The sequence below is a fragment of the Pseudomonas sp. PDM09 genome (assembly GCF_014852305.1).
Lineage (GTDB): Bacteria > Pseudomonadota > Gammaproteobacteria > Pseudomonadales > Pseudomonadaceae > Aquipseudomonas.
Genome location: NZ_JACVBI010000006.1, coordinates 285,551 through 342,457, shown reverse-complemented (window position 1 = coordinate 342,457; position 56,907 = coordinate 285,551). Strand labels below are relative to the sequence as shown.

Genomic DNA, 56,907 nt, shown 5'->3' with positions numbered 1-56,907 from the left:
TGCGCGGGAAGACACTCGACTGATGTTCCAGGAAGCGCGTCTGCTGCCGTGGAAAAAGATCATCGACAACGTCGGTCTCGGGCTCAAGGGCAACTGGCGGCCGCAAGCATTGCAAGCGCTCGAAGCCGTCGGCCTGGCGGATCGCGCCAACGAATGGCCGGCAACCTTGTCCGGCGGGCAGAAGCAGCGTGTGGCCCTGGCTCGCGCGTTGATTCATCAACCGCGTTTGCTGTTGCTCGACGAACCGCTGGGCGCATTGGATGCCCTGACCCGAATCGAAATGCAGCAACTGATCGAACGGCTCTGGCAACAGCATGGCTTCACCGTGTTGCTGGTGACCCACGACGTCAGCGAAGCGGTGGCGATTGCCGATCGGGTGATCCTGATTGAAGAGGGCGAAGTCGGCCTCGACCTGCATGTGGAGCTGCCACGCCCTCGGGTCCGTGGCTCCCATCGGCTGGCGGCGCTGGAAACCGAAGTGCTCAACCGCGTGCTGTCCCTGCCTGGCCAACCGCCAGAACCGGAACCTGTTTCACCACTGCCTGCGCAATTGCGTTGGGCTCAATAACTTAAAGATTCATCCAACGACAGGAATCAACATCATGACTATCAAAGCCATCAACGTTCGTAACCAGTTCAAAGGCTCGATCAAGGAAATCGTGCTGGGTGACGTGCTGTCGGAAATCGACGTGCAGACGGCCTCCGGCATCGTCACTTCGGTGATTACCACCCGTTCGGTGAAAGAGCTGGAACTGGTGGTCGGCAGTGAAGTAATCGCGTTTGTGAAATCCACCGAGGTGTCGATCGCCAAGTTGTAAGCGCGTGCTCAAACAACAACCCTGGAGGGTGTGAGCCCTGATCGTTCCCACGCTCTGCGTGGGAATGCCTCTTCGGACGCTCCGCGTTCGGCTTTTGGGACGCAGAGCGTCCCGGGCTGCATTCCCACGCAGAGCGTGGGAACGATCAAAGCACTTCGCGCTTGGGCAGATAGGGTGGCAAATACAACCCAAGATAAGCATCAAACACCCGCATCCCTTCTTCAGCCATGCGCGGCGTGATCTGCCCATGCTGCTGCACCGAGCGTGCATACACCCGATCGCCCAGCTCCATGGCCAGCGCAAATACATCGACATCACTCGGCAGGGTCGGCAATTCGAAGTGGTGGTCGAACAGCTTGTGCATCAGGTCGCCGAGTTCGATGTCGTGCTGGCGGTCGGCCTGGGTGACTTCAGTCAGGCCGTGCTGGGCGAGGATCAGTTGGCGGGCGGCGGCGTCTTCGTCGTAGATGGCGAGCATGCGTTGTTCCACCAGTCGCGACAGATCGCGCCAGCCGTTGAGGGCATGGTGATCGATGGGTGCTTGCAGGCAGGCGCGGAATGCGGCGTGGACGTCGGCGGTCAGGGCTTCAAGCAGGGCCGGGACGCTGGCGAAAAAATGGTAGACGGAGGAGGGCGGGATCTCCGCGCGTTCGGCGACGCTGTAGATCGACAGGCTGGCCACGCCCTCGGCGGCCAGCAGCGTGCGGGCGGCATCGAGTATCGAATCGATCCGGGCCTGACTGCGGGCGCGGGGTTTGCGTGGGGTGGCGAGTCGGGTCATCGAAGTCTCCTGCGGGGCAGCGGGCATTGTACGAGCAGGGTTTGTTGTTGTCTGCCCGGACGCCTTCGCGAGCAAGCCCGCTCCCACTTTTGAACTCTGCCCCGTACACAAATACTTTGTTCACTGGAGATCTAATGTGGGAGCGGGCTTGCTCGCGAAGCAGGCGCCTCGGTCCTGCTGAAAAAAAGCCATAAAAAACGCCGCAGGCTTTGTCAGCCGGCGGCGTTGTTTTTACTGCAACCGCTTACACGGTATGCAGGTACCAGTTGTATTCGAGGTCGGAGATGGAGTGTTCGAACTCCTCCAGCTCGCTCTCTTTACAGGCGACAAAAATGTCGATGTATTTCGGATCGATGTACTTGGCCATGACTTCGCTGTCGTCCAGTTCGCGCAGTGCATCACGCAAGTTGTTCGGCAGGCTTTGCTCGTTCTGCTCGTAGGAGTTGCCTTCCACGGGTGCGCCCGGCTCGATTTTGTTGGTCAGGCCGTGGTGCACGCCCGCCAAAACAGAAGCCATCAACAGATACGGGTTGGCGTCGGCGCCGGCTACACGGTGTTCGATGCGCACGGCATCGGAGGAACCGGTCGGTACGCGGATGGCCACGGTACGGTTGTCCAGGCCCCAGCACGGCGAGTTCGGCACGTAGAACTGTGCGCCGAAACGACGGTAGGAGTTGACGTTCGGGCAGAGGAACGCCATCTGCGCCGGCAGGGTCTCGAGCACACCGCCGATCGCGTGACGCAGTGCGGCGTTCTGCTCGGGATCCTCGCTGGCAAAAATGTTTTTGCCATCTTTATCAAGAATCGAGATGTGGACGTGCAGACCGTTACCCGCCTGGCCCGGATAAGGCTTGGCCATGAAGGTGGTGTCCATCTCATGGTCGTAGGCGATGTTTTTGATCAGACGCTTGAGCAGGACCGCATAGTCGCAGGCCTTGATCGGGTCGGCCACGTGGTGCAGGTTCACTTCGAACTGTGCCGGGGCACTTTCCTTGACGATCGCGTCGGCAGGGATGCCTTGCTCTTTCGCACCTTCCAGAATGTCCTGGAGGCAGTCGACGTATTCGTCGAGGTCGTCGATCAGGTAGACCTGTGTCGAATGCGGGCGTTTGCCGGAGATCGGCGAGCGCGGCGGTTGTGGGCGGCCGTTCACGTTCTCCTGGTCGATCAGGTAGAACTCCAGTTCGAACGCAGCGCAGATGGTCAGGCCCATCTCGTCGAACTTGGCTACGACTTGTCGCAGGACTTCGCGCGGGTCGGCGAAGAAAGGATCACCTTCGAGTTCGTGCATGGTCATCAGCAGTTGCGCGGTCGGGCGCTTCTGCCAGGGCTCATTGCACAGGGTGTCGGGGATTGGATAGCAGATTCGGTCAGCATCGCCGATGTCCAGGCCCAGGCCAGTGCTTTCCACCGTCGAGCCATTGATATCCAGAGCAAATAGAGAGGCCGGCAGGTTGATGCCTTTCTCGTAAACCTTGTGGAGGCTGGTGCGTTCAATGCGCTTGCCGCGCACCACACCATTCATATCCGCAATCAGAAGGTCAACGTACAGAACCTCAGGATGTTCCTTAAGGAACGCGTTCGCTTCGTTAAGCTGAACGGCACGCGGGGGTACCGACATGATGCAACACCTTTGTTGTTAAAAATATCAATCATTGATCTCTTCGGATTCCAGTCAACCCGAACGGCATGCCGAAGTCAAGCGAGGCCTTTTTTGCCCTAAAAAAGCACTCATGGGGCTTTTTTGAGGCACTTTGGGGCGTTTTTTTGCCTTCAGCCTTCTTGGTGCCCGCGAGCTTGAGCGGGCCGTGTTGTATTTTTTACGGGGGTGTTGTGTAAAAAAATGAACAAGGCTAAGCTCGATTTAAACCCATAACAGCAATAATACCGGGGTGCTTCATGTCTCGCCTGCCGTTAATCGGCGTCACCGCCTGCTCAAAGCAGATCGGTCTGCATGCTTATCACATCAGTGGCGACAAATACGTACGCGCCGTGGCTTCAGCTGCCAAGGGCCTGCCGTTGATTCTTCCATCCCTGGCGGATCAGCTGGCGCCGTCCGATATTCTGGACGCTCTGGACGGCATTCTCTTTACAGGCTCTCCTTCCAATATAGAACCGATTCACTATAACGGCCCTGCCAGTGCGCCAGATACTGCTCATGATTCTGCACGCGATGCCACCACTCTCCCGCTGATCCGCGCCGCTGTCGAGGCCGGTGTTCCCGTGCTCGGCATTTGCCGTGGCTTCCAGGAAATGAATGTGGCATTCGGCGGCAGTCTGCATCAGAAGGTTCACGAGGCCGGTCCATTCATGGATCACCGTGAAGACGACAGCCTGCCGCTGGAAGGGCAGTACGCGCCAAGTCACCCGGTGCACGTTCAGCCGGGCGGTGTACTTGCCAGGCTGGGCCTGAAGAGCGAGATTCAAGTCAATTCGATTCATGGTCAGGGTATTGAGCGTCTGGCGCCGGGCCTTCGTGTGGAAGCGGTGGCACCCGACGGATTGATCGAAGCCGTCTCTGTCATCGAAGGCAAGGCTTTTGCTTTAGGGGTGCAATGGCATCCCGAATGGCAGGTAAGCTTGAATCCTGACTACCTTGCGATTTTCCAGGCATTTGGCGATGCCTGCCGCAAGTACGCTCTACAACGCGACGCCGATGCGTCAAACAACGCCTGACTTATAAGAGCCAGGAAACTCAGCCTAAGAGGCATTTATGAGTAACAACCTCGACCAGCTCACCGATTGGTTGAAAGACCGCAAGATCACAGAAGTCGAATGCATGATTGGCGACCTGACCGGCATCACCCGGGGCAAGATCTCGCCGACCAACAAGTTCATTGCCGAAAAAGGCATGCGCCTGCCCGAAAGCGTTCTGTTGCAGACCGTGACGGGCGACTATGTCGAAGACGACATCTATTACGAACTGCTCGACCCGGCCGACATCGACATGATCTGCCGCCCCGACCAGAACGCGGTGTTCCTGGTGCCCTGGGCCATCGAGCCCACCGCCATCGTGATCCACGATACTTACGACAAGCAGGGCAACCCGATCGAGCTGTCGCCGCGCAACGTGCTCAAAAAAGTGCTGAAACTCTACGCCGACCACGGCTGGCAGCCGATCGTGGCGCCGGAAATGGAGTTCTATCTCACCAAGCGCAGCGATGACCCGGACTACCCGCTGCAACCGCCGATTGGCCGCTCCGGTCGTCCGGAAACCGGTCGCCAGTCCTTCTCGATTGAGGCCGCGAACGAATTCGATCCGTTATTCGAAGACGTCTACGACTGGTGTGAACTGCAGGAACTGGACCTCGACACGCTGATCCACGAGGACGGCACGGCACAGATGGAAATCAACTTCCGTCATGGCGATGCCCTGTCCTTGGCCGACCAGATTCTGGTGTTCAAACGCACCATGCGTGAAGCCGCGCTCAAGCACAACGTGGCGGCAACCTTCATGGCCAAACCCATGACCGGCGAGCCGGGCAGCGCCATGCACTTGCACCAGAGCATCATCAGCATCGAGACCGGCAAAAACGTTTTCTCCAATGAAGACGGGACCATGAGCCAGCTGTTCCTCAACCACATCGGTGGCTTGCAGAAATTCATTCCTGAGCTGCTGCCGTTGTTCGCACCCAACGTCAATTCGTTCCGCCGCTTCCTGCCGGATACCTCGGCGCCGGTGAACGTGGAGTGGGGCGAAGAGAACCGCACCGTGGGCCTGCGAGTTCCGGATGCCGGGCCGCAGAACCGTCGGGTGGAAAACCGTCTGCCGGGTGCCGATGCCAACCCATACCTGGCTATTGCTGCCAGCCTGTTGTGCGGGCTGATTGGCATGGTCGAAGGGCATAACCCGAGTGCGCCGGTCGTCGGTCGTGGCTACGAACGGCGCAATCTGCGCCTGCCATTGACCATCGAAGACGCCCTGGAACGGATGGAAAACAGCAAGACCATCGAAAAATACCTGGGCAAGAAATTCATCACGGGCTACGTCGCGGTCAAGCGGGCCGAGCATGAAAACTTCAAGCGCGTGATCAGTTCGTGGGAGCGGGAGTTCCTGCTCTTCGCCGTCTGATGCGCCGGGCGCGGCTGTAAATCGCCGCGCCTTCACTGGAATCCAAGGAGAATTCGCATGACCAGCAACAACCCGCAAACCCGTGAGTGGCAAATCCTGAGCAGCGATCACCACCTGGCCCCGTTCAGCGACTTCAAACAGCTGAAAGAGAAAGGCCCGCGCATCATCACCAGCGCCAAGGGCGTTTACCTCTGGGACAGCGAAGGCAACAAGATCCTCGACGGCATGGCCGGCCTGTGGTGCGTCGCGATCGGCTACGGTCGCGATGAGCTGGCCGATGCCGCCAGCAAACAGATGCGCGAACTGCCTTATTACAACCTGTTCTTCCAGACCGCTCACCCGCCGGTGCTGGAGCTGGCCAAGGTGATTGCCGACGTTGCGCCTGAAGGCATGAATCACGTGTTCTTCACCGGTTCCGGGTCCGAAGGCAACGACACCATGCTGCGGATGGTTCGCCACTACTGGGCGATCAAGGGCCAGCCGAAGAAGAAAGTCATCATCAGTCGCAAGAACGGCTATCACGGTTCCACCGTGGCCGGCGCGAGTCTGGGTGGCATGACGTACATGCACGAACAGGGCGACTTGCCGATCCCGGGCATCGTCCACATTGCCCAGCCGTACTGGTTCGGCGAAGGCGGCGACATGACGCCGAACGAGTTCGGTATCTGGGCGGCCAATCAGCTGGAAGAGAAAATCCTGGAAGTCGGCGTCGACAACGTCGGGGCCTTTATTGCCGAGCCGATCCAGGGCGCCGGCGGCGTGATCATCCCGCCAGACAGCTACTGGCCACGCATCAAGGAAATCCTCGCCAAGTACGACATTCTGTTCGTCGCCGACGAAGTGATCTGCGGTTTCGGCCGTACCGGCGAGTGGTTCGGCAGCGATTTCTACGACCTCAAACCCGACATGATGACCATCGCCAAGGGCCTGACGTCCGGTTACATCCCGATGGGCGGCCTGATCGTGCATGACGACGTGGTCGAGGTGCTCAACGAAGGTGGCGATTTCAACCACGGTTTCACGTATTCCGGGCACCCGGTGGCTGCTGCGGTAGCGCTGGAAAACATCCGCATCTTGCGCGATGAGAAAATTGTCGAGCGCGTGCGCACAGAAACGGCACCTTATTTGCAAAAGCGTCTACGGGAACTGAGCGATCACCCGTTGGTGGGGGAAGTGCGTGGGGTCGGTCTGTTGGGGGCCATCGAACTGGTTCAGGACAAAGCCACCCGCAAACGTTACGAAGGCAAGGGTGTCGGCATGATCTGCCGCACGTTCTGCTTCGAAAACGGCCTGATCATGCGTGCCGTCGGCGACACCATGATCATTGCCCCGCCACTGGTGATTACACCGGCTGAAATCGACGAGTTGGTGACCAAGGCGCGCAAGTGCCTGGACCTGACCCTGAGTGCGTTGCAGGGCTAAGTGCTAGGCTCTGAGCGAGGTGCAATGTTTGCACTTCGTTCCGTGCAAACAAAGGATGGGTCTTTCCTTGAAAGCCAGCCTTGGATCTTGCCAGACTAACGGTTGTTCGGATGCCCGTTAACCGGCCACTGAGCACGTGGTTAAAAAGAAAAATTGGAGCATTACCCATGAAGGCATTAGGTATGAAGATAGCTGGCAAGACCCTCCTCGCCATGTCCCTGATGGGCATGATGGCGGGCGCCGTTCAGGCCGACGACAAAGTGCTGCACGTGTACAACTGGTCCGATTACATCGCGCCGGATACCGTCAAGAAGTTCGAGGCCGAGTCGGGTATCAAAGTTGTCTACGACGTGTTCGACAGTAACGAAACCCTTGAAGCAAAGTTGCTGGCAGGCAAGTCCGGCTATGACATCGTCGTGCCGTCGAACAACTTCCTGGCCAAGCAGATCAAGGCCGGCGTTTACCAGAAGCTGGACAAGTCCAAGCTGCCTAACTGGAAAAACCTGAACCCGGACCTGCTCAAAGCGGTATCGGTGAGCGACCCGGGTAACGAACACGCGTTCCCTTACATGTGGGGGTCGATCGGTATCGGTTTCAACGCTGAGAAGGTCAAGGCTGCACTGGGTGCCGATGCGCCAACCAACTCCTGGGACTTGCTGTTCAAACCTGAAAACGCTGCCAAGTTGAAGTCGTGCGGTATCAGCTTCCTCGATTCGCCAACCGAGATGATTCCGGTGGCGTTGCATTACCTGGGCTATCCAACCGACAGCCAGGACAAGAAACAACTGGCTGAAGCCGAAGCGCTGTTCCTGAAGATTCGTCCTTCGGTGGGCTACTTCCACTCGTCCAAGTACATCACCGACCTGGCCAACGGCAACATCTGCGTCGCCGTGGGTTACTCGGGTGACATCTACCAGGCCAAGGCTCGCGCCGCTGAAGCCGGTGACAAGGTGAAAGTCAGCTACAACATTCCGAAAGAAGGTGCCGGCAGCTTCTACGACATGGTCGCCATCCCTAAAGATGCCGAAAACGTCGAAGGCGCCTACAAGTTCATGACCTTCCTGCAGAAGCCGGAAATCATGGCCGAGATCACCAACGCCGTGCGTTTCCCGAACGGTAACGCGGCGTCTACCGCACTGGTCGATAAAGAAATCACTAGCGATCCAGGCATCTACCCGCCAGCGGAAGTGTTGGCCAAGCTGTACGCGATTGCCGACTTGCCGGCCGCGACCCAGCGGATCCTGACTCGCAGCTGGACCAAGATCAAATCCGGTAAATAAGTAATAAACCCTGTAGCAGCTGCCGAAGGCTGCGTCCAACCGCGCAGCGGTTGCGCTCTCAAGAACGCGGGAAGGTCCTTCGGACCTTAACGCAGCCTTCGGCAGCTGCTACAGGGTTCTGCATAAAAGTTTTGCTGGAACGGTTTTTCGAGGGTAAGTTGCGCGCCGGTTTTGTTGCCAGGCAGCCATGGCTGTCATGTAACGCGGGGCAACTTGGGCCCAACTAATTTTAGAGGACCTCCACTTGCCTATTTTTTCTTTGTTGCGCAATGCCCTGCTGGTCGGCGCCGGGCTGACACTGGCTGTCAGTGTTCAGGCCGCTGGCACAGTGCATATTTATAATTGGTCGGACTACATCGGTGAAAGCACCCTGGCCGACTTCCAGAAAGAAACCGGCATCAAGCCGGTGTATGACGTATTCGATTCCAACGAAACCCTGGAAGGCAAGTTGCTGGCCGGGCGTACCGGATATGACGTGGTCGTGCCGTCCAACCACTTCCTTGGCAAACAGATCAAGGCCGGGGCTTTTCAGAAGCTCGACAAATCGAAGCTGACTAACTATTCCAACCTCGACCCGGTATTGCTCAAGCGCCTGGAACAGAACGATCCGGGCAATCAGTACGCCGTACCGTATCTGTGGGGCACCAACGGCATCGGTTACAACGTCGACAAGGTCAAGGCAGTGCTGGGTCTCGACAAGATCGATTCGTGGGATGTGGTGTTCGAGCCGCAGAACATCAAGAAGCTGCACAGCTGTGGCGTGGCGTTCCTCGACTCCGCCGATGAAATGATGCCCACGGTCCTCAACTACATGGGCCTGAACGCCAACAGCACCAACCCTGAAGACTACAAAAAGGCGGAAGCCAAGTTGCTGGCGGTGCGGCCTTACGTGACGTATTTCCACTCCTCCAAATACATCGCAGACCTGGCCAACGGTGACATCTGCGTGGCGATCGGTTTCTCTGGCGATATGTTCCAGGCCAAGGCCCGCGCGGCTGAAGCCGGCAAAGGCATGAACATCGCCTACTCGATTCCGAAAGAGGGCGGCGCGCTCTGGTTCGACATGCTGGCGATCCCCAAGGATGCCGCCAACGCCAAGGAAGCCCATGCCTTCATCAACTATTTGCTGAAACCCGAAGTGATTGCCCAGGTCAGCAATTCCGTAGGCTACGCCAACCCGAACCCCGGGTCGGACAAACTGATGGAACAATCCATACGCACCGACGCATCGGTCTATCCACCGCAAGCGGTCCTCGACAAGACATACGTCTCCATCGAGTTGCCACCGAACATTCAACGTTTGATGACGCGCAGCTGGACCAAGGTCAAATCGGGCAAATAGCTTCAACCTATCCAGGTTCGCCACGTTGAGCGAACTGCAAATTCTGTTGGGAGTTTCGTAAATGGCAGTTGCCTCCGGCGCCTATAAGAAAGCCCTCGAGGGCGATCAGACACCTAAACAGGTGCTGGTCAAAATCGACCGGGTCACAAAAAAGTTCGACGAGACGATTGCCGTGGACGACGTGTCCCTGGAAATCAAGAAAGGCGAAATCTTCGCCCTGCTCGGCGGCTCGGGTTCGGGCAAATCCACCTTGCTGCGGATGCTGGCAGGTTTCGAACGGCCCACGGAGGGGCGCATTTACCTCGATGGCGTAGACATCACGGACATGCCGCCGTACGAGCGGCCGATCAACATGATGTTCCAGTCCTACGCCTTGTTCCCGCACATGACCGTGGCGCAGAACATCGCCTTCGGCCTCAAGCAGGACAAGCTTCCCGCCGCTGAAGTCGATGCACGTGTGGCCGACATGCTCAAGCTGGTGCAGATGAGCCAGTACGCCAAGCGCAAACCGCATCAGTTGTCTGGCGGTCAGCGTCAGCGTGTGGCGCTGGCGCGTTCTTTGGCCAAGCGACCGAAGCTGTTGCTGCTCGACGAACCGATGGGTGCGCTGGACAAGAAGCTGCGCTCGCAAATGCAACTGGAACTGGTCGAGATCATCGAACGGGTCGGCGTGACCTGCGTGATGGTGACCCACGACCAGGAAGAAGCCATGACCATGGCCGAGCGCATCGCGATCATGCACCTGGGCTGGATCGCCCAGATCGGCAGCCCGATCGACATCTACGAAACCCCGACCAGCCGCCTGGTCTGCGAGTTCATCGGCAACGTCAACATCTTTGACGGTGAAGTGATCGACGACGCCGAAGGCCACGCGATCATCACCTGCAAGGACCTGGACCGGCAGATTTATGTGGGCCACGGCATCAGCACTTCGGTGCAGGACAAATCCGTGACCTACGCGATCCGTCCGGAAAAGCTGCTGGTGACGCCGACCATGCCGACCTGCGAATACAACTGGTCCAGCGGCAAAGTGCATGACATCGCCTATCTCGGTGGCCACTCGGTGTTCTACGTCGAGTTGCCGAGCGGCAAGATCGTCCAGTCGTTCGTCGCCAACGCCGAGCGCCGTGGCCAGCGGCCGACTTGGGGTGATCAGGTTTACGTGTATTGGGAAGATGACAGCGGCGTGGTACTTCGCTCATGAACCTGCGCAAATTCAAACGCCGGCTCAATCGAATAATTCCCGGTGGCCGTCAGCTGGTCATCGGTGTTCCGTTCATTTGGCTGTTCATGTTCTTCATGTTGCCGTTCTTCATCGTCTTGAAGATCAGCTTCGCCGAAGCCGACGTGGCCATTCCGCCGTACACCGAGATCTACAGCTTCATCGACCAGAAGCTCCAGGTGCTGCTTAACCTGAGCAACTACGCGATGCTCGGCGATGACGAGTTGTACATCGCCGCTTACCTCGGTTCATTGAAGATGGCGCTGATCAGCACCGTCCTCTGCTTGCTGATCGGCTACCCGATGGCCTACGCCATTGCCAGTGCCCGCAAAGAACTGCAAACGGTGCTGGTGCTGCTGATCATGATGCCGACCTGGACCGCGATCCTGATCCGCGTGTATGCGTGGATGGGCATCCTCAGCAACAACGGCCTGCTCAACGGCTTTTTGATGAGCATGGGCTGGATCGACGAGCCGCTGCAGATCCTCAACACCAACCTCGCGGTTTACATCGGGGTCGTTTACTCCTATCTGCCGTTCATGATCCTGCCGCTCTACGCCAACCTGGTCAAACACGACACCAGTCTGCTGGAAGCCGCGTCGGACCTGGGATCGAGCACCTTCAACAGTTTCTGGAAGATCACCGTGCCACTGTCGAAAAACGGCATCATTGCCGGCTGCATGCTGGTGTTCATCCCGGTGGTGGGTGAGTTCGTGATCCCGGAACTGCTCGGCGGTCCGGAAACCCTGATGATCGGTAAAGTGCTCTGGCAAGAGTTCTTCAATAACCGTGACTGGCCAGTGGCGTCTGCCCTGGCGGTGGTGATGCTGGCGATCCTGATTGTGCCGATCATCCTGTTCAACCGTAGTCAGGCCAAAGAAATGGAGGGCAAGGAATGAAGCGCTTCCGTTTCTCAAGTTTCATGCTGGTAGCGGGTTTGCTGTTCATCTACGCGCCGATGCTGATCCTGGTGATTTACTCGTTCAACGCCTCGAAACTGGTGACGGTGTGGGGCGGCTGGTCGATCAAGTGGTACGTGGGGTTGATGGACAACACCCAATTGATGGGCTCGGTGGTGCGCTCGCTGGAAATCGCCTGCTACACCGCGATTGCAGCGGTAGCACTGGGGACGCTGGCGGCGTTCGTGCTGACGCGAATCACCCACTTCAAGGGCCGCACGCTGTTCGGTGGTCTGGTCACCGCGCCGTTGGTGATGCCGGAAGTGATCACCGGTCTGTCGCTGTTGCTGCTGTTCGTGGCCATGGCGCAGATGATCGGTTGGCCGCAGGAACGCGGCATCGTCACCATCTGGATCGCCCACACCACGTTCTGTGCGGCGTATGTGGCGGTGGTGGTGTCGGCGCGCTTGCGTGAGCTGGACCTGTCCATCGAAGAGGCGGCCATGGACCTGGGCGCGCGGCCATGGAAGGTGTTCTTCCTGATCACCATTCCGATGATCGCGCCGTCGCTGGCGGCGGGCGGGATGATGTCGTTTGCCTTGTCGCTGGATGACCTGGTGCTGGCGAGCTTCGTGTCCGGTCCGGGTTCCACGACCCTGCCGATGGAAGTGTTCTCGGCGGTGCGCCTGGGCGTGAAGCCTGAGATCAATGCCGTGGCCAGCCTGATTTTGCTGGCGGTGTCGCTGGTGACTTTCCTGGTCTGGTACTTCAGCCGTCGTGCCGAAGAGATTCGCAAGCGTGCGATCCAGCAGGCCATCGAAGAGGGCGCCGCCGATTCCTGGAAACAACCGGACGTGCGCCGGGCCCAGGCGCCGGAAGCGGCTTGAGCTTGATGCCGGGTTGACCACACATGTGTGGCCAACCCAAATCCACTGTGGGAGCGGGCTTGCTCGCGAAGACGGACTGACATTCAACATCCATGTTGACTGACCCACCGCTTTCGCGAGCAAGCCCGCTCCCACAGTGGTCGGTGTGAAGCAACAATCTTGTGATCACCACAAAACCTGTGGAAGCGGGCTTGCGTGCGATGACGTCAGTTAAACCAACAGAGATCTAATGCCCTGAACGCGCTGGCAACAGCTTCAACGTACTACGTGTATTGGCCGTCACTTCTTCATCATTGAAATGCGCCTGGTAGTAAACCCCCTCGATATACGCCTCGGCCTGGTCGTCATAGTGACGGTCGAACGGCACGCCGCTCTGGCCGACCGGGTTGATGGTCAGGCTGTGGGCGGGGTCGGCGAAGTCGATCAGCCGCCGCGTCGACGGGCCGTAAGTCACAGGCCACGGCGCCGGGCCGATCCTGGCCGAGAGGTTGTTCGGCACTTCGTGGGTGCCGGGTGCCGCGAACGGCCCGACGTTGAAGATCCGCTCCAGCGGTTTTTGCGTCCCCAGCGGATGGCCGTGAGTCAAGGTGTGCGCCTTGCCCCACTGCCATTGTGTGGAGTCGTCGCCCAGGGTGGTTTTGAGGTGAGCCATGCTCGCTTGCCAGGCAACCTTGACCGTATCGGCGCGGGTTTCCTTGCCGGGGGTGTTGCGGTTGTCCCACCACGGTGAGTCGGCGGAGGCCGCCAGCCGCGGTAGTGCGGCATCGATCACCCGGGTCGGCAGCAGCGTTTCGAAGAAGTCGTTGCCCAGTTCATCGCGCATCGCCGCGTCGGTGAGGTTGAACAAGAACTGGTTGAACAGCGTGGCACTGATGGAGTCCAGCGGATAATCGCCGCTCCACTGCGCCAGTTGCTCCACCCTCTTGAGCTCGGCGGGATCGCTCACCACTTCACGCAGCACCGGTAGCAACGGCGCCAGCAAACGCGGACCGTAGTCGGTGGTGGTGCCCAGTTGCAGCTTCTGGCTGGACTCGTTGTCCCACTTCACGTTGTTGTCGCTGAGCTGACGATTGAGTTGCTGACCGCGATCGGCGAGGTTGTAGTAACCGGGAATTTCCATGCCGGTCGGCGACACCGGCTGGAAATTGGCCGAGACGATATAGCCCCGCGCCGGGTTCTCTTCCTGTGGATTGGCGCTGAACGGGTAAAAACCTTCCTTGTCCGCCTGAGGGGTGCTGCCGTCGAGGATGAAACCGGGCTTCACCCCGGCCGGGCGCTTGGGCAGCAGCGCCGAGGCCCACCAACCGATGTCGCCCTTGGCATTGGCGTAGACGATGTTCAGCCCCGGAGCCTGAACCTTGGCCGAGGCGGCGCGGGCCTTGGCCAGGGTGTCGGCGCGGTTGAGCTGGTAGAAGCCGTCGAGGATCGGATTCGGCGTCTCGAGGAAGGCCCACCACATGGCGACCGGTGTTTTGCCGGCGGCGGTGCCGAGCACATCGTTGATGATCGGGCCGTGGGGCGACTGGCGCAGGGTCAGCGTGACCGGTGGCTGGCCTTTGACCGCGATCTGTTGTTCGGTGTTGACCATGTCGACCCACTGGCCGCGATACCAGACCTGGTTCGGGTTGTCCGGGTTGACCTTCTCTACGATCAGGTCCAGATCGTCGTTCTGGAACATGGTCAGGCTCCAGCCGAAGTCCAGGTTGTGGCCCAGAAACGCAAACGGCACCAGCGCCTGATGGTAACCGTAAAGCTCGAAACCCGGCGCCGACAGGTGCGCTTCGTACCACACCGACGGCGCCGAGAAGCGAATGTGCGGGTCACCGGCCAGCAGTGGCTTACCGCTTTTGCTGCGGCTGCCGGCAATCAACCAGGCATTGCTCCCTTCAAATTGTGGCAGGCCATTGTCGGCCAATGCCTGCTCACTCAAACGGGCGAGGGCGTTCAGATCCTTCCAGTCATTGGCGGTGAGGGCTGGTGCAGGGTTGGCGCGCCTTTTGGCCAGCACGCCCTTGGGCTGCCAGTCGAGATCGAAGATGCTCAGGTACTCGGCGCCCAGTTGGTCACGCACGTAAGTCAGCAAGGGTTCGGTGCGAAACGCCGCGGCAAAGCTGTAGGCCATGTAGCCGGCGATGCTGATGCTGTCTTCGGCGGTGAAAGGGCGTTTGGGGATCCCCAGCACATCGAACTCTACCGGCGCAGCGTGGCTGTCCTGATATTGATTGATGCCGTCCAGATAGGCTTGCAGGGCCTTCCAGGCCGGCGACTGACGATCCAGCGCGGCGACGTAGCTTTCAGCCCGCTCGCGGATGCGCAGGCTGCGAAACAGTTTGTCGGTGTCGATCAGTTTCGGGCCGAGGACTTCGGCCAGCTCACCACGGGCCAGGCGCCGCATGGCTTCCATCTGGAACAGTCGGTCCTGGGCATGTACATAGCCAAGGGCGCGGTAGAGGTCGGTTTCGTTTTCGGCACGGATATGCGGCACGCCGCGCACGTCGTAGCGCACGGTCACCGAACCTTGCAGGTGCTGTAATTCCACTTGGCCCTGGCGCGTCGGTTGCTTGCTGTACACATACCAGCCGCCCCCGGCGACGAGTACGACAATCAGCAAGGCAAGTACGGTCAGGACGCGTTTCATGGTGACTCCTTGTTCTTACGGGATTGCCGCCCGTGTGGGCTGCAAACGTGTAGCACAGACCTCCTGTGCCGGGCATCGCGGTCCTGGAAAAGTCAGGAATGCCTTACTTCACCTCAGCAGGCCACGGACAGTAGCAACCCACCGCCAGCGTATGGGTGGCGTTCACCGCCCGGCCTTCATTCAGCGCTTGCAGAATGGGCTCGATAAAACTGTTGCTCGAATTGCAGGTCAGGCCTTCGCTGTACGGCCCGAAATACGCCAGCCTGCCACTGCGGTCCCAGATCGCCACCGCCGGGCTGGCAGGGATCTGTTCGGAACCTGGCAGGACAGTGATGGTTTTAAGGCGACTCAAGGTGCCGGGCAATTGACCATGGCTGCCGGGTTTTTGGACCGCATAGAACTCGACGCCCTGCGGTACATACTGCTCGACCAGTTCGGTCAGGTGTTGTTGGTTGCCGACATTGCACGGGCAGGCCGGGTCCCAGAAGTGCACCAGGCGAATGGCACCGGGGCCGGCAAGTTCGTCCGGCAGGCGCAATGGGTCGCCGGAGAACACCGCAGTGTGCGAACTGAAGGCGCGCAAGTAGCGCCCCTGAAACCAGTCATAGGCGGCCCACAGCGCGCCGGCACACACAAGGGCGAGCAGGCTGGCAAGCAATGTGGTGCGGTAGGCCGGACGCATGGGTTTCAATCCTCGAAGGTCGGCTAGCTTGCCATGCTTGCCGCGACAGATGAATATCGCAGGCCCATAAAGTCCGTTTCGCGCTCTGGAATAGCCCATGTCTGCCACTTTCGACCCCGATCATTTGCGTGCCAGCCTGCGGCCATTGGCCGAGTGGCAGCCGCTGTCGACGGAAGCCATGGCCTATCAGCATTTTTATGGGCTGGATTTCCCCCGGCGAACCTTGCGCAGTGGCCTGGGGCGTTTCGAGGTCGATGGCTATGAAGTGGTCAGCCAGCTCTGGTGGCCCGAGCGGGCGAAGGCGACGCTGTTTTTGTTTCACGGTTTCTATGATCACACCGGGCTCTATCGGCATGTGATCGAGTGGGCGCTGGACCAGGGTTTTGCGGTGATCGCCTGTGACCTGCCGGGGCATGGCTTGTCCAGTGGCGAACGGGCGAGCATCAAGGATTTCGCCGAGTATCAGAGCACCCTGCAAGGGTTGTTGGTCGAGGCGCAATCGCTGGGCCTTCCGCAGCCCTGGCACCTGTGCGGGCAAAGCACCGGCGGGGCGATCGTGATCGATCATGTGCTCAATCAGGGCGCGAACAGTCCCGCCCAAGGGCAGGTGATTCTGCTGTCGCCACTGGTGCGGCCGCGAGCCTGGGGCTGGTCGCAGCTCAGCTATTACTTGCTCAAGCCGTTCGTCAAAGGCATAGCCCGGCGTTTCAGCGAGAACTCCAACGACCCCGACTTCCTGACGTTCCTGCAAGCCGATCCGCTGCAGCCGCTGCGCTTGCCAACGGCCTGGGTCGGTGCGCTGGGGCGCTGGATCAAGCGCATCGAAGCGGCACCGAGCAGCCCACGGCAGCCGCTGATCGTGCAGGGGCAGGCGGACATGACCGTGGATTGGAAGCACAACCTTGATGTATTGCGGGATAAGTTCGATCGACCGCAGGTGCTGATGCTGCCCAAGGCGCGGCATCATCTGGCGAATGAGTCAGCGGGATTGCGGCAGGAGTATTTCGGGTTTTTGAGCAAGCGGATGAAGGGCCGAAATCTCTAGCGGTCGTTCGGGCCTCTTCGCGAGCAAGCCCGCTCCCACATTAGATCTCCAGCGGATACAGAATTCATGTACGCCAGAGATCAAGTGTGGGAGCGGGCTTGCTCGCGAAAGCGATCGTCCAGACGCTGCAGATTACTGAGTAAGGCTCGACGTACTCTGCCCCACCGCCAACCCCGCCCGAATCGCCGCCAATGCCGCTTGGTAGTAAGCCTTGCCCTCAGTGGACTCGGCAAACGTGGCGAACTCTTCCAGCTCGTCATCCGACAGGTCGCGATAGACATACAGCAGCGTATTGTTCAGGTCGGCGCCGATCTGCTCCATCAGGCGCTGGCGCTGGCCGTTCAGCATGCCTTGTGCCTGACCGCCACCGAGCAGGCCGGGGATCATCGAGCTCAGGCTGTCGGCCGCCACGCCCGCAATCGCCAGGCTGACTTCAGCACCGGCCTCGCGGGCAGGCAGGGCCTGGGCCAGGTGACCAATGATCAGCTGACGGGTATCGCTGGCCTGCATTTTCGGCAAGCCCTTGGCATTTTTGGCCAATTGATCGCGACGGGTCGCCAGCAGTTCGGCGGCGACGATTTTCTTGCCCAAGGGCGATTGGAAGAAGGTCAATGCAGGTTTCGGATCGGCAAGCTTTTTGCGCAGCTGCGCTTCGGCACGCTGATCCATGGCTTTGGGCGCAAAGCGCTGATTACTGTTGTTGAGCAGAGCCTGAAACACCGCCGGCGGCAGGCTGTTCTGGTAACGCTGCTGAGCGGCAGAGAGAGCATCGTTGAAATGCGCGCGTTGTTCTGGCCAACCGGCGACCTTGTACAACTGGTCGTGGCCGTCCGCCCAGGCGGGCAAAACACAGAACATCAGCAGTGAAAAAAGCAAACGGCGCATAGGGACTCCTGTCAGCAGGCGACTATTCTCCGTGCGGCATTCGTACTTGTCGAGAATTCGTATCAGGTTGCGTGCCTTATCCGACCAATCCTCCGCTGCGCGGCTCTGTCGGATTTGCGGGCACAGGAATACTATGCGCGCCATGCAAATATCCTCTGATCATCCGCTGCTGTTACGTATCGTCGACGACCTGGCTGAGCGCGGCTGGTCGCAGCAGAATATTTTCCTGCCTCTGGATCTGACCCAGGCGCTGGCGGCCGAGTGCCGCAAACGTGCCGCCGAGGGCGAGCTCGCCCCCGCCGCCGTGGGGCGCGGGCCGTTTTCGGAGATCCGCGAGGGCATTCGCGGTGACCATATCCAATGGCTCGAACCCGGTCAGGCCGAGGCTTGCGACAGCTATCTGGGGTTGATGGACAGCCTGCGTGAGGCGATGAATCGCAGTTTGTTTCTGGGCCTGGAAGATTTCGAGAGCCATTTCGCCCTGTACCCGCCTGGCGCTTTCTACCTCAAGCATGTCGACCGTTTCCGCGATGATGATCGGCGCATGGTCTCGGCGGTGATCTACCTCAATGACGCCTGGCTGCCCGAGCATGGCGGTCAGTTGCGCATGTACCTGGACGAAGGCGTCGAACATGATGTGGTGCCCACTGGCGGATGCCTGGTGGTGTTCCTGTCGGGCGAAGTCCCCCACGAAGTCCTGCCCGCAACCCGAGATCGCCTGTCGTTGACGGGCTGGTTCCGCCGTCGTGGCAACGAGCCGTTCTGATCATGCAAAAGATTCTGGTAAGCCGCTGTTTGCTTGGTCACCGCGTCCGTTACGACGGCGGCGCCAGTGGACCGTTCAATCTATTGGAGCAGTGGATTGCCGAAGGCCGGGTGGTGCCGTTGTGCCCGGAAGTTGCCGGTGGTTTGCCGACGCCAAGGGCCGCGGCGGAGATTCCGGGCGGGCAGGGCGGTGAAGTGCTTGATGGCCTTGCATCGGTCCTCACCACTGAAGGCGAGGACGTTAGTGCCGAGTTTCTTTCGGGGGCTTATCAGGCGCTGGAGCTGGTGCAGCAGCACGGCATTCGTATCGCCGTGCTCAAGGCCAACAGCCCGTCTTGCGGGAATCTGTTGACCTATGACGGGACGTTCAGTGGCGTGAAGGTCAACGGTGAGGGTGTTACCGCGGCATTGCTCAAGCGCCATGGCGTGCAGGTTTTCAGCGAGCTGGAGTTGGCTGAAGCGGCGCAGGCACTGGCAACCCTCGACTAACGACAAACCCAGATCCACTGTGGGAGCGAGCCTGCTCGCGATAGCGGTCTTACATTCAATATCAATGTTGACTGTTATGACCCCATCGCGAGCAGGCTCGCTCCCACAGGTTTCTCCGCGATTTCAGGGTTTCGGCGCCACACTCGTATCCGCCCCGAACCACTTCTGCGACAACGCTTCCAATCGGCCATCTCCCTTGATCCGCTGCAAGGCGTTTTCCAGGCTGGCATGGAACGCCGGGTTACCCTTCTGAAACGGAATGGCCATGCTCACAGCCGGGGCGGCTTTCGGCTTTTCTTCCGTCAGCGACTGCACCAACAGGATTGAACGCGGCTGCTCTTCTTTCTGCGCGATCAATTGCGCATTGGTGTGAATGTAAGGTTCGGTGAAGTCGAAACGATCCTTCAGCTCCGGGGTCTGTGCTATGTGATTGATGGCGACGTCGTACTTGCCGCTTTCGACGCCGGCCAGCAGGTCGACGGAATCGGTGACGACGAAGTCGGCCCTTACATCCAGCTCACCGGCCAGCAGTTGACCCAACTCGACCTCGAAGCCGGTCAGTTTGTCGTCATCCTTGAAATTGAAGGGCGGGGTATTGGCCTCAAGGGCAATGCGCAATTCGCCGCGGTCGTTTACATCGTCCATCAGTTCGGCATGAGCCAAAGGGCTCAAAAGGGGTAGCAGGCAGATCAGGCCAGGCAAAAAGCGCATGGTCACTCCTTTGAATTCATTTATCGCGACGCGCTGTTCAGGCTCGCTTTGCTATGGTTGTCGTGTGCCTTCGACAACGAATGGCCGTGAAGTTGTCACGGTCGAGCGAATTTTACGGAAAAACTGGAGAAGAAAATGAAATCCTTTATGTCACGAGCAGCACTGGCTGGCCTGTTGCTGGGTGCATCGATGCTGGCAACGGCTGCTACACCGGCTCCCAAAGGTGCAGAAGTGTTCATCGTTTCTCCTGCGGACGGAGCCACGGTTCCGCAAACCGTCGTCGTCAAGTTCGCTGTCGAGAACATTGCGCTGGCTCCGGCGGGCGATGTCACCAAGAACACCGGCCATCACCATTTGCTGATCGATGTCGATAAGCTGCCAGCCGCTGGCGCCCCGATTCCGAATGATGCCAACCATTTGCACTTTGGCAAGGCGCAGACCCAGGCTGAAGTAAAGCTGACGCCGGGCAAACACACCTTGCAGCTGGAGTTGGGCGATAGCGGCCACATGCCGTTCGATCCGCCTATCGTGTCGGAGAAAATCACCGTCAACGTTAAGTAACATCAGTCGCGCCCATGAAAAAGGAGACCCGAAGGTCTCCTTTTTTGTCACTCAAGTCGCGATCAGAACAACACGCGGCAACGAATGGTGCCGTTGATGTGCTGCAGCTTCTCTTGCGCCATTTCCGAGTATTCGGCATCGACGTCGATCACGACGTAGCCGACTTTCTCGTTGGTCTGCAGGAACTGACCGGAAATGTTGATGCCGTTTTCGGCGAAGACCTTGTTGATCTCGCTCATCACACCCGGAATGTTCTCGTGGATGTGCAGCAGACGGTGCTTGCCAGGGTGAGCCGGCAGGGCCACTTCCGGGAAGTTCACGGACGATACCGACGTACCGTTGTCGCTGTACTTGACCAGTTTTTCCGCCACTTCCAGACCAATGTTGGCCTGCGCTTCAGCGGTGGAGCCACCGATGTGCGGGGTCAGGATCACGTTGTCCAGGCCGCGCAGCGGGCTTTCGAACTCTTCTTCGTTGGAGCGCGGCTCCACCGGGAATACGTCGATGGCCGCGCCGATCAGGTGCTTGTCCTTGATCGCGTCCGCCAGGGCGTCCAGTTCAACAACAGTGCCGCGAGCAGCGTTGATCAGAATGCCGCCCTTCTTGATGGCGCGGATTTCCTTCTCGCCGATCATCCACTGAGTGGCTGCGGTTTCCGGAACGTGCAGGGTGACGATGTCGGACATGCCCAGCAGCTCGTGCAGGTTGCCGACCTGGGTGGCGTTACCCAGTGGCAGCTTGGTCACGGTGTCGTAGAAGTACACCTGCATCCCCAGGCCTTCAGCCAGAACCGACAGCTGAGTGCCAATCGAGCCATAACCGACGATGCCCAGCTTCTTGCCACGGATCTCGAAGGAGTTGGCTGCGCTCTTGATCCAGCCGCCACGGTGGCAGGAAGCGTTCTTCTCAGGGATGCCGCGCAGCAACAGGATCGCCTCGGCCAATACCAGCTCGGCTACGGAGCGAGTGTTGGAGTACGGCGCGTTGAATACCGCGATGCCGCGTTCGCGAGCCGCGTTGAGGTCGACCTGGTTGGTGCCGATGCAGAAACAGCCGACAGCCACCAGTTTCTTCGCGTGATCGAAGATCTCTTCGGTCAGCTGAGTGCGGGAGCGAATGCCGATGAAGTGCGCATCAGCGATCTTTTCCTTGAGCTGGGCTTCCGGCAGAGAACCTGTGAGGTACTCGATGCTGGTGTAGCCCGCCGCCTTGAGGACGTCGACAGCCGATTGGTGGACGCCTTCGAGAAGAAGGAACTTGATCTTGCTCTTATCGAGAGAAGTCTTGCTCATCTGCGTAAACCTGTATCCCGGAGAAAAATGGCAGGAAATGGTCAACAGATGCTGACCCGGACGGCAAGAAAGCCGTCGCCGCAGGACAGCCGTTGGGCACTATGCTGCGGGGTCGGTATGCTAGCATATGCACCCCGCTAAACACTCATTCCTGCGACGTGAAGCGTTCTCAGGATGACCATGAATTGTTCGAGAGTTCTGTCGATGACCGATCCTGCGCTGATTGATGAGCTGAAGACCCTGGTTGAGCCTGGCAAGGTCCTGACCGACGCCGACTCCCTGAATGCTTACGGCAAGGATTGGACCAAGCATTTCGCCCCGGCCCCGACGGCCATTGTGTTTCCCAAGACCACCGAGCAGGTCCAGGCCATCGTCCGTTGGGCCAATGAACACAAGGTTGCGCTGGTGCCGTCTGGCGGTCGTACCGGGCTTTCGGCTGCGGCCGTGGCAGCCAATGGCGAAGTGGTCGTGTCCTTCGACTACATGAACCAGATCCTCGACGTGAACCTGACTGACCGCACGGCCGTTTGTCAGCCGGGCGTGGTCACCGAGCAATTGCAGAACAAGGCCGAAGAACTCGGTTTGTATTATCCGGTGGACTTCGCGTCGGCAGGTTCCAGCCAAATTGGCGGCAACATCGGCACCAATGCCGGCGGGATCAAGGTGATTCGCTACGGCATGACCCGCAACTGGGTGGCCGGCATGAAAGTCGTCACCGGCAAGGGCGATCTGCTGGAACTGAACAAAGACCTGATCAAGAACGCCACCGGCTACGACCTGCGTCAACTGTTCATCGGCGCCGAAGGCACCCTGGGTTTTGTGGTCGAGGCCACCATGCGTCTGGACCGTGCGCCGAAAAACCTCACCGCGATGGTCCTCGGCACTGCCGATTTCGATTCGATCATGCCGGTATTGCACGCGTTCCAGAGCAAGCTTGACCTGACTGCCTTCGAGTTCTTCTCCGATAAAGCCTTGGCCAAGGTTATGGCGCGCGGTGACGTACCGGCGCCGTTCGAATCCGATTGCCCGTTCTACGCGCTGCTGGAGTTCGAAGCGACCACCGAAGAAGTGGCCAATCATGCCCTGGAAACCTTCGAGCACTGCGTCGAGCAGGGCTGGGTACTGGACGGCGTGATGAGCCAGAGCGAAACCCAGTTGCAGAACCTTTGGAAGTTGCGCGAGTACATCTCCGAAACCATCTCCCACTGGACGCCGTACAAGAACGACATTTCGGTCACTGTGTCGAAAGTCCCGGCGTTCCTGAAAGAAATCGACGCGATCGTCGGCGAACATTACCCGGATTTTGAAATCGTCTGGTTCGGCCACATCGGCGATGGCAACCTGCATTTGAACATCCTCAAGCCGGACAACCTGAGCAAGGACGAGTTCTTCGCCAAATGCGCGACCGTCAACAAGTGGGTGTTCGAAACCGTCGAGAAGTACAACGGTTCGATTTCCGCCGAACACGGCGTGGGCATGACCAAGCGTGATTACTTGACCTACAGTCGCTCGCCGATTGAGATCGAGTACATGAAAGCCGTCAAAGCGGTGTTCGACCCGAACGGCATCATGAACCCGGGCAAGATTTTCGCTGTTTGACTTGGAATTTAAGAGCTACGAAACAGGAGTCGGTAATGAGCTATCAGCACCAGTATGTCGACGGTACGCGTATTCATTTCCCGTTGGGGAAAGTGGTGTGCATCGGCCGTAACTACGCCGAACACGCCAAGGAACTGGACAACCCGGTGCCTACTGAGCCACTGCTGTTTATCAAACCGGGCAGTTGTGTGGTGCCGCTGGAAGGCGGTTTCAGCATTCCGACCGAACGTGGCTCGGTGCATTACGAAGCGGAAATCGCCGTATTGATCGGCAAGCCACTGTCGACCAAACCGAGCCGTGAAGAAGTACTGGATGCCATCTCCGGCATCGCCCCGGCTCTGGACCTTACCCTGCGCGACAAACAGGCCGAGCTGAAAGCCAAGGGCCTGCCGTGGGAAATCGCCAAGTCCTTCGACGGCGCGGCGGTGATTGCGCCGTTCGTGGCTGGCAGCACCTTCGCCGACCTGACCGACATCGGTATCCGCCTGACCATCAATGGTGAAGTGCGCCAGGATGGCAACAGCAAGGACATGCTGAATCCGATCGTGCCGATGATCCAGTACATGGCCGGCTGCTTCTCGCTGCAGGCCGGTGACGTGATCCTCACCGGTACGCCGGTGGGTGTTGGCCCGCTGAATGTCGGTGACGAACTGGTGCTCGAACTGCCAGGCGCCAGCCGCTTCACCAGCAGCGTGCGCTGACCCAACGCAAAACCCAGTGTGGGAGCGGGCTTGCTCGCGAAGAGGTCGTCAAATCCAGCATCAATGTTGGATGACAGACCGCATTCGCGAGCAAGCCCGCTCCCACTTTGGTTTGTGATCCTTCCTGGGAATCGCATCTGCCCGCAAAGGGCAATCCCGCCATTTCCCGTTTTTTTCACATGTTGTCCGGATAATTCCGGGGCTTCTGGCGTCTGAGCCAGTCCCAATGTGCTATTACCCATAGCCTGAATTTCTGGAACGCATCCCTGCATGGCCACCCAACCGCTGTCCAAGCTGAAAACTGCCCGCCGTTCGCGCTTTGTCATGCGTTGGTATTCCTGGCTTTTGCTGGTAGCGGCTGCTGTGTATGGCCTCGTGTTTGCGATGCACTGGGATGATCGCGGCGTGCTCTGGGTGATGGAGCGCTTTGAAAGCCCGGCCGAGCGAAAAGAGAGTATCTGGCTGCCGGACTACCGGGCGGTGATCGACGCCAAGTTGCTGCCGGGCATGGAGAAGGACGAAGCGTCAGATGTTTCTTATGACCCGCAGACCAAAACCCTGTTTGCGGTGATGGGCAAGAACCCGTTCCTGGTCGAGCTGACGTTGCAGGGCGATGTGTTGCGCAAGATGCCGCTGGTGGGTTGGAGCAACCCGGAAGCGGTGGCGGTCATGGGCAACGGTTTGCTGGCGATTACCGATGAGCGCAAACACCTGCTTTCCATCGTCAAGGTCGATGCCGATACTCGCGAACTGAATATCGCCAGTTTCCCGAAATACGACCTGGGCCCGTCGAAAAACCAGAACAAGGCCTTCGAGGCGATCGTTTGGGATGCGCGCAACCAGCAACTGTTGCTGGGTGAAGAGCGTCCGCCGGCGCTGTTCAGCTGGAAAAGCGATGGCAGCCAAATCCTCAAGGGCGACAAGCAAAAGCTGTCCAGCGACGAACTGGATATCCGCAACCTGTCGGCCCTGGCCATTGATCCGCGCACCGGCCATACCTTGGTGCTGTCCGCCGACTCTCACTTGTTGCTGGAATTGGACGAAAAAGGCGAGCAGGTCAGCTTCATGACCCTGCTGGGTGGTTTCAATGGTTTGAAAAAAACCATTCCCCGTGCCGAAGGCGTGACGATGGACGAAGCGGGCACGCTGTACATGGTGAGTGAGCCGAACCTGTTCTATCGCTTCGAAAAACAACCGTAGGAGTTCGGCAATTGTCGTCAAAGGCCATTGGCCATTAAGCTTGAATTCATACTGCCGTGGTATTTCATCCGCCCGTCTTGTTTCCGAGCCCGCCTGAATGCGCCGACTTGCCCGTCCCAAACCCCTGATACTGATCCTGTCGGTCATTGCGCTGATCATGCTGGTTGCCGTCGGCCAATACCTGCGCCTGTTCGAGCGCACCTGGTTCAATGTGCAGACGTTATGGCAGCCGATGAATGCCCAGTCGATTGGCCTGGATCAATATCAGGTAACGATCGAGGCGCAAGTCATTGACGGTCTGGATGACGATGTTTCGGCGCTGACCTTCGATCCCGTGCGCAAAAGCCTGTTCACCGTCACCAACAAAAATGCCGAACTGATCGAATTGTCCCTGGAAGGCAAAATCCTGCGGCGTGTGGCACTGATCGGGTTTGGCGACCCGGAGGCGGTGGAGTTCATCAGCGCTGACACTTATGTGATCACCGACGAGCGCCAGCAACGGTTGATCAAGATTCATCTGGAGGCGGACACGACGTTCCTTGATGCCGCCGACGCTGAACAGATTACCCTCGGCGTGCACATGCGTGGCAATAAGGGTTTCGAAGGGTTGGCCTATGACTCGGTGGGCAAGCGCTTGTTCGTCGCCAAGGAGCGCGACCCGATGCTGATCTACGAAGTGCAGGGCTTCCCGCACTACAACCCGGAGAAGTCCTACGCGGTGCATGTGGTGAACAACCCCAAGCGCGATGCCGGGATGTTCGTGCGAGACCTGTCGAGCCTGCAATACGATGAGCGTAGCGGCCATCTGCTGGCGCTGTCCGATGAATCGCGACTGATTCTGGAGCTGGACGTTGACGGGCGACCGCTGACCACCCTGTCACTGAGCAAGGGGCGTCAGGGGTTGCAGAAGACTGTGCCGCAAGCGGAAGGCATCGCCATGGACGATGACGGCACCCTCTACCTCGTCAGCGAGCCGAATCTGTTCTACGTCTTCAAAAAACCACCGCAACCCTGACCAGCACGCGTACCCCCTGTAGGAGCGAAGCTTGCTCGCGAAGGCGGCGCATCTGTCAGTAGAGATGTCGACTGATACGCCGCCTTCGCGAGCAAGCTTCGCTCCTACAGAGGTTTTGTGTTTGGCTTACTCGGCGCGCAGGGTTTTCACGCCTTCGCTCGTCCCCAGCAGCAGCAAATCAGCCGGGCGGGCTGCGAACAAGCCGTTGGTGACCACGCCGACGATGGCATTGATCTGTGTTTCCAGCTCCACCGGGTTGGTGATCTGCATGTTGAACACGTCGAGGATGATGTTGCCGTTGTCGGTCAGCACGCCTTCACGGTAAACCGGGTCGCCGCCGAGCTTCACCAGTTGGCGGGCCACGTGGCTGCGGGCCATCGGGATCACTTCCACCGGCAGCGGGAACGCACCAAGCACCGGCACCAGTTTGCTGGCGTCGGCGATGCAGATGAAGGTCTTGGCCACGGCCGCAACAATCTTCTCGCGGGTCAGGGCTGCGCCGCCGCCCTTGATCAGGTGCAGGTGCTCGTCGCTTTCATCGGCGCCGTCGACGTAGAACTCCAAGTCGCTGACGGTATTGAGCTCATACACCGGAATGCCGTGGCCTTTGAGGCGGGCGGCGGTGGCTTCGGAGCTGGCGACCGCGCCATCGAACGCGCCTTTGTGCTTGGCCAGGGCATCGATGAAGCAATTGGCGGTGGAGCCGGTGCCGACCCCGACGATGCTCTTGTCGTCGAGTTTTGGAAGGATGAAGTCGACGGCGGCCTGAGCCACCGCCTGTTTGAGTTGATCCTGGGTCATGCGGGCTCCGAAGTGCCGAAGAAGGGACGAAAGGCCGGCATTATAGGCCTCGCGATGGGGAAGGTCATTGCCCGATTGGCGGGTCAAATGCGCACGCCAGACAATTGATTAACTGTAGGAGCGAGGCTTGCCCGCGAAGAGGTCATCACATCCAGCATAAATTTGGCAGTAAGATCGCTTTCGCGGGCAAGCCTCGCTCCTACAAGTGTGGTCGCCCGCCCAAAAGCCGGGTTAGACTCCTTGGCCCTGCCCAACCCGCTCAGTGATGCTTTCCGATGCTCGAACAGTACGTCAAAAAGATCCTCACCTCGCGCGTTTATGACGTTGCCGTAGAAACCCCATTGCAGACTGCCCGCCAGCTCTCCGAGCGGCTGGGCAACGATATCTGGCTCAAGCGTGAAGACTTGCAGCCGGTGTTCTCGTTCAAGATTCGCGGCGCCTATAACAAGCTGACGCAGCTGAGCGATGAAGAGCGCGCTCGCGGCGTGGTCACCGCGTCGGCGGGCAACCATGCGCAAGGCCTGGCCCTGGCGGCCAAGGTTCTGGGCGTGAAAGCGACCATCGTGATGCCCAAGACCACCCCGGAAATCAAGGTCGAAGGTGTGCGCTCGCGTGGCGGTAAAGTGGTGCTGCACGGGGATTCGTTCCCGGAAGCCCTGGCCTACTCGCTGAAACTGGTCGACGAAAAAGGCTACGTCTACATTCACCCCTACGACGATCCTCACACCATTGCCGGGCAGGGCACGGTGGCAATGGAGATTCTGCGCCAGCACCCGGGGCGTCTGGATGCAATCTTCGTCCCGGTGGGCGGCGGCGGGTTGATCGCCGGGATCGCGGCATACGTGAAGTACCTGCGGCCTGAAATCAAGATCATCGGCGTCGAACCGGACGACTCCAACTGCCTGCAAGCCGCCATGGCCGCTGGCGAACGCGTGATCCTGCCGACCGTGGGCCTCTTCGCCGACGGCGTCGCGGTGGCGCAGATTGGTCAGCACACCTTCGACATTTGCAAAGACTATGTCGATGAAGTAATCACCGTCAGCACCGATGAAATCTGCGCGGCAATCAAGGATATCTACGACGATACCCGCTCGATCACTGAACCTGCCGGCGCCTTGGGCGTGGCCGGGATCAAGAAGTATGTCGAGCAACGCGGTGTCACCGGCCATACCTTCGTGGCCATTGATTCCGGTGCCAACGTCAACTTCGACCGCTTGCGCCACGTGGCCGAGCGCGCTGAATTGGGCGAGGGTCGCGAAGCCATCATCGCCGTGACCATCCCCGAGAAACCGGGCAGCTTCAAGGCGTTCTGCGAAGCCATCGGCAAGCGCCAGATCACCGAATTCAATTACCGCTACAACACCGGCAGCGAAGCGCACATCTTTGTTGGCGTGCAGACGCATCCGGAAAACGACCCGCGCAGTGCGCTGCTCGCCAGTCTCACTGAGCAGGGTTTCCCGGTGCTTGATCTGACCGACAACGAACTGGCCAAGTTGCACATCCGCCACATGGTCGGCGGGCGTGCCGCCCAGGTGGTCGATGAAGTGGTGCTGCGCTTCGAGTTCCCGGAGCGTCCGGGTGCGTTGTTCAATTTTCTCAACAAGCTCGGCGGGCGCTGGAACATTTCGATGTTCCACTACCGCAACCACGGCGCGGCCGATGGCCGTGTAGTTGCGGGCCTGCAAGTGCCACACGACGAGCGTCATCTGGTACCGGCCGCGCTGGAAGAAATCGGTTACCCATACTGGGACGAAAGCGACAACCCGGCCTATCAGCTGTTTCTCGGCTGAGCGGCTACGCTGATCGGCAGGCCATAAGGAAATCGAACAATGGAAACGTTAACCGCCCTCAAAATCGCTCATAGCGTGGCGACGGTGTTGCTGTTGATCAGCGCACTGGGGTTGGCGATCTGGGTCTGGCGCGCCCGCCGTAACGGCGACGCGAGCGCTCACACTCGTACCTTGCAACGGCCGTTGGTGTTCATCTGGCTATTGATGGGCCTGGCACTGCTGAGCATGCCGTTCACCGGTTGGTGGATGGTGCATCTGGTGGGCTGGCCGTTGGGGCAGACCTGGCTGCTGGCGTCCGGTGTGCTCTACACCGTGGCGGCGTTGGGCTGGTTCTGGCTGGTGGTGCGGCTGAATCGGCTGCGCAAGGCGCCCGCGGGAGGGAATGGGAAGTTTACGTTTGCGTTGGTGCTGTTCAGCTTTGTTTGCTTTATCGCCATTGCGGGGTTGATGGGGGCCAAGCCGGTATAGCGCGGAATCTGTAGCAGCTGCCGAGGTACGAGGCTGCGATGGGCTGCGAAGCGGCCCCAAAGGGCGGTCCTGCGGACCGCAACGCAGCCTCATACCTCGGCAGCTGCTACAGGCTTAATCAGTCGCGCAGGCTAATCACCGGCCAACCCCGCTTCTCGGCCTCGGCCCGCAGATTCACGTCCGGATCAACAGCAATCGGATTCGCCACCTGTTCCAGCAACGACAAGTCATTCATCGAATCGCTGTAGAAATAGCTGTCTTCCAGATTGTGGCCAGTCTCTTCCAGCCAACGATTCAACCGGGTCACCTTGCCTTCACGGAAGCACGGGACATCAGTGCTGCGCCCGGTGTAACGGCCGTCGATCATTTCGCATTCGGTGGCGATCAGGGTTTCAACGCCTAAACGTGCTGCAATCGGCCCGGTCACAAAGCGGTTGGTGGCGGTGATGATCACCAGTTTGTCGCCGGCCTCACGGTGCTTGGCCAGCAGTTCGATGCCCTTGGGCAGCACGATCGGTTCGATGCAGTCGCGCATGTAGTCCAGGTGCCATTGATCCAGCGTGGCCATCTCGGTGCGACCGAGAACTTCGAGGCAGAAGTTCAGGTACGCGTCGTTATCCAGCTTGCCGGCCAGGTAGTCCTGATAGAACTCGTCGTTGCGTGCCTTGTAGGCGACGGCGTCGAGGAAACCGCGTTCGCACAGATAATCGCCCCAGGCGTGGTCACTGTCACCGCCCAGAAGCGTGTTGTCCAAGTCGAATAAAGCCAGCCGCATTACAGTTACTCGCTGAAAAGTCTGTAGAAAGGTGTCCAGAATACGGACTTTTCACAAGAGTGCACATAAGGTAGGTCGGCTCGTTGCTGCTTTCACAACCTTTGTGGAACAATGCGACGACATGCGTTTGCGAGGTTGTTGCCGTGATCGACCCCGATGGTTTCCGCCCCAATGTCGGGATCATTCTGACGAATGATGCCGGCCAGGTGCTATGGGCTCGCCGTATCAATCAAGATGCCTGGCAGTTTCCACAGGGAGGGATCAATCCCCAGGAGACGCCGGAAGACGCCTTGTACCGCGAGTTGAACGAAGAAGTGGGCCTGGAGCGCGAAGATGTTGAAATACTCGCCTGCACCCGGGGCTGGTTGCGCTATCGTTTGCCGCAACGTCTGGTCAGGACGCACAGCCAACCGCTGTGCATCGGCCAGAAGCAGAAATGGTTTCTCCTGCGCCTGATCTCCAACGAGCAGCGGGTGCGGATGGATTTGACCGGTAAACCGGAATTCGATGGCTGGCGCTGGGTCAGTTATTGGTATCCGTTGGGCCAGGTGGTGACATTCAAGCGCGAGGTTTATCGCCGCGCTCTCAAAGAGCTTGCCCCGCGCCTTTTAGCGCGCGACTGACGACGGAGTTCGACCCCGAGCCATGCTCAATACGCTGCGCAAGATCGTCCAGGAAGTTAACTCCGCCAAGGATCTCAAGGCGGCGTTGGGGATTATTGTGTTGCGCGTCAAAGAGGCCATGGGCAGCCAGGTCTGCTCGGTCTACTTGCTTGACCCCGAGACCAATCGCTTCGTGCTGATGGCCACCGAGGGCTTGAACAAGCGCTCGATCGGCAAAGTCAGCATGGCACCCAACGAAGGTCTGGTCGGCCTGGTCGGCACGCGTGAAGAACCCCTGAACCTCGAAAACGCCGCGGATCACCCGCGCTACCGTTACTTCGCCGAGACCGGTGAAGAGCGCTACGCCTCGTTCCTCGGGGCGCCGATCATTCACCACCGTCGCGTTGTCGGCGTGTTGGTCATTCAGCAAAAAGAACGCCGCCAGTTCGATGAAGGTGAAGAAGCCTTCCTCGTGACCATGAGCGCGCAACTTGCCGGCGTTATCGCCCACGCCGAGGCCACCGGTTCGATCCGTGGCCTGGGTCGGCAGGGCAAAGGTATCCAGGAAGCAAAGTTCGTCGGGGTACCGGGTTCGCCGGGCGCGGCGGTCGGAACCGCGGTCGTCATGCTGCCGCCGGCCGATCTGGATGTGGTGCCGGACAAGACTATCGCCGACATTGACGCAGAGCTTGCGCTGTTCAAGACCGCCATCGAAGGCGTGCGCGCCGACATGCGTGCCTTGTCCGCCAAGCTGGCGACCCAGCTGCGGCCTGAAGAGCGGGCGCTGTTCGACGTTTACCTGATGATGCTCGACGATGCCTCGCTCGGCAGCGAAATCACCACGGTGATCAAGACCGGTCAGTGGGCTCAGGGCGCGTTGCGTCAGGTGGTCACCGAGCACGTCAACCGATTCGAATTGATGGACGACGCCTACCTGCGTGAGCGCGCCTCGGACGTCAAGGATCTCGGTCGGCGCTTGCTGGCTTATCTGCAGGAAGAGCGGCAGCAGACTCTGGTCTACCCCGACAACACCATTCTGGTCAGCGAAGAACTGACGCCGGCGATGCTCGGCGAGGTGCCGGAAGGCAAGCTGGTCGGTCTGGTGTCGGTACTCGGTTCCGGCAACTCCCACGTGGCGATCCTGGCGCGCGCCATGGGTATTCCGACGGTGATGGGCCTGGTCGACTTGCCGTACTCCAAGGTCGACGGCATCCAGATGATCGTCGACGGCTACCACGGTGAGGTCTATACCAACCCCAGTGACGTGCTGCGCAAGCAGTTCGCCGAGGTGGTCGAGGAAGAGAAACAGCTGGCCCTCGGGCTGGATGCATTGCGGGACCTGCCGTGCGTGACGGTCGATGGCCACCGCATGCCGCTGTGGGTCAACACCGGCCTGCTGGCGGACGTGGCGCGGGCGCAGAAGCGCGGTGCCGAAGGCGTGGGTCTGTACCGCACCGAAGTGCCGTTCATGATCAACCAGCGTTTTCCGAGCGAAAAAGAGCAGCTGGCAATCTATCGCGAGCAGCTCGCCGCGTTCCATCCGCAACCGGTGACCATGCGCAGCCTGGACATCGGCGGCGACAAGGCGTTGTCGTACTTTCCGATCAAGGAAGACAACCCGTTCCTCGGCTGGCGCGGCATTCGTGTGACCCTCGACCACCCGGAAATCTTCCTGGTGCAGACTCGCGCCATGCTCAAGGCCAGCGAAGGCCTGAACAACCTGCGCATTCTGCTGCCGATGATTTCCGGCATCCATGAACTGGAAGAAGCCCTGCACCTGATTCATCGGGCCTGGGGCGAAGTCCGCGACGAAGGCACCGACGTGCCGATGCCGCCGGTTGGCGTGATGATCGAGATTCCGGCGGCGGTGTATCAGACCAGGGAACTGGCGCGACAAGTGGACTTCCTGTCGGTCGGCTCCAACGACCTGACCCAGTACCTGCTGGCCGTGGACCGCAACAACCCGCGGGTGGCCGATCTCTACGACTACCTGCACCCGGCAGTGTTGCAAGCCTTGCAGAACGTGGTGCGCGACGCCCATGCCGAAGGCAAGCCTGTGAGTATCTGCGGCGAAATGGCCGGTGACCCGGCGGCGGCGGTGTTGTTGATGGCGATGGGCTTCGACAGCCTGTCGATGAACGCTACCAACTTACCGAAAGTGAAGTGGATGCTGCGTCAGATCAACCTGAGCAAGGCCAAGGAATTGCTGGCGGAGCTGATGACCATCGACAACCCGCAAGTTATCCACAGCTCGCTGCAACTGGCGCTGAAGAACCTTGGGTTGGCGCGGATGATCAATCCGGCTTCGGTTAAAACCCTCTAAATCTGCTCCGGCCCCATCGCGAGCAGGCTCGCTCCCACAGTTGATTTCTGTCGTGCACAAAATCTGTGTTCACAGAAAATCCAATGTGGGAGCGAGCCTGCTCGCGATGAGGTCTGCCTAGGCTAAACCCGTCTAAATCCTGACCTCCACTTCCCCCAAATGCCCCCCATACGGTCCGAAACTCCGTTCGACCATATGCCGCCCCCCATCCGCGTGAACGATCAACGCCGTACTCGCCCGTGTCCCGTAAGTCGGGCTCTTGATAAACACGCTCGACAACAACGTCTCGGTGGCCTGCCCCACGCCGGTGTCCGGCAATTCGGCAAGCGGCGCCGTCTGCGGATCGCTCAGCAAAGCCAACAGCGCCTGCGGCTGCGGATCGCCCAACACCTCGCTCAATGCTGCCTTGGCCTTGAGCACTTTCGGCCACGGCGTATCCAGCCCTGCGTTAGATAACCCATAAATGCCAGGTTGGAGCATGACTGCCTCCGTCTCCCGGGCATTGAAGTGCCATAGCTCGTTGGCATTGCCAATCAACAGATTAAACCCGGCATATTCAGGTGAACGTCCGACAACGTCCGTTAAATAGTCGTTAATCGACATGTCCCCGCTGAGAAACTGCGCCACCAGTTCGCCTCGCGACTTGCGCGCCGGCGGCTGAAGGGGATCACGGATGTTGGTCAGCGCGGCGAAGCGGCCGTTGGCGCCGACCCCGAGCCACGTACCGCCAGCCTCAAGGTCGCGACCAGCATACACGTGCGGGGCATGTGGCCATTGCGCCAGGGGCAGGCTGGGCCGGGCATAGAATTCGTCGCGGTTGGCCGCCACGATCAGTGGCTGGGCATGACCCGGTCGCCAGGCAAAAACAATCAGGCACATAAGGTGGTCCTTGTGTGTTTTTTGCTCACTCTACGCAGACATCGCTCATCGATCCATCGCCATCCACAGTGGAGCCCGAGGCCATGCTTCCGTTACCATGCCGCTCCTGATTCGGGATGCTTGGGGATGTGGCCATGGAATTTCTGCTCTATCTGGCGCTGGGCGCCTGTGCGGGCGTGCTGGCCGGGCTGTTCGGGGTAGGCGGCGGGATCATCATTGTCCCGGTGCTGGTGTTCAGTTTCACCTTGCAGGGATTTGATGCCTCGATCCTGACGCATCTGGCAGTCGGCACCTCCCTGGCGACGATCATCTTTACGTCGGTCAATGCGGTCCGCGAGCATCATCGCCGCGGCGCTGTGCGTTGGCCGATTTTTGCCTGGATGACGCTAGGTATTCTGATCGGTGCCGGTTTCGGCGCACTGACTGCCGAAGCGATTTCCGGGCCGAATTTGCAGAAGATCATTGGTGTATTTGCGCTGATCATCGCCGTTCAACTCGCTTTGGACTTCAAACCCAAGGCCAGCCGAACGGTGCCGGGCAAAGTCGGTCTGACCGTGGCCGGCAGTGTGATTGGCTGGGCTTCGGCGATTTTCGGGATTGGCGGCGGCTCGTTGACCGTGCCGTTCCTGACCTGGCGCAGCGTGCCGATGCAGCAAGCGGTGGCCACTTCGTCGGCCTGTGGCCTGCCAATCGCCTTGGCCAGTGCTTTAAGTTTCATGATTCTGGGGTGGCACGATCCACTGCTGCCGGCCCATAGTCTCGGTTTTGTTTATTTGCCGGCGCTGCTGGGGATTGCCCTGACCAGCATGGTATTCGCCCGCCTCGGTGCGCGACTGGCCCACAGGCTGTCGCCGCGCTTGCTGAAAAGACTGTTTGCCGCTTTGCTGTTTTGCGTCGGCTTGAGCTTCTTGCTCTGACGCGTAGCGCAATCCTGGCTTAATCCTGGCGTGACAGCGTCGCCCGGGAATTTGAAGGTTTCAACTCTAACGAGGAGTCGCAATGCTGCCTTACCCGCAGATCGACCCGGTGGCCCTGGCCATCGGTCCGCTGAAAATCCACTGGTACGGCCTGATGTACCTGATCGGCATCGGCGGCGCGTGGTGGCTGGCATCACGCCGGCTGAACCGCTTCGACCCAACCTGGACCAAGGAGAAACTCTCCGACATGGTGTTCTGGATGTCGATGGGTGTCATCGTTGGTGGACGTTTGGGTTATGTGCTGTTTTACGATCTGAACGCCTATCTGGCCAACCCGACCCTGATCTTCGAAGTGTGGAAGGGCGGCATGTCGTTCCACGGCGGGTTTATCGGTGTGATGCTGGCGGCGCTGTGGTTCGGTAAAAAGAACGACAAGTCGTTCTTCCAGCTGATGGACTTCGTCGCGCCGATGGTGCCGATCGGCCTGGGTGCCGGGCGCATCGGTAACTTCATCAACGCCGAGTTGTGGGGCAAGGCGACCGACGTGCCGTGGGCGATGGTCTTCCCGACCGATCCGGCGCAACTGGCGCGTCATCCGTCGCAGCTGTACCAATTTGCGCTGGAAGGCGTGGCGCTGTTCGCGATCCTCTGGCTGTTCTCGCGCAAGCCGCGGCCGACCATGGCGGTGTCCGGGATGTTCGCGCTGTTCTATGGCATCTTCCGCTTCATCGTCGAATTCGTTCGCGTGCCGGACGCGCAACTGGGTTATCTGGCCTGGAACTGGCTGACCATGGGCCAGGTGCTTTGCGTTCCGATGATCGTCGGCGGGCTGTTCCTGATCTGGCTGGCTTATCGGCGCGCCCCGGCAGCCCCCGCAGCTGCTGTATAAAAAGCAGGCGCTATAAATTCGAACCCTGGGGCGATGGTCCCGGGTTCAAGGACACAGGTAATTCATGAAGCAATATCTCGAACTGGTCGCCCACGTCATCAAAAACGGCACCAAACAGGCCAACCGCACGGGTGTGAACACCATCAGCTTTCCGGGCGCGATGCTGCGCTTCGATCTGCAGGAAGGTTTCCCGGCGATCACCACTCGCAAGATGGCCTTCAAATCCGCCATCGGCGAGATGTGCGGTTTTCTGCGCGGGGTGAACAACGCCGCCGAATTCCGTGCGCTGGGCTGCAAGGTCTGGGACCAGAACGCCAACGAAAACGCGCAGTGGCTGGCCAACCCGTTCCGTCAGGGTGAAGACGACCTCGGCGAGATCTACGGCGTGCAATGGCGCAAATGGCCGGCGTACAAGCAGATTCCGGTCAGCAACCAGGCCGCCATCGGGCAGACGTTGAGCCAGGGTTATCGTCAGATTGCCGAAGGCGAAGAAGACGGTCAGGCCTATGTGGTGCTGTACAAGGCGATCGACCAGATCCGCCAGTGCGTCGACACCATCATCAAGGACCCGGGCAGCCGTCGCATCCTGTTCCACGGCTGGAACGTCGCCCAGCTCGACGAAATGGCCCTGCCGCCGTGCCACTTGCTGTACCAGTTCCACCCGAATGTCGAGACCAGGGAAATCTCCCTGACCCTCTACATCCGCTCCAACGACCTGGGCCTGGGCACGCCGTTCAACCTCACCGAAGGCGCCGCGCTGCTGAGCCTGATCGGTCGCCTGACCGGTTACACACCGCGCTGGTTCACCTATTTCATCGGCGACGCCCACGTCTACGAAAACCACCTGGACATGCTCAACGAACAGCTCAAGCGCGAGCCGTTCCCGATGCCGAAACTGGTGATTTCCGACCGCGTGCCGGAGTTTGCCAAGACCGGTGTTTATCAACCGGAATGGCTGGAGCAGATCGAGCCGAGCGATTTCTCGCTGGAAGGCTATGAACACCACGCGCCGATGACCGCGCCGATGGCGGTATAAGCTTCGACACCGAACCAATGTGGGAGCGGGCTTGCTCGCGAAGGCGGTGGATCAGTCGACATCAATGTTGAATGATTGACCGCTTTCGCGAGCAAGCCCGCTCCCACATTTGATTTGTGGTGTTCTTAGTGGCCGTGGCTTCTCCCGACATGGGAATGCTCAACCTCCGTCGCCACAACCCCGCCGCTCACTTCCAGCCGCTGCAAAATCCCGCACTGATCGATATCCGGCCCTTCGCTGCAGCGTTGGCGCAGGTCGAGCAGTTGTGTCTGCAAGGCCAGCAAACCATCGATTCGAGCTTTCACATGGTGGATGTGTTCGTCGATCAACGCGTTGACGTTTTCGCATTGATCCTGCGGGCTGTCGCGCAGGGCCAGCAGGCTGCGGATTTCCTCGAGGGTCATGTCGAGGGTTCGGCAATTGCGGATGAAGGTCAGGCGCTCGGCGTGAGCCTGGGTGTAGACGCGGTAATTGCCGTCGCTGCGGGCCGGCTCCGGCAGCAGGTTTTCGCGCTCGTAGTAGCGGATGGTTTCCACGGCGCAGTCGGTGAGTTTCGCCAGTTCTCCGATTTTCATCGAGGCAATCTCCAAAAGGATGCTTGACCCTATAGTGGCTACAGGGTCTTTACTTGGCAACAGGCACCTTCATGGACGCGACCAATGAGCGATTCTCTTCACACCCACAAACCCGGGCACGATCACAGCCACAAGCTGCAGCCTTTGCACAAGCATGAGCATGGCGGCCACGGGGATTCCTGCTGTTCCTCCAAAGCAGCAGCGCCGTCGCTGATCAAGTTGAGCGAGACGCCGACTGCCGGTGCGCGGCTGAGCAGTTTCCGCATCGAGGCCATGGACTGCCCGACGGAACAGACGCTGATCCAGAACAAACTCGGGAAGCTGTCGGGTGTGCAGCAACTGGAATTCAACCTGATCAACCGGGTGTTGGGCGTGACCCATGACCTGCCAGGCACCGCGCCGATCATCGATGCGATCAAGTCGCTCGGCATGCACGCCGAGCCGCTGGAGCCGGGCGTCGAAGCGCCAATTCCGGCGCCTGAGAAAAAGCCCTGGTGGCCATTGGCATTGTCCGGCGTCGGGGCGCTGGCCGCCGAGCTTATCCACTTCACCAGTGCGGCGCCAAACTGGGTGGTGGCAGTTATCGCGCTGATCTCGATTCTCAGCGGTGGCCTCAGCACTTACAAAAAGGGCTGGATCGCCCTGAAAAACCTCAACCTGAACATCAACGCGCTGATGAGCATCGCGGTGACCGGCGCGATTCTGATCGGTCAATGGCCGGAAGCGGCGATGGTGATGTTCCTGTTCACCGTGGCCGAGTTGATCGAAGCCAGGTCGCTGGACCGGGCACGCAACGCCATCGGCGGGCTGATGCAGATGACCCCCGAGCAAGCCACGGTGCAGCAGGCCGACGGCAGTTGGGTCGCACAACCGGTTAAGAACATCGAACTGGGCGCGCGGGTGCGGGTGCGTCCCGGCGAGCGGATCGGTCTGGATGGCGAAGTACTGTCCGGCAACTCAACCATCGATCAGGCGCCGATCACCGGTGAAAGCCTCCCGGTGGAAAAAACCATTGGCGACAAAGTGTTCGCCGGCACCATCAACCAGTCCGGTTCGCTGGAATACACGGTAACCGCGGCGGCGAACAATTCGACCCTGGCGCGGATTATCCACGCCGTGGAGCAGGCTCAGGGCGCGCGCGCTCCGACCCAGCGTTTCGTCGACAGTTTCTCGAAAATCTACACCCCGGCGGTGTTTATCCTGGCCCTGGCTGTGGCGGTGATTCCGCCACTGTTCATGGATGCGCTGTGGTTCGACTGGATCTACCGGGCGCTGGTGTTGCTGGTGGTCGCCTGCCCGTGTGCCTTGGTGATTTCTACCCCGGTGACCATCGTCAGCGGTCTCGCGGCTGCGGCGCGCAAAGGGATTCTGGTCAAGGGTGGCGTCTATCTGGAGCACGGCCACAAACTCGATTACCTGGCCCTCGACAAGACCGGCACCCTCACGCACGGCAAACCGGTGCAGACCGACTATGTGTCCCTCGATCCAATCGCTGATGCAATTGCCCCGGCCATTGCGGCGGCACTGGCCGGTCGTTCGGATCACCCGGTGTCGCTGGCTATCGCCAACGCGGCTGTGAATAAGCATCCTGTGCCGCTGACTGTGGATAACTTCGAAGCCCTGGCGGGGCGTGGTGTGCGCGGCGAGATTAACGGTGAGCTCTACCACTTGGGCAATCACCGCCTGGTGGAAGATTTGGGCCTGTGTTCGCCAGCGCTGGAAGAGCAGCTGTTTGCTCTGGAGAAACAGGGCAAATCCGTGGTGCTGTTGCTCGACAAGTCGGGCCCCCTGGCGCTGTTTGCCGTCGCGGACACCGTGAAAGCATCCAGCCGCGAAGCGATCCAGCAGTTGCATGAGTTGGGCATCAAAACCCTGATGCTGACCGGCGACAACGTTCATACCGCCCAGGCCATCGCCGCCCACGTGGGCATCGATCAGGCGCAGGGCGATCTGTTGCCGACCGATAAGCTGCAAGCCATCGAAACGCTGTATGCCCAAGGCCATCGGGTCGGGATGGTCGGCGACGGCATCAACGACGCACCGGCACTGGCGCGGGCCGAGATCGGTTTCGCCATGGCGGCGGCCGGCACCGACACCGCAATCGAAACCGCTGATGTCGCCCTGATGGACGACGATCTGCGCAAGATTCCGGCTTTCATCCGCCTGTCGCGGCAGACCTCGAATATCCTCAAACAGAACATTGCCCTGGCATTGGTCATCAAAGCGATCTTTCTTGGGGTAACCTTCGCCGGGATCGCCACCATGTGGATGGCGGTGTTCGCTGACATGGGCGTGAGCCTGTTGGTGGTGTTCAACGGTTTGCGCCTGTTGCGCAAATAGACGATGAGGGAAGGGTGTGCTGAGTGCCGAGCTGAAGGCGTTTTACATGGTGGCCCGGTTGGGCAGCATTACCCTGGCGGCGAAAAAGCTCGGCCTGAGCCAACCGACGGTAACGACTCAGATTCGGCATCTGGAAAGCCAGTACTCGGTTGAGCTGTTCTACCGTGGCGGTCGCCGCCTCAGCGTCAGCGACGAAGGCGCGCGGTTGCTGCCGATGGTCAAGGCGCTGTTGCAGCAGGAAGCCGACATCGAGTTCTTCCTGCGCAACAGCGGTCAGGTCCAGGGCACGTTGCGCATCGCTGCCACGGCGCCGTATTACATCCTCGATCTGGTGAAGACCTTTCGCGAGCGCTTACCGCAAGTGGAGGTGTCGGTGGAAATCGGCAACTCCCAACAGGTGCTCGAAGCGCTGGAGGATTACCGGGTCGATGTCGCGGCGTCCTCGCAGTTGCTGGACGATGCGCGGCTGATTCGCCGGGTGCTCGGCAGCGATCCACTGGTGCTGGCGGTGCACCGCAATCATCCGCTGGCGGTGCATGATCATGTGCCGCTCAGTGCGCTGGCGGGGCATACCTTGTTGATGCGCGAATCGGGCTCGACCACTCGGCGCCTGACCGAAGAGTTGCTGGCCGGCGCCGGGGTGAGTTTCGGGCCGCTGCTGGAGATTGGCAGCCGGGAGTCGATTCGTGAAGCGGTATTGCGCAACATTGGTATCAGCATCATTGCTCGGCAGGAAGTGCCGCATGATCCGCAATTGCGGGTGCTGACTATCGAAAATGCACCGCAGATTCCCGAGTATCTGTATTGCCTCAAAGAGCGAAAAGGTGCGCGGCTGCCGGCGGCGTTTCTGGGGTTGGCGCAGGAAATGGCTCCGGCCTGAGACTTGTGGCGATGCTTATGGCCTCTTCGCGGGCAAGCCTCGCTCCTACAGATTGATCGCATTCCTCTGTAGGAGCGAGGCTTGCCCGCGAAGGCGTCCGTCGGTACGCCGCGGCATCCAACCCAAATCCCCGAATACCACTATCGGCCGTTTTTGCCTCATTGCCACATGACGGACGCATTGCAAACCTAGGATGGCCCTCATCTGCTTGATGAGGTCTGTCCATGAACCACTCGACTGCAACTGCCCTGACCAACCCCGGTGCGCCGATGAAAGTGCGCGGTGTGCAGAAACGCTTCAGTGCGTTCACCGCGCTGGATAACGTTTCCCTCGACGTCGCGGCGGGTGAGCTGGTGTGCCTCCTGGGGCCGTCGGGCTGTGGCAAAACCACCTTGCTGCGCTGCATCGCCGGCCTTGAGAAACAAGACAGCGGCGAGTTATACCTCGGCGATCGCGACGTTTCCCACCTGGCACCTCAAGCCCGGGACTACGGCATTCTCTTCCAGTCCTACGCCCTGTTCCCCAATCTGACCGTCGAAGCGAACATTGCCTACGGCCTCGCCGGCAGCAGTCGCGATGAAGTGCGCCAGCGTGTCGGTCAGATGCTGGAGCTGGTCGGCCTGATCGGCAGTGAGAAAAAATACCCCGGTCAGTTGTCCGGCGGTCAGCAGCAGCGAGTCGCACTGGCTCGGGCCCTGGCGCCGGCACCCTCCTTGTTGCTGCTGGACGAACCGATGTCGGCGCTCGATGCCCGGGTCCGCGAGCATCTGTGCACCGAACTGCGCCAATTGCAGCGCAACCTCGGCGTCACCACCCTGATGGTCACCCACAATCAGGACGAAGCCATGCTGATGGCCGACCGCATCGCCGTGATGAACAACGGCAAGGTCGAGCAGTACGCCACGCCGCAGGAAATCTACGACCGCCCGGCCACACCGTTTGTGGCGGAGTTCGTCGGTCAGGGCAACTGGCTGCCATTCCGTCGTAGCAGCGACAGTCATGCCCAGGTCGGTGGAATGAACATGCGCCTGGCCGAAGGCAGCGCTAAAACTGCCTCGGGCCGTTTGTTCTGCCGCCCCGAGGCCATTAACGTCAACCCGCCGGTGCATGAAGAAAACCTGTTCCCGGCCAAGGTTCGCGAGATTACTTTTCTCGGCAACCGCTGCCGCATGAGCTTCGAACTCGATCAGCTGCCGGGCCATGCATTGCTGGCGGAACTGGCGCCGGAAGCCATGCCGCGTCTCGGTGCCCAGCAGATCATGGTCGCCTTGCCGCCGCGTAGCCTGCAGGTGTTTGCCTGATGGGCGCGAACGTCGCGCTGCCGATACCGCACAAGCAGGTCCGGCAGGCCTCCCGTGCCGAAATCGGCGATCGGCTATTCGTGGTCGGCGGCAAGGTTCTGTTGCTGGTGTTGCTTGGCGTTGCGGTGTTGATGCCGTTACTGGCGATCTTCTGGCGCGGTTTCAGTTCCGAAGCCGGGCAGGGCGGTGGACTGATCGCCGCTCGCGAACTGCTGACCAGCGCCAATTTCCACTGGCTGCTGGGTAATAGCCTGAAAGTATCTGTCAGCGTCGCGGCCATTGTCGTACCGCTGGCTTATCTGTTTGCCTACGCGCTGCAACGTACATTGATTCCCGGTAAAGGCATCTGGCGCGGTATGTCACTGCTACCGCTGATGGCGCCGTCGATGCTGCCGGGGATTGCGCTGGTTTATCTGTTCGGCAATCAGGGCATGCTGCGCGGTTTGCTCTCGGACAATATCTACGGCTTCTGGGGCATTGTTCTGGGCGAGGTCATCTACACCTTCCCACACGCCTTGATGATTTTGCTGTCGGCCCTGTCCCTGGCGGATGCGCGACTGTTCGATGCAGCTTCCAGCATGGGCGCCAGTCCGGCGAAAGCCTTCCGCAGCATCACCTGGCCGGCGACCCGTCAGGCGGTGTTCGCGGCGTTCTGCCTCGTCTTCACCCTGACCATCACCGACTTCGGTGTGCCCGTGGTGGTCGGGGGCGACTATCAAGTGCTGGCACTGGAAGCTTACAAGGCCGTGGTCGGCCAGCAACAATTCGGTCGCGGCGCGCTGATCGGCATGGTCCTGCTGCTGCCGGCGCTGTTCAGCTTCGGCGTCGACGCCTGGCTGCGTCGGCGTCGTGGCGATTCCATGAGCGGTCGGGCGCAAGTGTTTCAACCGGCTCCATCGACGCTGCGCGACGTTTGTTATCTGGCCATCGTGCTGTTGATCTGCGCGGTGTTGCTGCTGGTGTTTGGCATGGCGGTGTACTCGTCGCTGGTGAAGTTCTGGCCGTACAACCTGTCGCTGTCGCTCAATCATTACCAGTTCAACGACACGGCGGGCGGTGGCTGGCTGGCCTACGGCAACAGCGTGAAGATGGCGTTGTGTACGGCGTTGATCGGCAGTGTGCTGATCTTCACCGGTGCTTACCTGATGGAAAAAACCAAGGGTCAGCGCGGACTGAATCTGACACTGCGCATGCTCAGTTTCGTACCGATGGCGGTGCCGGGTCTGGTGCTGGGCCTGGGTTACGTCTTCTTCTTTAACCTCAGCGGCAACCCGCTGCATGTGCTCTACGGGACCATGACCCTGCTGGTGGTCTGCACCATTGCTCACTATTTGACCACTGCCCAAATGACCGCCACCACCGCGTTGCGTCAACTCGATGCCGAGTTCGAAGCCGCCGCGCTGTCGCTCAAGGCGCCGCTGTACCGGCATTACCTGCGGGTCACCGTGCCGATCTGCCTGCCGGCATTGCTGGACATCGTGCGTTACCTGTTCGTCTCGGCCATGACCACCGTCTCGGCGGCGATCTTCCTCTACAGCCCCGACACCATCCTTGCGGCGGTGGCGGTGCTGAACATGGACGACGCCGGCAACGTCGGCGGCGCGGCGGCGATGTCGACCCTGATTCTGTTCACCTCGGCGGGCGTGTCCCTGCTGCTGGCCTGGGCTTCGCGCGGTTTGTTGCGCCGCTCCCAGGCCTGGCGGCAGACCGCGCCCAGTCATTGATTTGCCCCCCCACACCTCAACTCAAACAGGAAAAGATCATGTTCAAGCCTTTGGCCCTGGCCGCTGCTGTCCTCACCGCTTTCAGCCTGAACGCCTTCGCGGCGAAAACCGAGTTGACGGTGTACACCGCCCTCGAAGCCGAACAACTGAAGACCTACAAAGAGGCCTTTGAAAAGGCCAATCCGGACGTCGAGATCAAGTGGGTGCGCGATTCCACCGGCATCATCACCGCCAAACTCCTGGCCGAAAAAGCCCGCCCACAGGCTGATGCAGTGTGGGGCCTGGCGGCGTCAAGCCTGGCGATTCTCGATCAGCAAGGCATGCTGCAAAGCTACGCACCGAAAGACCTGGGCAAGATCGGCGGTAACTATCGCGACGCGGCCAACCCGCCAGCCTGGGTCGGCATGGACGTCTGGGCGGCGACCATTTGCTTCAACACCGTCGAGGCCGAAAAACAGGGTTTGACCAAGCCCGTGAGCTGGCAGGACCTGACCAAGCCTGAGTACAAAGGCAAGATCGTCATGCCCAACCCGGCCTCGTCCGGCACCGGTTTCCTCGACGTCAGCGCCTGGCTGCAAACCTTCGGCGAGAAGCAGGGCTGGCAGTACATGGACGACCTGCACCAGAACATCGGCCAGTACGTTCACTCCGGTTCCAAGCCGTGCAAACTCGCCGCCGCCGGCGAATTCCCGATCGGCATTTCCTTTGAATACCCGGCCGTTCAGCTGAAACGCCAGGGCGCGCCGCTGGACATCATCCTGCCGAAAGAAGGCCTGGGCTGGGAGATCGAAGCCACCGCCGTGATCAAAGGCACGCCCCACGAAGACGCGGCGAAGAAGCTGGCGGACTTCTCTGCAAGCCCGGCGGCGATGGAGCTTTATAAAGAGAACTTCGCGGTGCTCGCGCAACCGGGTATCGCCAAGCCGCAGACCGAACTGCCTGCGGATTATGAGCAGCGTCTGATCAAGAACGACTTTGCCTGGGCCTCGAAGAATCGTGACGAAATCCTGACCGAGTGGCGCAAGCGCTATGACGGCAAGTCCGAGAAAGTGGCTGCCAAGTAAATCTTCGTAGGCTGACAGGGCCCCTTCGCGAGCAAGCCCGCTCCCACAGTAGATCTCCAGCGGACACTAAATTTGTGAACGACACAGATCAAATGTGGGAGCGGGCTTGCTCGCGAAGGCGGCTTGGAATTCAGGACAAAACCCCATGACACAACACAGCGATATGCTGATCGTCGGCGCCGGCATCCTCGGTCTGTCCCACGCCTACGCCGCCGCCAAGCGCGGTCTGAAAGTCACCGTTTTCGAACGCAGCGAAACGCCGCTCGGCGCTTCGGTGCGCAACTTCGGCCAGGCCCTGGTCACCGGCCAGCCGCCCGGCCCAATGCTTGAACTGGCCAAGACCAGCCGCGACATCTGGGGCCAATGGGCACAACTGGCGGGCCTGCAACTCAAGCGCAACGGCTCGTATCTGTTCGCCCGCACCGAAGCGGAAGAGCACCTGTTGGAAGCCTTCTGCGCCGGTCGCGCCATGGAGCACGGTTACCGCGTCGACCTGCTGCGTGGTGCGGCGTTGCGCGATTTGTACGGCGGCCAGTTCAGCCATCACCGCGCCGCGTTGCACGGCATGGACGACCAGCAGTTGTATTCCCGCGAAGCGATTCCGGCGTTGATCGACTACCTGCGCCGCGAACTGGGCGTCGAGTTTCACTTCGCAACGCTGGTGCGCGACATCGAGCCGGGCCGCTTGCACAGCACCGCCGGCACCTTCAGCGCGGAGCAGATCATCGTCTGCTCCGGTCACGATTATCAAACGCTGCTGGCCGAGCCGATTGCCGAACTGAATCCGCAAATCTGCCGCCTGCAAATGCTCCGCGCCCGACCGCAGATCAACCTCAACCTGCAACACGCGCTGCTCACCGGTCTGAGTTGTGTGCATTACGGCGCCTTCGCCGATTTGCCGGAAGCCGCCGCGGTGCAGGCACAGATTCTGCGCGAGGCACCCCATCTGCATGAAAACGGTATTCACCTGCTGATCAGTCCGACGCCTTACGGTGAGTTGATCATCGGCGACTCTCATCATTACGGCAGCGATCCATCACCGTTTAATGCCGAGCAAGTGGATGACTGGATGATTGAACTGGCCGAGCAGACGTTGGGCTGCAAGGTGCAAGTCATCGAACGCTGGCAGGGCGTCTATGGTTCACGCGGACCGGGGCCGTTCTCCTTTCTGCGCCCGATGCCAGGCGTGAGCGTGGCGCTGATGCACACCGGTGTCGGCATGAGCGTCGGGCCGGCGATGGCTGAACGTAACGTCACGACTTTATTGGGAGACAGTTGATGGACCGCCATGAGCAAGTGATCGCCGAGGTGTTCGGTCTGTACGAGCGTTTTGGCGACAACGATTACATCGGCGAACCGGTGTCGCAGATCGAGCACATGTCTCAGGCGGCGGAACTGGCGATGGCCGAGGGGTTCGATGATGAAGTGGTGCTGGCGGCGTTCTTTCATGACATCGGGCATCTCTGCGCTGAGGGTGCCGAGAGCATGGGTGGTTTTGGGATCGTCAGCCACGAGCGACTGGGGGCGGATTACTTGCGTCGCGCCGGTTTCAGCGAACGCCTGGCGCGGTTGGTGGAGTACCACGTTCAGGCCAAGCGTTATCTGACGCTCAAAGAACCCGGGTACTACGAGCGCTTGAGCGAAGCCAGTCGGCGCACGCTTGAGTATCAGGGCGGGGTGATGACGGCTGTCGAGGCTGAGGCGTTCGAGCAGGATCCGTTGTGTGCGGTCAGTTTGCGGATGCGTCAGTGGGATGAATTGGCCAAGGAGATGTGGGTGCCGGTGATTGATCTTGGGCTGTTGAAGGAGAAGGCGTTGCGCTTGCTAGCCGCGTAGAGCCTCGGAACCGAGTGGCTGCCATCGCGAGCAGGCTCGCTCCCACATTGGATCTGTGAACGACGCAAATCCCCTGTGGGAGCGAGCCTGCTCGCGATGGGGGCAATCCAAACACCACAATTACCCCGGTTTTTACAACTGCTGCGCCAACACCTCAACCTGCTCTTGGCGCTCCCCCTGACTCAGCTTCGAATTCGGATTAAGCGACGACCACTGCGGATGCGCCCGCGCCTTGTTCAGCGCTTCGGGCAGTTTGCCTTCGCGCCAGGTTTTGTCCTGTGGCGTGGCGACCTGAATGCTGTCCATCGCTGCGTGTCCACGGGAACTCAGCGCTTGTAGCAATTGCCGTTGGCGCAAGGCCAACAGCCGTAGCACGCCGTCGTCGACGGTCAGTTCTCGCTGGCCTTTGATCTTGCCCAGCAAACGGCTGCCGTAACTGCGGGCGGTTTGCAGGGCGCCGCCGGCAATCGCGCCGGCCAGTGCCGCCGCACCGAGGGTCAGGCCACCCACCAGCAAGTCAACCCCGGCCCCGGCCGCTGCGCCAGCCGCGATGCCGCCGCCGACCCGCACACCGAGCTGCTTCAGGGTTTCCGGGTTGAACAGGTCATCGCCCCAGCGGCCATCGAGCAGCGGCAAGTCACTGGCCGCCGCATCTTGTGGGCGGAAGGCGTAGAGCTTGAGCAAGGCCTCGACGCAGCGCTGTTCGCGCTGCCGCACTGCTTTGCGCAGTTCGCTGATCGCTTGCTGTTCCTGCGCCGCCTCGCTGACCACACTGCGGCGGCAGGCGGCGCAATCGATCAATAAATCGGCGATCAGCCGCGCTGCACTTTGCTGACGGGCCAGGCGTTGGGCCTGCTGATCAGCGATCAAACGCTCCAGTTGTTCGCGGGCGTTTTCCAGCAGCAGCGCGAGGCTTTCGTAGAGTCGACGTTCGCCATCTTCCGGTGGCGCGACGCTGTCGAAACGCACCAGCGCATGCAAGCCCAATCGCGCCAGGGCTTCACGCCAATCAGGTTCGCGATGCTGGGCGCTGCTGACAAAATTCAACACCGGCAGCAGCGGTTTGCCGCAACTGGCCAGCACCTCCAGTTCGTCGCGGTACTTGGCCAGCACCGGCTCCCGGGCATCGATCACATAGAGCCCGGCGTCCGAGGCGAGCAGTTGCCGCAGCACCTTGGCTTCCTGTTCGAAGCGCTGCCGGGCTTCGCTGCCCTCAAGAAAACGCGCCAGTCGTGCCGGGCCGTCGAGACGTTCGCCGGGTCGTTCCAGACGTTCGAGGTAGTCGAGCAGGGCGATGGCGTCTTCCAGGCCCGGAGTGTCGAACAGATCGAGCAACGGCTCGCCATCCACCGACAATCGCGCGCCTTCGACGTGGCGAGTGGTGCTGGGACGATGGGACACTTCGCCGAAGCCGACGTCTCGCGTCAGCGTTCGCAGCAACGAGGTTTTTCCGACATTGGTGTGGCCCACCACGGCGAGCTTCAACGGCTGTTTCCAGGTATCAGTCATGACCCGTCTCCAGCCAGTTCAACGGCGCGCAATCGGCGAACGGCAGGTCCAGTTGTCGTAGCGCGACATGCCAGTCGCCCAGGCGTTCGGCATCCAGCGCTTCGCCGGGCGGCGCTTGCAACAACCACACACGGGTGGCGGTAGCGCTGCGAGACAGTTCGGCAATCAGCGCCAGACTGCCACGGTCCGGCGAGCGCCGCGGGTCACAGGCGATGGCCAGACGAGCCGGAGGGAAACGGCTCAGCTGTTCGAGCAGTTTGTGCCGGGATTCGCGGCTGTCGAGGACGCCGGCGTTGTTGACGTTTTTCGGCAGCTGCGGCGGCCAGGAGCGTTGGTCGTCCAATTCGATGGCTACCAACAGCGCACCATCGCTTTGCAGATCGCTGGCGGCGCGTTCAACCCGATGAAGTTGTTCTGGCGCGGCATCGCTGATGCCCAGGCGTTCGCTGGTGGGCATCAGCCGTTCGCGCAGTTGGGCGTAGCCGGGCAGGTTCAAATCCAGATGCAGGGCTGCTTGACCGGTTTTCCAGCGCCACAGGCAGAACAATGCGAGCAGCAATCGCGGTAAAACACCGTACGCCAGCAGCACCCCCACCAGCCACGCTGCCCAGGCCTGGCGGGCACTTTCGATGTTCAGCGCAGCATCGCCGCTGGCCCGGATCATCTCCACGCTGGGCACACTGAAACCGAGCAAGGCCGGCAGGGTGCCGAGGGCTTGGGTCATGGCGACGAAGGTGTCGCCGCCGAGAATGGTGGTCTCCCAGACGAAACCGTAGCGCCGGGTCGCCATCAGCGTCAGCACCATTACCAAGGCGCTGAGCATCGCCAGCAACCACAACCCGTTGACCAGCACGCCCAGCGCCCAGCGATTGAGTTTCTGCCGTTGCAGCAACAGCAGCAGGGCCGGCGCCAGTTGCGCAGCGTTGGCATCGCGGGCGAGTTTTTCACTGAGCCACAGCCATAAGCGTCCGAGGGCGGCGCCTTGTTCTCCGGCGAACACCAGGCCCAGGGCCCAACTCAACAATAGAATCAGATTCAGCCCGAGCAGACTGCCCAACGCCCAGAACACATTGACCGGGGACTGGCCGTCGCCCAGCGCGGCAAACGCCAGGCCGGCGCCGCTGATCACGGCCAGAACGGCCAGCACGATCAGCGCCAGTCGCGCGCCTTGCAGCCAATGTTTGAGGGCGTGGGTCTGTCCGTCGCGCTCGGCCAGCCACAGGGCGCGGCGTTGAATGCGCGTCGGCAGGTCGCCGCCGGCGCTACGGGCGATTCGATTGGCTTCCAGATCGTCCAAGGGGCCGGCGTGTTCTTCACGCAGACGTATGGTTTCACTCAGCCAGAGGTTTTGCAGGGGCGTCAGTTCAGTCACGCGGCATCCCGTCGCTTAATTGAGCGGTGAGCATAACCGCTGTGACGCTTATCGGGGTAAGGGAGGCTCTGGTATCCTCGCCGACATGACTAAATCACTCCCCCTCAGCCTGATTGCAGCCCTCGGTGAAAACCGTGTGATCGGCGTCGACAACAGCATGCCCTGGCACTTGCCGGGGGACTTCAAATACTTCAAGGCCACCACCCTTGGCAAACCGATCATCATGGGGCGCAAGACCTGGGATTCCCTCGGTCGTCCTCTGCCGGGCCGGTTGAACATCGTGGTCAGCCGTCAGGCGGATCTGCAGCTGGAAGGCGCGGAGGTTTATCCGTCGCTGGAGGCAGCGGTGGTTCGCGCGCAGCAATGGGCGAACGAGCAGGGCGTCGATGAGGTGATGCTGATTGGCGGGGCGCAGTTGTATGCGCAAGGGTTGGCACAGGCTGATCGGCTGTACCTGACCCGCGTGGCGCTGAGCCCGCAAGGGGATGCGTGGTTTCCGGCGTTTGATTTGAACCAGTGGAAGCTGGTGTCGAATGTTCCGAATCCGGCAGAAGGCGACAAGCCGGCGTATAGCTTTGAGGTGTGGGAGCGCACGTAGATCGTTCCCACGCTCTGCGTGGGAATGCAGCCCGTGACGCTCCGCGTCACTGGACGCGGAGCGTCCCTTGAGGCATTCCCACGCGGGAGCGTGGGAACGATCAGTACGGGTTAAGCGTGAGCCAACTCCGAATGCTCATCCGCATCCAGCAGTTCTTTATCCGTCTGCTGCATGATCTGGCTGGTAATCGCCCCAGCGGTGATAGAACCACTCACGTTCAACGCCGTACGTCCCATATCGATCAGCGGCTCAACCGAAATCAGCAACGCCACCAGTGACACCGGCAAACCCATGGCCGGCAGCACGATCAACGCGGCGAAGGTCGCGCCGCCACCAACCCCGGCCACACCGGCCGAACTCAGCGTCACGATCGCCACCAGCGTCGCGATCCACAGCGGGTCCAGCGGGTTGATGCCCACGGTCGGCGCGACCATCACCGCCAGCATTGCCGGGTACAAACCGGCGCAGCCGTTCTGGCCAATGGTCGCGCCGAACGAGGCGGCGAAACTGGCGATGGACTGTGGAATCCCCAAACGGCTAGTCTGGGCTTCGATGCTCAGTGGAATGGCGGCGGCGCTGGAGCGGCTGGTAAAGGCAAACGTCAGCACCGGCCAGATCTTGCGGAAAAACCGTAGCGGGTTGATCCCGGCAGCTGACACCAGCATGCCATGGACCACAAACATCAAGCCCAGGCCAATGTAGGACACCACCACAAAACTGCCGAGCTTGATGATGTCTTGCAGGTTGGAGCCAGCGACCACTTTGGTCATCAGCGCCAATACGCCGTACGGGGTCAGCTTCATCACCAGACGCACCAAGCGCATCACCCAGGCTTGCAGGGTGTCGATGGCGTTGATCACTTTTTGACCTTTCTCGACATCATCCTTAAGCAGTTGCAACGCTGCGACCCCAAGGAACGCGGCGAAGATCACTACGCTGATGATCGAGGTCGGCTTGGCGCGAGCCAGGTCGGCGAACGGATTCTGCGGGATGAACGACAGCAGCAGTTGCGGCACATTCAGGTCGGCAACCTTACCCGCGTAATCGCTCTGGATGGTTTGCAGGCGAGCCATTTCCTGGGTGCCGGCGACCAGGCCTTCGGCGGTGAGGCCGAACAGGTTGGTCAGGCCTATGCCGATCAGCGCCGCGATGGCGGTGGTGAACAGCAGCGTGCCGATGGTCAGGAAGCTGATTTTGCCCAGCGACGAAGCGTTGTGCAGGCGTGCCACGGCACTGAGGATCGAGGCGAACACCAGCGGGATCACGATCATTTGCAGCAACTGCACGTAACCGTTGCCCACCAGATCGAACCAACTGATCGAGGCTTTCAGTACCGTGTTGCCGGCACCATAAATCGTGTGCAGAGCGACACCAAATGCCACGCCCAGTACCAGCGCGAGGAGAACCTTTTTGGCCAGGCTCCAGGTGGTGTGACGTGTTTGCGCCAGGCCAAAGAGCAAGGCGAGGAACACCAGCAGATTGAGGATCAGCGGCAGATTCATAGAAGCTCCATAGACTTGTGCCAGCCACCTTCGTGTGTGACTGCGAACCGGCAAGCCTAACAGCTTGATATGTAATGATTTAATATCAAAAACAGCGGTTGACTGTCGTTTTTGGAATAAGCCGATGCCGCTGTGAGGAATGCAGTTGGCGGAATCAGGATGCAAGCGGTCGCGGGCAGGCGGGGACTGTCATACAGATTTGTTAGCGTCGATATCTTTGAATCAGGGAGAAACGCAGATGAAGCTCGCACCGAAATTTCTGGCTGCCGTATTCTGCTTGGGCCTTGCCGGCCAGGCGTTCGCTACGGACCTGAAACACTGGCCAGCCGATCAGGCCAAGGCGCTGGACGCGATGATCGCGGCCAATGCCAACAAAGGTAACTTCGCGGTGTTCGACATGGACAACACCAGTTACCGCTACGACCTCGAAGAGTCCTTGTTGCCGTTCATGGAAAACAAGGGCCTGATCACCCGCGAGAGCCTCGATCCCTCCCTGAAACTGATCCCGTTCAAGGACACCGCTGACCATAAGGAAAGCCTGTTCAGCTATTACTATCGCCTCTGTGAAATCGACGACATGGTTTGCTATCCATGGGTCGCCCAAGTGTTTTCCGGCTTCACGCTTCAGGAGCTCAAGGGCAACGTCGATGAGCTGATGGCGTCTGGCAAACCGGTGCCGAGCACTTATTACGATGGCGACGTGGTCAAGACCATCGACGTCAACCCGCCGAAAATCTTCACCGGTCAGAAAGAGCTCTACAACAAGCTGATGGAGAACGGCATCGAGGTCTATGTGATGACCGCCGCCTCTGAAGAACTGGTGCGCATGGTCGCCTCCGATCCGAAGTATGGCTACAACGTCAAGCCGCAGAACGTGATCGGCGTGAGCCTAATGCTCAAGGATCGCAAGACCGGCGAGTTGACCACGGCACGCAAGCAGGTCACTGCCGGCAAGTATGACGAGAAGGCCAACCTGGGCCTCGAGTTGACCCCGTATCTGTGGACTCCGGCAACCTGGATGGCCGGCAAGCAGGCGGCGATCCTGACCTACATCGATGAATGGAAAAAACCGGTCCTGGTGGGCGGCGATACCCCGACCAGCGATGGCTACATGCTGTTTCACAGCGTCGACGTGTCCAAGGGCGGTATCCATTTGTGGGTCAACCGCAAAGACAAATACATGACCCAGATTAACGGCATGATGGCCAAAAACGCAGCAGCCCAGGCGAAAGAAGGATTGGCGGTGACGGCGGACAAGAACTGGGTGATCGTCAAGCCGGAAGAGATTCAGTAAGCACTGCGATGATCGTTCCCACGCTCTGCGTGGGAATGCAGCCCGTGACGCTCCGCGTCACTGGACGCAGAGCATCCCTTGAGGCGTTCCCACGCGGGAGCGTAGGAACGATCAGCCCCGCACTTGGCGGGGCATTTTTTTGTTCGACGGTTAAGTATTACAACCCGTCAAGCATCGCCTTGTTACGTACCGCACCCTTGTCGGCGCTGGTGGCTAACAGGGCATAGGCTTTGAGCGCCGTGGTCACTTTACGTGGACGCACTTCCACCGGTTTCCAGCCTTTCCTGTCCTGCTCGGCACGGCGGGCGGCCATTTCTTCATCGCTGATCAACAGGTTGATCGAGCGGTTCGGAATGTCGATCAGTACCTTGTCGCCATCCTGTACCAGACCGATCGCGCCGCCAGCAGCGGCTTCTGGCGAAGCGTGGCCGATGGACAGGCCCGAAGTGCCGCCAGAGAAGCGGCCGTCGGTGAGCAGGGCGCAGGCTTTGCCCAGGCCTTTGGATTTCAGGTAAGACGTCGGGTAGAGCATTTCCTGCATGCCCGGGCCGCCTTTCGGGCCTTCGTAACGAATGATCACGATGTCGCCGGCCTTCACTTCATCGGCGAGGATGCCGCGTACGGCGCTGTCCTGGCTTTCGAAGATTTTCGCGTTGCCTTCGAAGACGTGGATCGACTCGTCGACGCCGGCGGTTTTCACCACGCAACCGTCCAAAGCGATGTTGCCGTACAGAACGGCCAGGCCGCCTTCTTTCGAGTAAGCATGTTCGACACTACGGATGCAGCCGTTTTCACGGTCGTCGTCCAGGGTTTCCCAACGGGTCGACTGGCTGAACGCGGTTTGCGTCGGGATGCCCGCCGGACCGGCCTTGAAGAAGTGATGCACGGCTTCGTCGGTGGTCTGGGTGATGTCCCACTTGGCGATACCTTCGGCCATGGTCTTGCTGTGCACAGTCGGCAGGTCGGTGTGCAACAGGCCGCCACGGGCCAGGGAGCCGAGGATACTGAAGATCCCGCCGGCACGGTGCACGTCTTCCATGTGGTACTTCTGGATGTTCGGCGCGACTTTGCACAGTTGCGGCACATGGCGGGAGAGACGGTCGATGTCGCGCAGGTCGAAATCGATCTCGGCTTCCTGGGCCGCGGCCAGCAAGTGCAGGATGGTGTTGGTGGAACCGCCCATGGCGATGTCCAGGGTCATGGCGTTTTCGAACGCCTTGAAGTTGGCGATGTTGCGCGGCAACACCGACTCGTCGTTCTCGCCGTAGTAACGCTTGCACAGCTCGACGATGGTACGGCCGGCCTGCAGGAACAGTTGTTCGCGGTCGCTGTGGGTGGCCAGGGTCGAACCGTTGCCCGGCAATGCCAGGCCCAAGGCTTCAACCAGGCAGTTCATCGAGTTGGCGGTGAACATGCCGGAGCAGGAGCCGCACGTCGGGCAGGCGCTACGCTCATACTCGGCAACCTTCTCGTCGGAGGCGCTGGAGTCGGCGGCGATCACCATGGCGTCGACCAGGTCGAGACCGTGGCTGGCCAGTTTGGTCTTGCCGGCTTCCATCGGGCCACCGGACACGAAGATCACCGGGATGTTCAGGCGCAAAGAGGCCATCAACATGCCGGGGGTGATCTTGTCGCAGTTGGAAATGCAGACGATGGCGTCGGCGCAGTGGGCGTTGACCATGTACTCGACGGAGTCGGCGATGATCTCGCGGCTCGGCAGCGAATAGAGCATGCCGTCGTGGCCCATGGCGATGCCGTCGTCCACGGCGATAGTGTTGAATTCTTTGGCGACGCCGCCGGCCCGTTCGATTTCGCGAGCGACCAGTTGCCCCAGGTCCTTGAGGTGCACATGACCCGGTACGAACTGGGTAAAGGAGTTGGCAATGGCGATGATCGGCTTCTTGAAGTCGTCATCTTTCATCCCCGTGGCGCGCCACAGTGCGCGGGCACCGGCCATGTTGCGGCCGTGGGTGGATGTTTTCGAGCGGTAATCAGGCATGAAGCACTCCGGGCGGCTAATCAGGTATCAAAAGGGGAAGTGAGCTTCTATTGACGTCTGGAACACTCAGAAATGGCCGTGTGTCCGGAAGTTGCCGATAACTTTGCGGGATCGCCGCGCGCTTCAGCTTGAGCTCATAAACCCGCCGGGGGATGAATGGCGATGAATCTCGCGATTCTACACCGCTGGCGTCAGGAGGGAATGCCGGAAAACGTTGATCCAGCGCCGATGAAGCGTATGGGGTGACGATCGGCGGGGTTATTCGACGCTTGGACTGGCTCTTGGGCTTTTGGCTCGTTGATTGATACGACTGTTGAGCGCCAGCGCCACGCTACTCAGAATGACGAAGCTGTATCCAAGGGTGGATTGCAGGTTGGCCGGCCCCAAGCTGATGAGCGCACTGATCAACCCGCCGCAGATGAAAATCACCGTGCTGCCGGCCGACGCCGAGGTTCCCGCACTTTCAGGGAACAGGCTCATGGCTTTGGAGGTGGCGGCCGGTCGGGCAATGGTGGTGCCGGCGGTGCAGATGAGCATCGGTACCAGGACGGTGACCGATGACAATGCAACGTGGTTTGAAAGGTAAAGCATGATGAGACCGGACAGCATGATCAGGCTCAACCCGCTGATGATCTGATGACGGGGACTGATGCGTTTGCACAGCACAATCGCAGCCATGCCGCCGACAATGTAGGCGCCGCCGTACACCAGCAGGATCAGCGAGTAGTCATAGGCCGATAACTGGAGTTGGTCCATGAAGATCAGCGGCGAAATAACGATGAATGAGAAATGGCAGGCGAAAGCAAAGCCTGAAATCAACCAGTAGGGCAGGAAATCGGCATCACGCAGGACCCCACTGTAGGACTGGAGGATATTCGGCCGCGCGCGGGTTGCTGCCGGGCGGGTATTGTCGAGAAACAGCCAGGCTTTGAGCAGTACCATGCCGGCCAGTGCGGTAAACACCCAGAAGCTGCCCTGCCAGCCCAGCGTGGTTTGCAGGAATGTACCGGCCAACGGTGAGACCGAGATGAAAATGCCGGTGGCGGTGACCATCAGGATCCGCAACCGGTCACGTTCCTCACCCTCGAACAGATCCTGAATCAGTGCTTGTGACAGCACGAAACACCCGCAGCCGAGCGCCTGAATGACACGCAGCAGCAGGAAATGGACATAGTCCGTGGTCAGTACGCAGCCCACCGCCCCCAGCATCGAAACGGTGATTCCGGCGAGCAACAACCGTTTGCGTCCGATCATATCCGACAGTGGCCCGATCAGCAGTTGAGAGGCGGCGATGCCGACGGCAAACAGACTGATCGACAGCGCAACGTCGGCGGACGTGCTGCGAAAGTGCTCGGCGAGTGCAGGGAACGAGGGAAGCAGGACATCCAGCGGGAATACGCCAAGCAGCACCATTGCCAACAACAGGCTGACCGCCCCACGACGCTGTCTGGCGGTTGCCGCAGAATGTCCTTCATTCATCGATAAGTCCTGCCTTCATGAACAGCTGCTGGTTGTAGGGCAGGGCGAAGAATCCGGCTTTTTTCAAAGCATCAAGCGTCGCGCCACTGCCGGATCGCGCACGCTGAAGGGTGGCTTGGCGGCTAGTCAGTTCTCCGAGAATCTCTGTGACGGCGGTCTCGTCGATACCCGCGCTGTGCAGGCTTTCCCGCATCCATCGCTCATCGGCTTCGAAGAAAATCCGGACGATGTCCAGCAGCAGCCTGCTGGCGAACGTGCGTTGACGGCTGTTCAGGGTCAACCACAGGTAATGGAACACTTCAGAGAAATAGCGGCTGTGAAGCGCCTCGTCCGAGAGGTGGTCCCTGAGCATTGCCTCGACGCTGGACACCAGGTCGTTACGGCAGATGTCGAGCAGATCCTTGGCAATGATCGTCTCCGACACGAACCCGACGAGAAACCAGGCCAGTGCCCTGTTTTTTTCAGGTGTGCGGTCGAGCAAGGTGTTCAACCGCGTGATGCGGTGAGGCATGACCGGGCGCGGACTGATCCCGTAAACCCCGGCAACCTGCTCGGCAAGGCTGTTGGAGAACAGTGCGTGATAACCCTCGTCGGTATAAAGCTGAAGTGCGGCGGTCTTCATCCGCGGGGGGACGCAGGCTTTCAGTT

51 protein-coding genes (2 of these 51 only partly in view) are annotated in these 56,907 nt (G+C 60.1%); 34 read left to right on the top strand and 17 right to left on the bottom strand.

Going from position 1 to position 56,907, the window contains the following annotated elements; genetic code table 11:
* Positions 1-568: the 3' portion of an aliphatic sulfonates ABC transporter ATP-binding protein gene (ssuB, locus tag IB250_RS17045; protein WP_192344968.1), read on the top strand. 239 nt of this gene lie to the left of the window's left edge; only the last 568 of its 807 coding nucleotides appear in the window; the start codon falls outside the window, past its left edge; the stop codon is at positions 566-568.
* A 34-nt stretch (positions 569-602) separates the two neighbouring features.
* Entirely contained in the window at positions 603-818 is a 216-nt protein-coding gene (locus IB250_RS17040; protein WP_003229256.1) for a TOBE domain-containing protein, read from the top strand.
* A gap of 145 nt (positions 819-963) precedes the next feature.
* Here IB250_RS17040 and IB250_RS17035 read toward each other — a convergent pair whose 3' ends face one another.
* On the bottom strand, positions 964-1,599 hold the full coding sequence (locus tag IB250_RS17035) for a TetR/AcrR family transcriptional regulator (protein ID WP_192344967.1): 636 nt from the start codon (positions 1,597-1,599) through the stop codon (positions 964-966).
* Between the two features lie 244 nt (positions 1,600-1,843).
* Entirely contained in the window at positions 1,844-3,220 is a 1,377-nt protein-coding gene (locus IB250_RS17030; RefSeq protein ID WP_007897683.1) for a glutamine synthetase family protein, read from the bottom strand.
* Positions 3,221-3,498: 278 nt separating this feature from the next.
* On the opposite strand from IB250_RS17030, the gene IB250_RS17025 reads away from it, so the two are divergent.
* The 8 genes from IB250_RS17025 (at position 3,499) to IB250_RS16990 (ending at position 12,723) form a co-directional block, all read left to right on the top strand.
* Positions 3,499-4,275 carry a gamma-glutamyl-gamma-aminobutyrate hydrolase family protein gene (locus IB250_RS17025; protein WP_192344966.1) on the top strand — a complete coding sequence of 259 codons (777 nt, stop codon included), beginning with the start codon at positions 3,499-3,501 and terminating at the stop codon, positions 4,273-4,275.
* A 37-nt stretch (positions 4,276-4,312) separates the two neighbouring features.
* Entirely contained in the window at positions 4,313-5,671 is a 1,359-nt protein-coding gene (locus IB250_RS17020; protein ID WP_123500359.1) for a glutamine synthetase family protein, read from the top strand.
* A gap of 57 nt (positions 5,672-5,728) precedes the next feature.
* Complete coding sequence (locus IB250_RS17015; RefSeq protein WP_192344965.1) at positions 5,729-7,093, top strand: aspartate aminotransferase family protein; 1,365 nt, start codon at positions 5,729-5,731, stop codon at positions 7,091-7,093.
* A 182-nt stretch (positions 7,094-7,275) separates the two neighbouring features.
* Positions 7,276-8,373, top strand: coding sequence for a polyamine ABC transporter substrate-binding protein (locus IB250_RS17010; RefSeq protein WP_192345013.1), 1,098 nt, complete (start codon positions 7,276-7,278; stop codon positions 8,371-8,373).
* A gap of 244 nt (positions 8,374-8,617) precedes the next feature.
* Complete coding sequence (locus tag IB250_RS17005) at positions 8,618-9,715, top strand: polyamine ABC transporter substrate-binding protein (protein WP_192344964.1); 1,098 nt, start codon at positions 8,618-8,620, stop codon at positions 9,713-9,715.
* Positions 9,716-9,776: 61 nt separating this feature from the next.
* Positions 9,777-10,919, top strand: coding sequence for an ABC transporter ATP-binding protein (locus IB250_RS17000; RefSeq protein ID WP_008067988.1), 1,143 nt, complete (start codon positions 9,777-9,779; stop codon positions 10,917-10,919).
* A 35-nt stretch (positions 10,920-10,954) separates the two neighbouring features.
* Entirely contained in the window at positions 10,955-11,836 is an 882-nt protein-coding gene (locus IB250_RS16995; protein ID WP_177319477.1) for an ABC transporter permease subunit, read from the top strand.
* Positions 11,833-12,723, top strand: a complete 891-nt coding sequence (locus IB250_RS16990) for an ABC transporter permease subunit (protein WP_007897694.1) — start codon at positions 11,833-11,835, stop codon at positions 12,721-12,723. The genes IB250_RS16995 and IB250_RS16990 overlap by 4 nt, the downstream gene beginning before the upstream one ends.
* A gap of 226 nt (positions 12,724-12,949) precedes the next feature.
* On the opposite strand, the gene IB250_RS16985 is transcribed toward IB250_RS16990, so the two are convergent.
* Together IB250_RS16985 and IB250_RS16980 are read right to left on the bottom strand one after the other, a co-directional pair.
* Positions 12,950-15,361: a penicillin acylase family protein gene (locus IB250_RS16985; protein WP_192344963.1), complete on the bottom strand. Its 2,412-nt coding sequence runs from the start codon at positions 15,359-15,361 to the stop codon at positions 12,950-12,952.
* Between the two features lie 103 nt (positions 15,362-15,464).
* Positions 15,465-16,043, bottom strand: a complete 579-nt coding sequence (locus IB250_RS16980; protein ID WP_192344962.1) for a DUF6436 domain-containing protein — start codon at positions 16,041-16,043, stop codon at positions 15,465-15,467.
* Between the two features lie 97 nt (positions 16,044-16,140).
* On the opposite strand from IB250_RS16980, the gene IB250_RS16975 reads away from it, so the two are divergent.
* A complete protein-coding gene (locus IB250_RS16975) occupies positions 16,141-17,088 on the top strand; it encodes an alpha/beta hydrolase (protein WP_192344961.1) in 948 nt (315 codons plus the stop codon).
* A gap of 132 nt (positions 17,089-17,220) precedes the next feature.
* Here the strand turns inward: IB250_RS16975 and IB250_RS16970 are convergent, their stop codons facing one another.
* Positions 17,221-17,973: a DUF2059 domain-containing protein gene (locus IB250_RS16970; protein ID WP_192344960.1), complete on the bottom strand. Its 753-nt coding sequence runs from the start codon at positions 17,971-17,973 to the stop codon at positions 17,221-17,223.
* 133 nt (positions 17,974-18,106) lie between these two features.
* Here IB250_RS16970 and IB250_RS16965 point away from each other — a divergent pair, with 133 nt between their 5' ends.
* Both IB250_RS16965 and IB250_RS16960 read left to right on the top strand, forming a co-directional pair.
* Positions 18,107-18,739, top strand: coding sequence for a 2OG-Fe(II) oxygenase (locus IB250_RS16965; RefSeq protein WP_192344959.1), 633 nt, complete (start codon positions 18,107-18,109; stop codon positions 18,737-18,739).
* Between the two features lie 2 nt (positions 18,740-18,741).
* A complete protein-coding gene (locus IB250_RS16960) occupies positions 18,742-19,227 on the top strand; it encodes a DUF523 domain-containing protein (RefSeq protein WP_192344958.1) in 486 nt (161 codons plus the stop codon).
* 123 nt (positions 19,228-19,350) lie between these two features.
* Here the strand turns inward: IB250_RS16960 and IB250_RS16955 are convergent, their stop codons facing one another.
* The gene (locus tag IB250_RS16955) at positions 19,351-19,938 is read right to left on the bottom strand and encodes a transporter substrate-binding domain-containing protein (RefSeq protein WP_192344957.1); all 588 of its coding nucleotides are present in this window, start codon (positions 19,936-19,938) and stop codon (positions 19,351-19,353) included.
* Positions 19,939-20,073: 135 nt separating this feature from the next.
* Between IB250_RS16955 and IB250_RS16950 the strand changes: the two genes are divergently transcribed.
* Positions 20,074-20,499 (top strand): DUF4399 domain-containing protein, encoded by a 426-nt coding sequence (locus tag IB250_RS16950; protein ID WP_192344956.1) that lies wholly within the window; start codon positions 20,074-20,076, stop codon positions 20,497-20,499.
* Positions 20,500-20,561: 62 nt separating this feature from the next.
* On the opposite strand, the gene serA is transcribed toward IB250_RS16950, so the two are convergent.
* Positions 20,562-21,791, bottom strand: a complete 1,230-nt coding sequence (serA, locus tag IB250_RS16945; RefSeq protein WP_007897715.1) for a phosphoglycerate dehydrogenase — start codon at positions 21,789-21,791, stop codon at positions 20,562-20,564.
* Between the two features lie 204 nt (positions 21,792-21,995).
* Here serA and IB250_RS16940 point away from each other — a divergent pair, with 204 nt between their 5' ends.
* The 4 genes from IB250_RS16940 (at position 21,996) to IB250_RS16925 (ending at position 26,306) form a co-directional block, all read left to right on the top strand.
* Entirely contained in the window at positions 21,996-23,390 is a 1,395-nt protein-coding gene (locus IB250_RS16940) for an FAD-binding oxidoreductase (RefSeq protein ID WP_192344955.1), read from the top strand.
* A gap of 35 nt (positions 23,391-23,425) precedes the next feature.
* Positions 23,426-24,091 (top strand): fumarylacetoacetate hydrolase family protein, encoded by a 666-nt coding sequence (locus IB250_RS16935; protein WP_008007329.1) that lies wholly within the window; start codon positions 23,426-23,428, stop codon positions 24,089-24,091.
* A gap of 270 nt (positions 24,092-24,361) precedes the next feature.
* Complete coding sequence (locus tag IB250_RS16930; RefSeq protein ID WP_192344954.1) at positions 24,362-25,291, top strand: SdiA-regulated domain-containing protein; 930 nt, start codon at positions 24,362-24,364, stop codon at positions 25,289-25,291.
* A 97-nt stretch (positions 25,292-25,388) separates the two neighbouring features.
* Positions 25,389-26,306: an SdiA-regulated domain-containing protein gene (locus IB250_RS16925; RefSeq protein ID WP_192344953.1), complete on the top strand. Its 918-nt coding sequence runs from the start codon at positions 25,389-25,391 to the stop codon at positions 26,304-26,306.
* A 126-nt stretch (positions 26,307-26,432) separates the two neighbouring features.
* On the opposite strand, the gene rpiA is transcribed toward IB250_RS16925, so the two are convergent.
* Complete coding sequence (gene rpiA / locus IB250_RS16920) at positions 26,433-27,107, bottom strand: ribose-5-phosphate isomerase RpiA (RefSeq protein ID WP_192344952.1); 675 nt, start codon at positions 27,105-27,107, stop codon at positions 26,433-26,435.
* Between the two features lie 275 nt (positions 27,108-27,382).
* On the opposite strand from rpiA, the gene ilvA reads away from it, so the two are divergent.
* Positions 27,383-28,897 (top strand): threonine ammonia-lyase, biosynthetic, encoded by a 1,515-nt coding sequence (gene ilvA, locus IB250_RS16915; protein ID WP_123500323.1) that lies wholly within the window; start codon positions 27,383-27,385, stop codon positions 28,895-28,897.
* A gap of 39 nt (positions 28,898-28,936) precedes the next feature.
* Positions 28,937-29,365: a DUF2269 domain-containing protein gene (locus tag IB250_RS16910; RefSeq protein ID WP_192344951.1), complete on the top strand. Its 429-nt coding sequence runs from the start codon at positions 28,937-28,939 to the stop codon at positions 29,363-29,365.
* A gap of 118 nt (positions 29,366-29,483) precedes the next feature.
* On the opposite strand, the gene IB250_RS16905 is transcribed toward IB250_RS16910, so the two are convergent.
* Positions 29,484-30,140 (bottom strand): HAD family hydrolase, encoded by a 657-nt coding sequence (locus IB250_RS16905; RefSeq protein ID WP_192344950.1) that lies wholly within the window; start codon positions 30,138-30,140, stop codon positions 29,484-29,486.
* 143 nt (positions 30,141-30,283) lie between these two features.
* Here IB250_RS16905 and IB250_RS16900 point away from each other — a divergent pair, with 143 nt between their 5' ends.
* Positions 30,284-30,763 (top strand): RNA pyrophosphohydrolase, encoded by a 480-nt coding sequence (locus IB250_RS16900; RefSeq protein WP_007897732.1) that lies wholly within the window; start codon positions 30,284-30,286, stop codon positions 30,761-30,763.
* A gap of 22 nt (positions 30,764-30,785) precedes the next feature.
* Entirely contained in the window at positions 30,786-33,065 is a 2,280-nt protein-coding gene (gene ptsP / locus IB250_RS16895; RefSeq protein WP_192344949.1) for a phosphoenolpyruvate--protein phosphotransferase, read from the top strand.
* A 132-nt stretch (positions 33,066-33,197) separates the two neighbouring features.
* Here the strand turns inward: ptsP and IB250_RS16890 are convergent, their stop codons facing one another.
* Positions 33,198-33,944: an NRDE family protein gene (locus IB250_RS16890; RefSeq protein ID WP_192344948.1), complete on the bottom strand. Its 747-nt coding sequence runs from the start codon at positions 33,942-33,944 to the stop codon at positions 33,198-33,200.
* A 134-nt stretch (positions 33,945-34,078) separates the two neighbouring features.
* On the opposite strand from IB250_RS16890, the gene IB250_RS16885 reads away from it, so the two are divergent.
* From IB250_RS16885 to IB250_RS16875, 3 genes are all read left to right on the top strand, one after another.
* Positions 34,079-34,861, top strand: coding sequence for a sulfite exporter TauE/SafE family protein (locus tag IB250_RS16885; protein WP_007897738.1), 783 nt, complete (start codon positions 34,079-34,081; stop codon positions 34,859-34,861).
* Between the two features lie 82 nt (positions 34,862-34,943).
* Positions 34,944-35,750: a prolipoprotein diacylglyceryl transferase gene (gene lgt / locus IB250_RS16880; RefSeq protein ID WP_008007345.1), complete on the top strand. Its 807-nt coding sequence runs from the start codon at positions 34,944-34,946 to the stop codon at positions 35,748-35,750.
* 64 nt (positions 35,751-35,814) lie between these two features.
* Entirely contained in the window at positions 35,815-36,786 is a 972-nt protein-coding gene (locus IB250_RS16875; RefSeq protein WP_192344947.1) for a thymidylate synthase, read from the top strand.
* A 125-nt stretch (positions 36,787-36,911) separates the two neighbouring features.
* Here the strand turns inward: IB250_RS16875 and cadR are convergent, their stop codons facing one another.
* Positions 36,912-37,361 carry a Cd(II)/Pb(II)-responsive transcriptional regulator gene (gene cadR / locus IB250_RS16870; RefSeq protein WP_007897786.1) on the bottom strand — a complete coding sequence of 150 codons (450 nt, stop codon included), beginning with the start codon at positions 37,359-37,361 and terminating at the stop codon, positions 36,912-36,914.
* An 84-nt stretch (positions 37,362-37,445) separates the two neighbouring features.
* On the opposite strand from cadR, the gene IB250_RS16865 reads away from it, so the two are divergent.
* From IB250_RS16865 to IB250_RS16835, 7 genes are all read left to right on the top strand, one after another.
* Positions 37,446-39,701: a heavy metal translocating P-type ATPase gene (locus IB250_RS16865; protein ID WP_192344946.1), complete on the top strand. Its 2,256-nt coding sequence runs from the start codon at positions 37,446-37,448 to the stop codon at positions 39,699-39,701.
* 16 nt (positions 39,702-39,717) lie between these two features.
* Positions 39,718-40,581: a LysR family transcriptional regulator gene (locus tag IB250_RS16860; RefSeq protein ID WP_007897791.1), complete on the top strand. Its 864-nt coding sequence runs from the start codon at positions 39,718-39,720 to the stop codon at positions 40,579-40,581.
* A 224-nt stretch (positions 40,582-40,805) separates the two neighbouring features.
* On the top strand, positions 40,806-41,882 hold the full coding sequence (locus IB250_RS16855; protein WP_192344945.1) for a putative 2-aminoethylphosphonate ABC transporter ATP-binding protein: 1,077 nt from the start codon (positions 40,806-40,808) through the stop codon (positions 41,880-41,882).
* Complete coding sequence (locus tag IB250_RS16850; protein ID WP_192344944.1) at positions 41,882-43,606, top strand: putative 2-aminoethylphosphonate ABC transporter permease subunit; 1,725 nt, start codon at positions 41,882-41,884, stop codon at positions 43,604-43,606. The genes IB250_RS16855 and IB250_RS16850 overlap by 1 nt, the downstream gene beginning before the upstream one ends.
* A gap of 38 nt (positions 43,607-43,644) precedes the next feature.
* The gene (locus tag IB250_RS16845) at positions 43,645-44,670 is read left to right on the top strand and encodes a putative 2-aminoethylphosphonate ABC transporter substrate-binding protein (protein WP_008040773.1); all 1,026 of its coding nucleotides are present in this window, start codon (positions 43,645-43,647) and stop codon (positions 44,668-44,670) included.
* Positions 44,671-44,815: 145 nt separating this feature from the next.
* The gene (locus IB250_RS16840; RefSeq protein ID WP_192344943.1) at positions 44,816-45,949 is read left to right on the top strand and encodes a TIGR03364 family FAD-dependent oxidoreductase; all 1,134 of its coding nucleotides are present in this window, start codon (positions 44,816-44,818) and stop codon (positions 45,947-45,949) included.
* Positions 45,949-46,506 (top strand): phosphonate degradation HD-domain oxygenase, encoded by a 558-nt coding sequence (locus IB250_RS16835; RefSeq protein ID WP_192344942.1) that lies wholly within the window; start codon positions 45,949-45,951, stop codon positions 46,504-46,506. The genes IB250_RS16840 and IB250_RS16835 overlap by 1 nt, the downstream gene beginning before the upstream one ends.
* A gap of 132 nt (positions 46,507-46,638) precedes the next feature.
* On the opposite strand, the gene IB250_RS16830 is transcribed toward IB250_RS16835, so the two are convergent.
* Positions 46,639-48,015, bottom strand: a complete 1,377-nt coding sequence (locus tag IB250_RS16830; protein ID WP_192344941.1) for a GTPase/DUF3482 domain-containing protein — start codon at positions 48,013-48,015, stop codon at positions 46,639-46,641.
* Positions 48,008-49,387 carry a DUF2868 domain-containing protein gene (locus tag IB250_RS16825; protein WP_192344940.1) on the bottom strand — a complete coding sequence of 460 codons (1,380 nt, stop codon included), beginning with the start codon at positions 49,385-49,387 and terminating at the stop codon, positions 48,008-48,010. The genes IB250_RS16830 and IB250_RS16825 overlap by 8 nt, the downstream gene beginning before the upstream one ends.
* Before the next feature lie 85 nt (positions 49,388-49,472).
* Between IB250_RS16825 and IB250_RS16820 the strand changes: the two genes are divergently transcribed.
* On the top strand, positions 49,473-49,985 hold the full coding sequence (locus IB250_RS16820) for a dihydrofolate reductase (protein ID WP_192344939.1): 513 nt from the start codon (positions 49,473-49,475) through the stop codon (positions 49,983-49,985).
* A gap of 110 nt (positions 49,986-50,095) precedes the next feature.
* On the opposite strand, the gene IB250_RS16815 is transcribed toward IB250_RS16820, so the two are convergent.
* Positions 50,096-51,487, bottom strand: a complete 1,392-nt coding sequence (locus IB250_RS16815; RefSeq protein ID WP_192344938.1) for an L-cystine transporter — start codon at positions 51,485-51,487, stop codon at positions 50,096-50,098.
* A gap of 238 nt (positions 51,488-51,725) precedes the next feature.
* On the opposite strand from IB250_RS16815, the gene IB250_RS16810 reads away from it, so the two are divergent.
* Positions 51,726-52,781, top strand: coding sequence for a haloacid dehalogenase-like hydrolase (locus IB250_RS16810; protein WP_192344937.1), 1,056 nt, complete (start codon positions 51,726-51,728; stop codon positions 52,779-52,781).
* 157 nt (positions 52,782-52,938) lie between these two features.
* On the opposite strand, the gene ilvD is transcribed toward IB250_RS16810, so the two are convergent.
* The 3 genes from ilvD to IB250_RS16795 form a co-directional block, all read right to left on the bottom strand.
* A complete protein-coding gene (gene ilvD, locus IB250_RS16805) occupies positions 52,939-54,780 on the bottom strand; it encodes a dihydroxy-acid dehydratase (RefSeq protein ID WP_192344936.1) in 1,842 nt (613 codons plus the stop codon).
* 258 nt (positions 54,781-55,038) lie between these two features.
* Positions 55,039-56,259 (bottom strand): multidrug effflux MFS transporter, encoded by a 1,221-nt coding sequence (locus tag IB250_RS16800; protein WP_192344935.1) that lies wholly within the window; start codon positions 56,257-56,259, stop codon positions 55,039-55,041.
* A protein-coding gene (locus tag IB250_RS16795; RefSeq protein WP_192344934.1) for a diiron oxygenase crosses the window boundary here: on the bottom strand, positions 56,252-56,907 show its 3' portion. It continues 322 nt past the right edge of the window; only the last 656 of its 978 coding nucleotides appear in the window; the start codon falls outside the window, past its right edge; the stop codon is at positions 56,252-56,254. Before IB250_RS16795 ends, IB250_RS16800 begins: the two co-directional genes overlap by 8 nt.

What these genes read in the sequence shown, in the direction of transcription:
- IB250_RS16990 (WP_007897694.1), top strand. Translation starts at nt 11,833, where the DNA reads ATGAAGCGCTTCCGTTTCTCAAGTTTCATGCTGGTAGCGGGTTTGCTG.
- IB250_RS17010 (WP_192345013.1), top strand. Translation starts at nt 7,276, where the DNA reads ATGAAGATAGCTGGCAAGACCCTCCTCGCCATGTCCCTGATGGGCATG.
- serA (WP_007897715.1), bottom strand. Translation starts at nt 21,791, where the DNA reads ATGAGCAAGACTTCTCTCGATAAGAGCAAGATCAAGTTCCTTCTTCTC.
- IB250_RS16865 (WP_192344946.1), top strand. Translation starts at nt 37,446, where the DNA reads ATGAGCGATTCTCTTCACACCCACAAACCCGGGCACGATCACAGCCAC.
- IB250_RS17040 (WP_003229256.1), top strand. Translation starts at nt 603, where the DNA reads ATGACTATCAAAGCCATCAACGTTCGTAACCAGTTCAAAGGCTCGATC.
- IB250_RS16840 (WP_192344943.1), top strand. Translation starts at nt 44,816, where the DNA reads ATGACACAACACAGCGATATGCTGATCGTCGGCGCCGGCATCCTCGGT.
- IB250_RS16970 (WP_192344960.1), bottom strand. Translation starts at nt 17,973, where the DNA reads ATGCGCCGTTTGCTTTTTTCACTGCTGATGTTCTGTGTTTTGCCCGCC.
- IB250_RS16925 (WP_192344953.1), top strand. Translation starts at nt 25,389, where the DNA reads ATGCGCCGACTTGCCCGTCCCAAACCCCTGATACTGATCCTGTCGGTC.
- rpiA (WP_192344952.1), bottom strand. Translation starts at nt 27,107, where the DNA reads ATGACCCAGGATCAACTCAAACAGGCGGTGGCTCAGGCCGCCGTCGAC.
- IB250_RS17015 (WP_192344965.1), top strand. Translation starts at nt 5,729, where the DNA reads ATGACCAGCAACAACCCGCAAACCCGTGAGTGGCAAATCCTGAGCAGC.
- ptsP (WP_192344949.1), top strand. Translation starts at nt 30,786, where the DNA reads ATGCTCAATACGCTGCGCAAGATCGTCCAGGAAGTTAACTCCGCCAAG.
- IB250_RS16935 (WP_008007329.1), top strand. Translation starts at nt 23,426, where the DNA reads ATGAGCTATCAGCACCAGTATGTCGACGGTACGCGTATTCATTTCCCG.
- IB250_RS16940 (WP_192344955.1), top strand. Translation starts at nt 21,996, where the DNA reads ATGACCGATCCTGCGCTGATTGATGAGCTGAAGACCCTGGTTGAGCCT.
- IB250_RS17030 (WP_007897683.1), bottom strand. Translation starts at nt 3,220, where the DNA reads ATGTCGGTACCCCCGCGTGCCGTTCAGCTTAACGAAGCGAACGCGTTC.
- ilvD (WP_192344936.1), bottom strand. Translation starts at nt 54,780, where the DNA reads ATGCCTGATTACCGCTCGAAAACATCCACCCACGGCCGCAACATGGCC.
- IB250_RS16830 (WP_192344941.1), bottom strand. Translation starts at nt 48,015, where the DNA reads ATGACTGATACCTGGAAACAGCCGTTGAAGCTCGCCGTGGTGGGCCAC.
- IB250_RS16980 (WP_192344962.1), bottom strand. Translation starts at nt 16,043, where the DNA reads ATGCGTCCGGCCTACCGCACCACATTGCTTGCCAGCCTGCTCGCCCTT.
- IB250_RS16985 (WP_192344963.1), bottom strand. Translation starts at nt 15,361, where the DNA reads ATGAAACGCGTCCTGACCGTACTTGCCTTGCTGATTGTCGTACTCGTC.
- IB250_RS16960 (WP_192344958.1), top strand. Translation starts at nt 18,742, where the DNA reads ATGCAAAAGATTCTGGTAAGCCGCTGTTTGCTTGGTCACCGCGTCCGT.
- IB250_RS16855 (WP_192344945.1), top strand. Translation starts at nt 40,806, where the DNA reads ATGAACCACTCGACTGCAACTGCCCTGACCAACCCCGGTGCGCCGATG.
- IB250_RS16845 (WP_008040773.1), top strand. Translation starts at nt 43,645, where the DNA reads ATGTTCAAGCCTTTGGCCCTGGCCGCTGCTGTCCTCACCGCTTTCAGC.
- IB250_RS16820 (WP_192344939.1), top strand. Translation starts at nt 49,473, where the DNA reads ATGACTAAATCACTCCCCCTCAGCCTGATTGCAGCCCTCGGTGAAAAC.
- IB250_RS16950 (WP_192344956.1), top strand. Translation starts at nt 20,074, where the DNA reads ATGAAATCCTTTATGTCACGAGCAGCACTGGCTGGCCTGTTGCTGGGT.
- IB250_RS16965 (WP_192344959.1), top strand. Translation starts at nt 18,107, where the DNA reads ATGCGCGCCATGCAAATATCCTCTGATCATCCGCTGCTGTTACGTATC.
- IB250_RS17035 (WP_192344967.1), bottom strand. Translation starts at nt 1,599, where the DNA reads ATGACCCGACTCGCCACCCCACGCAAACCCCGCGCCCGCAGTCAGGCC.
- lgt (WP_008007345.1), top strand. Translation starts at nt 34,944, where the DNA reads ATGCTGCCTTACCCGCAGATCGACCCGGTGGCCCTGGCCATCGGTCCG.
- IB250_RS16810 (WP_192344937.1), top strand. Translation starts at nt 51,726, where the DNA reads ATGAAGCTCGCACCGAAATTTCTGGCTGCCGTATTCTGCTTGGGCCTT.
- IB250_RS16835 (WP_192344942.1), top strand. Translation starts at nt 45,949, where the DNA reads ATGGACCGCCATGAGCAAGTGATCGCCGAGGTGTTCGGTCTGTACGAG.
- IB250_RS16800 (WP_192344935.1), bottom strand. Translation starts at nt 56,259, where the DNA reads ATGAATGAAGGACATTCTGCGGCAACCGCCAGACAGCGTCGTGGGGCG.
- IB250_RS16890 (WP_192344948.1), bottom strand. Translation starts at nt 33,944, where the DNA reads ATGTGCCTGATTGTTTTTGCCTGGCGACCGGGTCATGCCCAGCCACTG.
- IB250_RS16930 (WP_192344954.1), top strand. Translation starts at nt 24,362, where the DNA reads ATGGCCACCCAACCGCTGTCCAAGCTGAAAACTGCCCGCCGTTCGCGC.
- IB250_RS16875 (WP_192344947.1), top strand. Translation starts at nt 35,815, where the DNA reads ATGAAGCAATATCTCGAACTGGTCGCCCACGTCATCAAAAACGGCACC.
- IB250_RS16975 (WP_192344961.1), top strand. Translation starts at nt 16,141, where the DNA reads ATGTCTGCCACTTTCGACCCCGATCATTTGCGTGCCAGCCTGCGGCCA.
- IB250_RS17020 (WP_123500359.1), top strand. Translation starts at nt 4,313, where the DNA reads ATGAGTAACAACCTCGACCAGCTCACCGATTGGTTGAAAGACCGCAAG.
- IB250_RS16815 (WP_192344938.1), bottom strand. Translation starts at nt 51,487, where the DNA reads ATGAATCTGCCGCTGATCCTCAATCTGCTGGTGTTCCTCGCCTTGCTC.
- IB250_RS17000 (WP_008067988.1), top strand. Translation starts at nt 9,777, where the DNA reads ATGGCAGTTGCCTCCGGCGCCTATAAGAAAGCCCTCGAGGGCGATCAG.
- IB250_RS16955 (WP_192344957.1), bottom strand. Translation starts at nt 19,938, where the DNA reads ATGCGCTTTTTGCCTGGCCTGATCTGCCTGCTACCCCTTTTGAGCCCT.
- IB250_RS16885 (WP_007897738.1), top strand. Translation starts at nt 34,079, where the DNA reads ATGGAATTTCTGCTCTATCTGGCGCTGGGCGCCTGTGCGGGCGTGCTG.
- IB250_RS16905 (WP_192344950.1), bottom strand. Translation starts at nt 30,140, where the DNA reads ATGCGGCTGGCTTTATTCGACTTGGACAACACGCTTCTGGGCGGTGAC.
- ilvA (WP_123500323.1), top strand. Translation starts at nt 27,383, where the DNA reads ATGCTCGAACAGTACGTCAAAAAGATCCTCACCTCGCGCGTTTATGAC.
- IB250_RS17025 (WP_192344966.1), top strand. Translation starts at nt 3,499, where the DNA reads ATGTCTCGCCTGCCGTTAATCGGCGTCACCGCCTGCTCAAAGCAGATC.
- cadR (WP_007897786.1), bottom strand. Translation starts at nt 37,361, where the DNA reads ATGAAAATCGGAGAACTGGCGAAACTCACCGACTGCGCCGTGGAAACC.
- IB250_RS16910 (WP_192344951.1), top strand. Translation starts at nt 28,937, where the DNA reads ATGGAAACGTTAACCGCCCTCAAAATCGCTCATAGCGTGGCGACGGTG.
- IB250_RS16850 (WP_192344944.1), top strand. Translation starts at nt 41,882, where the DNA reads ATGGGCGCGAACGTCGCGCTGCCGATACCGCACAAGCAGGTCCGGCAG.